This is a genomic window from Enterovibrio norvegicus DSM 15893 (genome assembly GCF_900115495.1).
Lineage (GTDB): Bacteria > Pseudomonadota > Gammaproteobacteria > Enterobacterales > Vibrionaceae > Enterovibrio > Enterovibrio norvegicus.
Map to the genome: position 1 here is coordinate 1 of NZ_FOWR01000009.1, position 57,671 is coordinate 57,671.

At 48.8% G+C, this 57,671-nt stretch carries 57 protein-coding genes (1 of these 57 running past the window's edge); 48 read left to right on the forward strand and 9 right to left on the reverse strand.

Annotation, left to right across the window (positions count from 1 at the left end; genetic code table 11):
* On the reverse strand, positions 1–217 hold a 217-nt coding region (locus BM082_RS07155), incomplete at its 3' end, for a transposase domain-containing protein (protein ID WP_208862519.1).
* A gap of 137 nt (positions 218–354) precedes the next feature.
* The gene (locus tag BM082_RS07160) at positions 355–2,457 is read right to left on the reverse strand and encodes a tetratricopeptide repeat protein (RefSeq protein WP_074926188.1); all 2,103 of its coding nucleotides are present in this window, start codon (positions 2,455–2,457) and stop codon (positions 355–357) included.
* Positions 2,458–2,920: 463 nt separating this feature from the next.
* Between BM082_RS07160 and BM082_RS07165 the strand changes: the two genes are divergently transcribed.
* The 36 genes from BM082_RS07165 to BM082_RS07345 all read left to right on the forward strand — a co-directional run bounded on the left by BM082_RS07165 (position 2,921) and on the right by BM082_RS07345 (position 39,543).
* A complete protein-coding gene (locus BM082_RS07165) occupies positions 2,921–4,063 on the forward strand; it encodes a flagellin (RefSeq protein ID WP_017009352.1) in 1,143 nt (380 codons plus the stop codon).
* A 440-nt stretch (positions 4,064–4,503) separates the two neighbouring features.
* Positions 4,504–5,637 (forward strand): flagellin, encoded by a 1,134-nt coding sequence (locus BM082_RS07175; protein WP_017014212.1) that lies wholly within the window; start codon positions 4,504–4,506, stop codon positions 5,635–5,637.
* A gap of 68 nt (positions 5,638–5,705) precedes the next feature.
* Positions 5,706–6,128: a flagellar protein FlaG gene (locus tag BM082_RS07180; RefSeq protein WP_017009354.1), complete on the forward strand. Its 423-nt coding sequence runs from the start codon at positions 5,706–5,708 to the stop codon at positions 6,126–6,128.
* 16 nt (positions 6,129–6,144) lie between these two features.
* Positions 6,145–7,512, forward strand: a complete 1,368-nt coding sequence (gene fliD, locus BM082_RS07185; protein ID WP_017009355.1) for a flagellar filament capping protein FliD — start codon at positions 6,145–6,147, stop codon at positions 7,510–7,512.
* 11 nt (positions 7,513–7,523) lie between these two features.
* Complete coding sequence (locus BM082_RS07190; protein WP_017014211.1) at positions 7,524–7,817, forward strand: hypothetical protein; 294 nt, start codon at positions 7,524–7,526, stop codon at positions 7,815–7,817.
* Positions 7,818–7,829: 12 nt separating this feature from the next.
* Entirely contained in the window at positions 7,830–8,234 is a 405-nt protein-coding gene (gene fliS / locus BM082_RS07195; protein ID WP_017009357.1) for a flagellar export chaperone FliS, read from the forward strand.
* Between the two features lie 174 nt (positions 8,235–8,408).
* Positions 8,409–9,884 (forward strand): sigma-54 dependent transcriptional regulator, encoded by a 1,476-nt coding sequence (locus BM082_RS07200; protein WP_017009358.1) that lies wholly within the window; start codon positions 8,409–8,411, stop codon positions 9,882–9,884.
* Between the two features lie 162 nt (positions 9,885–10,046).
* Positions 10,047–11,096 carry a sensor histidine kinase gene (locus BM082_RS07205; protein WP_017014210.1) on the forward strand — a complete coding sequence of 350 codons (1,050 nt, stop codon included), beginning with the start codon at positions 10,047–10,049 and terminating at the stop codon, positions 11,094–11,096.
* Positions 11,093–12,574 carry a sigma-54-dependent transcriptional regulator gene (locus BM082_RS07210; protein WP_017014209.1) on the forward strand — a complete coding sequence of 494 codons (1,482 nt, stop codon included), beginning with the start codon at positions 11,093–11,095 and terminating at the stop codon, positions 12,572–12,574. The genes BM082_RS07205 and BM082_RS07210 overlap by 4 nt, the downstream gene beginning before the upstream one ends.
* 126 nt (positions 12,575–12,700) lie before the next feature.
* The gene (gene fliE, locus BM082_RS07215) at positions 12,701–13,012 is read left to right on the forward strand and encodes a flagellar hook-basal body complex protein FliE (protein WP_017009362.1); all 312 of its coding nucleotides are present in this window, start codon (positions 12,701–12,703) and stop codon (positions 13,010–13,012) included.
* A 15-nt stretch (positions 13,013–13,027) separates the two neighbouring features.
* Positions 13,028–14,791 carry a flagellar basal-body MS-ring/collar protein FliF gene (gene fliF / locus BM082_RS07220; protein ID WP_017009363.1) on the forward strand — a complete coding sequence of 588 codons (1,764 nt, stop codon included), beginning with the start codon at positions 13,028–13,030 and terminating at the stop codon, positions 14,789–14,791.
* Entirely contained in the window at positions 14,775–15,824 is a 1,050-nt protein-coding gene (gene fliG, locus BM082_RS07225; protein WP_017009364.1) for a flagellar motor switch protein FliG, read from the forward strand. The genes fliF and fliG overlap by 17 nt, the downstream gene beginning before the upstream one ends.
* A 64-nt stretch (positions 15,825–15,888) precedes the next feature.
* A complete protein-coding gene (gene fliH / locus BM082_RS07230; RefSeq protein WP_074926193.1) occupies positions 15,889–16,995 on the forward strand; it encodes a flagellar assembly protein FliH in 1,107 nt (368 codons plus the stop codon).
* Positions 16,979–18,298 (forward strand): flagellar protein export ATPase FliI, encoded by a 1,320-nt coding sequence (fliI, locus tag BM082_RS07235; RefSeq protein WP_074926198.1) that lies wholly within the window; start codon positions 16,979–16,981, stop codon positions 18,296–18,298. Before fliH ends, fliI begins: the two co-directional genes overlap by 17 nt.
* 7 nt (positions 18,299–18,305) lie before the next feature.
* Positions 18,306–18,755 (forward strand): flagellar export protein FliJ, encoded by a 450-nt coding sequence (fliJ, locus tag BM082_RS07240; RefSeq protein ID WP_017009367.1) that lies wholly within the window; start codon positions 18,306–18,308, stop codon positions 18,753–18,755.
* Between the two features lie 90 nt (positions 18,756–18,845).
* Positions 18,846–20,789 carry a flagellar hook-length control protein FliK gene (locus BM082_RS07245; RefSeq protein ID WP_074926202.1) on the forward strand — a complete coding sequence of 648 codons (1,944 nt, stop codon included), beginning with the start codon at positions 18,846–18,848 and terminating at the stop codon, positions 20,787–20,789.
* 71 nt (positions 20,790–20,860) lie between these two features.
* Positions 20,861–21,364 (forward strand): flagellar basal body-associated protein FliL, encoded by a 504-nt coding sequence (gene fliL / locus BM082_RS07250; protein WP_017009369.1) that lies wholly within the window; start codon positions 20,861–20,863, stop codon positions 21,362–21,364.
* A 7-nt stretch (positions 21,365–21,371) separates the two neighbouring features.
* Positions 21,372–22,430 carry a flagellar motor switch protein FliM gene (fliM, locus tag BM082_RS07255; RefSeq protein ID WP_017009370.1) on the forward strand — a complete coding sequence of 353 codons (1,059 nt, stop codon included), beginning with the start codon at positions 21,372–21,374 and terminating at the stop codon, positions 22,428–22,430.
* Between the two features lie 24 nt (positions 22,431–22,454).
* The gene (fliN, locus tag BM082_RS07260) at positions 22,455–22,844 is read left to right on the forward strand and encodes a flagellar motor switch protein FliN (protein WP_017009371.1); all 390 of its coding nucleotides are present in this window, start codon (positions 22,455–22,457) and stop codon (positions 22,842–22,844) included.
* Positions 22,845–23,021: 177 nt separating this feature from the next.
* Positions 23,022–23,453 (forward strand): flagellar biosynthetic protein FliO, encoded by a 432-nt coding sequence (gene fliO / locus BM082_RS07265; RefSeq protein ID WP_017009372.1) that lies wholly within the window; start codon positions 23,022–23,024, stop codon positions 23,451–23,453.
* Positions 23,443–24,285, forward strand: a complete 843-nt coding sequence (fliP, locus tag BM082_RS07270; RefSeq protein WP_074926207.1) for a flagellar type III secretion system pore protein FliP — start codon at positions 23,443–23,445, stop codon at positions 24,283–24,285. The genes fliO and fliP overlap by 11 nt, the downstream gene beginning before the upstream one ends.
* Positions 24,286–24,294: 9 nt before the next feature.
* The gene (gene fliQ, locus BM082_RS07275; protein ID WP_017009374.1) at positions 24,295–24,564 is read left to right on the forward strand and encodes a flagellar biosynthesis protein FliQ; all 270 of its coding nucleotides are present in this window, start codon (positions 24,295–24,297) and stop codon (positions 24,562–24,564) included.
* Between the two features lie 13 nt (positions 24,565–24,577).
* Positions 24,578–25,375 carry a flagellar biosynthetic protein FliR gene (fliR, locus tag BM082_RS07280; protein WP_017009375.1) on the forward strand — a complete coding sequence of 266 codons (798 nt, stop codon included), beginning with the start codon at positions 24,578–24,580 and terminating at the stop codon, positions 25,373–25,375.
* Complete coding sequence (gene flhB, locus BM082_RS07285; protein ID WP_017009376.1) at positions 25,375–26,508, forward strand: flagellar biosynthesis protein FlhB; 1,134 nt, start codon at positions 25,375–25,377, stop codon at positions 26,506–26,508. The genes fliR and flhB overlap by 1 nt, the downstream gene beginning before the upstream one ends.
* 112 nt (positions 26,509–26,620) lie before the next feature.
* A complete protein-coding gene (gene flhA, locus BM082_RS07290) occupies positions 26,621–28,723 on the forward strand; it encodes a flagellar biosynthesis protein FlhA (RefSeq protein WP_017009377.1) in 2,103 nt (700 codons plus the stop codon).
* Between the two features lie 31 nt (positions 28,724–28,754).
* Positions 28,755–30,464: a flagellar biosynthesis GTPase FlhF gene (gene flhF / locus BM082_RS07295; RefSeq protein WP_074926212.1), complete on the forward strand. Its 1,710-nt coding sequence runs from the start codon at positions 28,755–28,757 to the stop codon at positions 30,462–30,464.
* The gene (locus tag BM082_RS07300; RefSeq protein ID WP_017009379.1) at positions 30,457–31,344 is read left to right on the forward strand and encodes a MinD/ParA family protein; all 888 of its coding nucleotides are present in this window, start codon (positions 30,457–30,459) and stop codon (positions 31,342–31,344) included. Before flhF ends, BM082_RS07300 begins: the two co-directional genes overlap by 8 nt.
* Positions 31,337–32,059 (forward strand): RNA polymerase sigma factor FliA, encoded by a 723-nt coding sequence (locus BM082_RS07305; RefSeq protein WP_017009380.1) that lies wholly within the window; start codon positions 31,337–31,339, stop codon positions 32,057–32,059. The genes BM082_RS07300 and BM082_RS07305 overlap by 8 nt, the downstream gene beginning before the upstream one ends.
* Positions 32,060–32,108: 49 nt before the next feature.
* Entirely contained in the window at positions 32,109–32,477 is a 369-nt protein-coding gene (gene cheY, locus BM082_RS07310) for a chemotaxis response regulator CheY (RefSeq protein ID WP_017009381.1), read from the forward strand.
* 35 nt (positions 32,478–32,512) lie between these two features.
* Positions 32,513–33,235, forward strand: a complete 723-nt coding sequence (locus tag BM082_RS07315) for a protein phosphatase CheZ (RefSeq protein WP_017009382.1) — start codon at positions 32,513–32,515, stop codon at positions 33,233–33,235.
* A 9-nt stretch (positions 33,236–33,244) separates the two neighbouring features.
* Positions 33,245–35,383 carry a chemotaxis protein CheA gene (locus tag BM082_RS07320; RefSeq protein ID WP_017016066.1) on the forward strand — a complete coding sequence of 713 codons (2,139 nt, stop codon included), beginning with the start codon at positions 33,245–33,247 and terminating at the stop codon, positions 35,381–35,383.
* A 17-nt stretch (positions 35,384–35,400) separates the two neighbouring features.
* Positions 35,401–36,564 (forward strand): protein-glutamate methylesterase/protein-glutamine glutaminase, encoded by a 1,164-nt coding sequence (locus BM082_RS07325; RefSeq protein ID WP_017014202.1) that lies wholly within the window; start codon positions 35,401–35,403, stop codon positions 36,562–36,564.
* A 9-nt stretch (positions 36,565–36,573) separates the two neighbouring features.
* On the forward strand, positions 36,574–37,353 hold the full coding sequence (locus BM082_RS07330; protein WP_017009385.1) for a ParA family protein: 780 nt from the start codon (positions 36,574–36,576) through the stop codon (positions 37,351–37,353).
* Entirely contained in the window at positions 37,343–38,596 is a 1,254-nt protein-coding gene (locus tag BM082_RS07335) for a chemotaxis protein CheW (RefSeq protein ID WP_083417915.1), read from the forward strand. The genes BM082_RS07330 and BM082_RS07335 overlap by 11 nt, the downstream gene beginning before the upstream one ends.
* Before the next feature lie 33 nt (positions 38,597–38,629).
* Positions 38,630–39,118, forward strand: a complete 489-nt coding sequence (locus BM082_RS07340; protein WP_017009387.1) for a chemotaxis protein CheW — start codon at positions 38,630–38,632, stop codon at positions 39,116–39,118.
* The gene (locus tag BM082_RS07345) at positions 39,118–39,543 is read left to right on the forward strand and encodes a DUF2802 domain-containing protein (protein ID WP_017009388.1); all 426 of its coding nucleotides are present in this window, start codon (positions 39,118–39,120) and stop codon (positions 39,541–39,543) included. Before BM082_RS07340 ends, BM082_RS07345 begins: the two co-directional genes overlap by 1 nt.
* 29 nt (positions 39,544–39,572) lie before the next feature.
* Here BM082_RS07345 and BM082_RS07350 read toward each other — a convergent pair whose 3' ends face one another.
* Positions 39,573–39,866 (reverse strand): EscU/YscU/HrcU family type III secretion system export apparatus switch protein, encoded by a 294-nt coding sequence (locus tag BM082_RS07350; protein WP_017009389.1) that lies wholly within the window; start codon positions 39,864–39,866, stop codon positions 39,573–39,575.
* Positions 39,863–40,627 carry a flagellar hook-length control protein FliK gene (locus BM082_RS07355; protein ID WP_074926215.1) on the reverse strand — a complete coding sequence of 255 codons (765 nt, stop codon included), beginning with the start codon at positions 40,625–40,627 and terminating at the stop codon, positions 39,863–39,865. Before BM082_RS07355 ends, BM082_RS07350 begins: the two co-directional genes overlap by 4 nt.
* A 122-nt stretch (positions 40,628–40,749) precedes the next feature.
* On the opposite strand from BM082_RS07355, the gene ccmA reads away from it, so the two are divergent.
* The 10 genes from ccmA (at position 40,750) to BM082_RS07405 (ending at position 48,583) form a co-directional block, all read left to right on the forward strand.
* Positions 40,750–41,364: a cytochrome c biogenesis heme-transporting ATPase CcmA gene (ccmA, locus tag BM082_RS07360; RefSeq protein ID WP_074926217.1), complete on the forward strand. Its 615-nt coding sequence runs from the start codon at positions 40,750–40,752 to the stop codon at positions 41,362–41,364.
* Positions 41,364–42,032, forward strand: coding sequence for a heme exporter protein CcmB (ccmB, locus tag BM082_RS07365; RefSeq protein ID WP_017014199.1), 669 nt, complete (start codon positions 41,364–41,366; stop codon positions 42,030–42,032). The genes ccmA and ccmB overlap by 1 nt, the downstream gene beginning before the upstream one ends.
* A gap of 31 nt (positions 42,033–42,063) precedes the next feature.
* Entirely contained in the window at positions 42,064–42,801 is a 738-nt protein-coding gene (locus BM082_RS07370; protein WP_017009393.1) for a heme ABC transporter permease, read from the forward strand.
* Between the two features lie 2 nt (positions 42,802–42,803).
* Positions 42,804–43,010: a heme exporter protein CcmD gene (gene ccmD, locus BM082_RS07375; protein WP_017009394.1), complete on the forward strand. Its 207-nt coding sequence runs from the start codon at positions 42,804–42,806 to the stop codon at positions 43,008–43,010.
* A complete protein-coding gene (ccmE, locus tag BM082_RS07380; RefSeq protein WP_017009395.1) occupies positions 43,007–43,486 on the forward strand; it encodes a cytochrome c maturation protein CcmE in 480 nt (159 codons plus the stop codon). The genes ccmD and ccmE overlap by 4 nt, the downstream gene beginning before the upstream one ends.
* A complete protein-coding gene (locus BM082_RS07385) occupies positions 43,486–45,462 on the forward strand; it encodes a heme lyase CcmF/NrfE family subunit (protein WP_074926220.1) in 1,977 nt (658 codons plus the stop codon). The genes ccmE and BM082_RS07385 overlap by 1 nt, the downstream gene beginning before the upstream one ends.
* A 2-nt stretch (positions 45,463–45,464) precedes the next feature.
* Positions 45,465–46,019 (forward strand): DsbE family thiol:disulfide interchange protein, encoded by a 555-nt coding sequence (locus tag BM082_RS07390; RefSeq protein ID WP_017016068.1) that lies wholly within the window; start codon positions 45,465–45,467, stop codon positions 46,017–46,019.
* Positions 46,019–46,507, forward strand: a complete 489-nt coding sequence (locus BM082_RS07395) for a cytochrome c-type biogenesis protein (RefSeq protein WP_017014196.1) — start codon at positions 46,019–46,021, stop codon at positions 46,505–46,507. Before BM082_RS07390 ends, BM082_RS07395 begins: the two co-directional genes overlap by 1 nt.
* A complete protein-coding gene (gene ccmI, locus BM082_RS07400; RefSeq protein ID WP_074926223.1) occupies positions 46,504–47,721 on the forward strand; it encodes a c-type cytochrome biogenesis protein CcmI in 1,218 nt (405 codons plus the stop codon). The genes BM082_RS07395 and ccmI overlap by 4 nt, the downstream gene beginning before the upstream one ends.
* A 73-nt stretch (positions 47,722–47,794) precedes the next feature.
* Positions 47,795–48,583, forward strand: a complete 789-nt coding sequence (locus tag BM082_RS07405) for an MlaA family lipoprotein (protein WP_074926226.1) — start codon at positions 47,795–47,797, stop codon at positions 48,581–48,583.
* A gap of 99 nt (positions 48,584–48,682) precedes the next feature.
* Here the strand turns inward: BM082_RS07405 and BM082_RS07410 are convergent, their stop codons facing one another.
* From BM082_RS07410 to BM082_RS07425, 4 genes are all read right to left on the reverse strand, one after another.
* Complete coding sequence (locus tag BM082_RS07410) at positions 48,683–49,999, reverse strand: outer membrane protein transport protein (RefSeq protein WP_074926229.1); 1,317 nt, start codon at positions 49,997–49,999, stop codon at positions 48,683–48,685.
* Between the two features lie 319 nt (positions 50,000–50,318).
* Entirely contained in the window at positions 50,319–51,593 is a 1,275-nt protein-coding gene (locus BM082_RS07415) for an outer membrane protein transport protein (RefSeq protein ID WP_074926234.1), read from the reverse strand.
* Between the two features lie 230 nt (positions 51,594–51,823).
* Positions 51,824–52,546: a DUF3379 family protein gene (locus tag BM082_RS07420; RefSeq protein ID WP_017009403.1), complete on the reverse strand. Its 723-nt coding sequence runs from the start codon at positions 52,544–52,546 to the stop codon at positions 51,824–51,826.
* Positions 52,533–53,108 carry a sigma-70 family RNA polymerase sigma factor gene (locus BM082_RS07425; RefSeq protein ID WP_074926237.1) on the reverse strand — a complete coding sequence of 192 codons (576 nt, stop codon included), beginning with the start codon at positions 53,106–53,108 and terminating at the stop codon, positions 52,533–52,535. Before BM082_RS07425 ends, BM082_RS07420 begins: the two co-directional genes overlap by 14 nt.
* 728 nt (positions 53,109–53,836) lie before the next feature.
* On the opposite strand from BM082_RS07425, the gene fadI reads away from it, so the two are divergent.
* Together fadI and fadJ are read left to right on the forward strand one after the other, a co-directional pair.
* On the forward strand, positions 53,837–55,147 hold the full coding sequence (gene fadI / locus BM082_RS07430; protein ID WP_017014189.1) for an acetyl-CoA C-acyltransferase FadI: 1,311 nt from the start codon (positions 53,837–53,839) through the stop codon (positions 55,145–55,147).
* The gene (gene fadJ / locus BM082_RS07435; RefSeq protein WP_017009407.1) at positions 55,147–57,303 is read left to right on the forward strand and encodes a fatty acid oxidation complex subunit alpha FadJ; all 2,157 of its coding nucleotides are present in this window, start codon (positions 55,147–55,149) and stop codon (positions 57,301–57,303) included. Before fadI ends, fadJ begins: the two co-directional genes overlap by 1 nt.
* A 73-nt stretch (positions 57,304–57,376) precedes the next feature.
* Here the strand turns inward: fadJ and BM082_RS07440 are convergent, their stop codons facing one another.
* On the reverse strand, positions 57,377–57,671 hold the final stretch of the coding sequence (locus tag BM082_RS07440; RefSeq protein WP_026025071.1) for an insulinase family protein. It continues 2,480 nt past the right edge of the window; 295 of the gene's 2,775 nt are visible here — the last part of the coding sequence; its start codon lies off the right edge, out of view; the stop codon is at positions 57,377–57,379.

The window sequence follows — 57,671 nt, forward strand, 5'->3', positions numbered from 1 at the left end:
GAGAGACCACCTTACTCATCGATAGATGCCGATAAAGTGACATTCCCACGACGCTCCACACCATCAGTTCCATGGGGAGCCTACGCTTTCGAATCGTCGTGACGCCTGTGTCTTCAAGGCATTGATTAATGAGAGCGGGGCACAGGAGATCTGATAGGCCATTGAGTTGGTCAGCAGAAAATTGGTGTATTCGGTCGAGGGCTTGTCTTAAGAACATAAAAAAATCCGAGTGTAGAAATACACTCGGATTTTGCCAGCCTCTCAGGATCGTTCAACCGATCATTTTTTGCTTAACTGATCGGCATTACAGCAGATGCTGACCTTTTTTTGTTTTTGTTGCTGAATGAAGGCTGATTATTTCAAACGTGCCTGAACGTGTTTCGCCATGGAGGTTAGCAATGGGTATTTGTCTTCAAGCATGGGCGGGTAGAAATAGCCGTACTCGTTCTCGCAATAGATGTCAGCGGGTTCGTCAAAGCGAGATTCAGTCGTACCGGCAAAGAATACGTGACAAGGCGTGCCGACTGCGGTTGTTAAACGGTGCACGGCGGTACCTGCGGTGATCACTGCATCTAAACCTGCGATAACGGCAGCAGTTCCATCGAAATCATCACGCAAATTTAACCCTTCAAGCTGCACCACTTGAACGCCTGAGATCTTGTGGATCTTCTTCAGTTCTTTACTGCATTCGCCGTATTGAAGGTTGATGAAGACTGCATTGGGGAATTGCTTCAACAAATACGCCACTTCTTCAGCGACCAAGTAATGCATGTTACGTGTTGCTGCTGCCAAACCACTTCGCCAACACAATCCAATCAGCTGTGCGTCAGGGTTGCTCGCGCGGATGTCATCTAAACGCGGTTGCCATTGTTGCTTCAATGTATCCGGTGTTTTGACATAGCCAGATTGGAAAACGTGTCGACCGTGCTGTTCAAAACACAGTGCCGCCAAGCTTCCGCCAGGGATCCAACTGGTGATGTCAGCCAGGACCTCCTGTGGCAACGTGATGTCTGTGTTGTCTGTGCGTTTCACTGGCACCATGATGGCGTCTGGGAAGGCGTTACTGAGCACGCTCTCAAGGCGAGGGTCGCAGGCCACGTAAGCTTTCTGACAGTTGTCCAAAACCAATTGCAGGTTGTGGAAGTAGAGAATTTCATCCCCCACACCTTGTTCTGGCATCACCAGCACGATGTCGTCTTTAGGGCGGTTCAAATTCCATTGTGGCAATTCGCCTTTGTAACGTAGGCGGCGACCGCAAGTAATACCGAGTTCATTGGCTTGATAATACTTATCCCACTCTTCGAGTGTGCGGTACACGAAGCTCACGTTAAAGCCCGCATCAATGTCATTCGGGAAGCGTGTTAAATATTCTTCGAGTAATTGTTTGGATTTTTTTGCTTCCCCTTTGTACCAAAGTACTTCGGCGAGGTAAGTAGACAGGCGCTCTTTGTTTCCTTCATTGGCCATTTCTGACGCGCGTTCAATGTGCTTTTGGCACTCAATAATGGCTGATGGCGTGAAATTGTGTCGGGTTCTTAACAAGTTAAAACTGGCGGTTGCAAGGCGATAGCGTAAATCCGCGTCTTTACCGTGTTGCTTGATGCCTTCTATTGCTGCGCGATAGGCCTCTACCCAGTTTTGTTCTTTTTCATAACTCTGCACGAGAAGGCGGCAAAGAATTGAATCTTCCGGCCAGCGTTTGATACCAGCAAGACACAATTTACGCGCAGAGGTGAATTGCTCAAGTTTGATATCACAGTGACTTAGAAGAACGACCACGTCTTTTTCTGGTGCGTGTTCGCTGTAGGCGCGCATCAAAAACTGACGCGCCAAACCAATGTTATCTGCGGCCAACTCCAACCTTGCCAGTCCAACCAATGCAGGGATTAAATCCCCGGCCACACTGATCAATGCTTGGAAAAGCTGTTTGGCTTGTTCTGTGTTGCCAGATGCCAACATTTGTTCAGCAAGCTCAAGAGTTTGGCTGACTTCATCGTTCATGGTTGATGATTTTTGCTGTTGAAGTGATGCCACTTCTTTTGCCGCGCGACGACTTTCACCGCGTTGACCGATCGTCGCGGTGAGTTGTTGCCGCATGGCAAGCAGTTCTTCATGGTCAGGTAACACACCCAACAGGCTATCAACGATTTCCAGTGCGTCTTTATTCATGCTTTGTTGTGCCAGAATATTGGCTTTATCAAACAAGAGTGAGGCGTTTCCTGGCTCAACGAGCAGTGCGCGATCCAGTTTATTTATTGCCTCTTGCCACAAGCCGTCCTCCACATCGAGCACGGATAAGACTTGCAGCACAGGGGCGTTGTCAGGAGCAACACCTAGGATCTGCTCAAAGACTTGTCTCGCCTCTTTTTTCTTTTCGTGTTGATACAGGAAAACACCATGCTCGAATGCTTGTTCAATCGACATGGTGCCATCGTTGGTTTGGGAGGTGTCGGTCATATCTGATCCATCTATTTTGCATCTGCAGTAAGCGGGTGGCATTAAAGAAAATGCAGCAAATACCGTGCCTATTGCCTATAACTAATAATAATGTGTCGCTATTGAGTGATTTGTTTTATAAAAAGAGACATTGAGCTCATTCATGGTATCGCTTTTTTGATCTGTAAAGCAGAGTTAAAGAAGGGAGGACGCACAGAGGATATGAATTGCCGTTCTTATATGTGAAAGTGGTTAAACTTTTGCCGCTTTCGGCCGATACCCTCGAGGTTTTGTTTTTAAGCTTTTGAAAGTAATGACTTTCCTAAAGTTGGCACACAACTTGAATAGATATGGGCATGTCGGTATCAATACTGTTTGGTACCATCCCTAATAACGAACTGAAGCTGGCCCCGCTAAGCAATCGGACTAACGTGTCGCGGGTAGGCTGTTTCGCAAGAATACGCGAAAGTCAAAGGAGAGCAAAATGGGTGTAACAGTTAACACCAACGTGTCTGCGATGACTGCGCAGCGTTACCTGAACAAATCGACCAATGAACTTAATACGTCGATGGAACGCTTGTCGTCTGGTAGTCGAATCAACAGCGCAAAAGATGACGCTGCGGGTCTGCAGATCTCGAATCGACTCATTTCCCAAACCCGCGGCTTAGATGTCGCTATGCGAAATGCGAACGATGGTATCTCTATCGCGCAGACTGCGGAAGGTGCGATGCAGGAATCGACCAACATACTGCAACGTATGCGTGATCTGTCTCTGCAATCCGCTAACGGTGCAAACGGCAGTTCTGAGCGTATCGCGATTCAAGAAGAAGTGTCGGCGTTGCAAGACGAACTTAACCGTATTGCTGAAACGACAGCATTCGGTGGTCGTCGATTGCTTAACGGTTCTTTTGGCGAGGCAGCATTCCAAATCGGTGCTGATTCTGGTGAAGCCGTTATTATGGGGTTAAGCAGCATCCGTGCTGATGATTACCGCATGGGTGGTACAGAGTTTGTTGCGGCAAATCCCAAGTCTGCGGGCTGGGAAGTGTCGGCGGGCGCTGCGTCACTGACGATGGACTTCGTCACGAAAGACGGCAAAACCGTTAGTCTGGATATCGCGACGAAAGTAGGCGATGACATTGAAGAGATTGCAACCTACATTAACGGTCAATCTGATGAGATGGTGACCGCATCGGTTGATGAAAATGGCCAACTGCAAATCTTCGTTGCAGAAGAGAAGCTGGCAGGTAATGTGACCTTTGGTGGCACATTGGCCGCATCACTTGGCATGGCAACGGGTGCAGGCTCGGCAGTGACATCGAAAGACATCGATGTGAGCACTGTGGGTGGCGCTCAGATGGGCGTGGGCATTATCGATTCGGCAATGCAATACATCGACAGCCAACGTGCTGACCTGGGTGCGAAGCAAAACCGCTTGAGCCACACCATCAGTAACTTGTCGAACATTCAAGAGAATGTGTCTGCATCTAACAGTCGTATTCGCGATACTGATTTTGCAAAAGAAACGACCGAACTTACGAAAGGTCAAATCCTTCAGCAAGCAAGTACCTCGATCCTGGCGCAGGCCAAGCAGATGCCACAAGCAGCACTCAACCTGCTTCAATAACGGCATACCCAACGTTTATGAAAAGCGGCAATCACTTGCCGCTTTTTTTGTGCCTGTTGAAACTGCACTACGACTTTTCCCCCTCGCTCTCTCCCGTCATATTTATGAGCTGATTTCCAGCCATAGTTCGTCGTTTTTGTACCTTTAAATACCACTTCCTCTTTGGCTTTCTATCTCTGTATGCCTTGCTGCTCTCGCCTATCATATTGTTTTTATGTGGAAAAAAATTCATCACTAAAGTTTTCTCTATTGAGGGCGAAAACCTTGTTAGCACCATGATTTTACGACCATTGATCAGCATTACTTGGGTGTAAAAAAAACGGAAAAAAAAGTGTAAAGGTTTTTCCAACGGTGCCGTTACATGGTTTGTAAGAGATTTAGAACTGGTTTTCCCTAGATAGCTGGGCGGAAGCCGGACTTAGTACTAAAGGAGAATAGTTATGGCTATTACAGTAAACACTAACGTGCCTGCAATGACCGCTCAGCGTTATTTGAACAGTTCAACAGACTCGCTGAACGCATCAATGGAGCGTTTGTCTTCAGGTTACCGCATCAACAGTGCAAAAGATGACGCAGCAGGTCTGCAAATCTCTAACCGTTTGATTTCACAGAGCCGTGGTCTTGACGTTGCAGTACGTAATGCCAACGACGGTATCTCAATGGCACAAACTGCTGAAGGTGCGATGGAAGAATCCACCAACATCCTGCAGCGTATGCGTGACCTATCGCTACAATCAGCTAACGGTGCGAACGGCACTGAAGAGCGTAAAGCGATTCAAGAAGAAGTTGTTGCACTGCAAGACGAACTTAACCGTATCGCAGAAACAACGTCATTCGGTGGTGCGAAACTACTGAACGGTACTTACGGAACGAAATCATTCCAAGTAGGTGCTGACGCTGGTGAAGCGGTCATGATGGAATTCAAAAACATCCGTGCTGATGAAGCATTGATGGGTGGTAGCACCTTTACGTCTACTGCTGGTGTTTCAATGGCAGATTGGACCGCTACTGGCGGTGCATCGCTAAACATGACTATCGTTGACGCTGACGGCGTATCTTCAACGATTAACGTTTCAGCAAAAGCTGGCGACGACGTTGAAGAAGTTGCGACTTACATCAACGGTCAAGCTGACAGCAAAGTCAGTGCATCTGTGACTGAAAACGGTGAACTACAAATCGTTGCCGCTTCAGGTTCTGATGTGACGTTTGCTGGCGCACTAGCAACGTCTCTAGGCATGGCGGGTGCAACCAAAGTTGCTGAAACCGTGAAAGATGTTGATGTGAGCTCCGTAGGTGGCGCACAGAAAGCTGTGGGCCTTGTGGATAACGCGATGCAGTACATCGACTCACACCGTGCTGAGTTGGGTGCGAAGCAAAACCGCTTGAGCCACACCATTGCTAACTTGGACAACGTTAACGAGAACGTTAGTGCTTCTAACAGCCGTATCCGTGACGTTGACTTCGCAAAAGAGACTACGCAGTTTACGAAATCTCAAATCCTGCAGCAGTCTGGTACGTCTATACTTGCTCAAGCGAAGCAGGCACCATCGGCAGCACTGAGCCTGTTAGGATAATAGAGATGTAGCCAGAATGACGGTGAGATTATCGCTCGCCGTCATACGCTAACAGGAGGTGAACAGCAATGGACCTATCATCCGTTTCCACGTCATCCCTGTCTCATGTGACTCCACAGTCAGGCACGAAAGTTGCTAGCAGTAATCAATCTGTGGGGGGGACTCAACCCGAAATCACACACCAACAACAGATGGCAGAGAATGCTGAAAAGCTTCAAAAGCGCCGAGTAGAGCAAGTTAACCAACTCGCTGACACTCGTAAACTTCAGCAGGAACAGCTTGAAACGTTGGTCGACCGACTGGATGAGTTTGTGTCTACCTTTAATAAGGGCTTGTCATTTCGACTCGATGAGGACTCTGGAAAAAGTATTGTCACTGTTTATGAAATGAGTAGCGGCGATATCATTAGACAGATTCCTGAGAAAGAAATGTTAGAGCTAGCTCAACAACTGTCCCTTCATGCGAGGGGGCTAGTTGAAGAAAAGGTATAACCGAGGTGAGTAAAATATGGGTTTGAGCGCAGCCGGTCTCGGCAGTGGCATGGACATTAATTCCATGGTCAGCAAAATAGTTGATGCTGAACGTGCGCCCAAACAGGAGCGCATCGTTAAGCGCATGAATGATGTTGAAACTAACATCAGCGCTTACGGTAGACTCAAAGACTCTCTCGATACGATGAAAGGCTTGATGTATGACTTTCGCCGTAACAATACCTTTGCAGCAAGGAGCACGGCTTCCGATAACCCGGAAGCCGTCTCTGCGTCTGCAGACCATCTGGCTGTTACCGGTGTGTATTCCATCGATGTTCAACAGCTTGCTCAATCCCACAAATTGGTGTCAGGCGGCTTAGACGCAGATAGCGACTTCGGCGCCGGACAATTGGTTATCAGCCTCGGTGGACGTTCAACCACCATAGATATCGCCCAAAACAGCAGCGAGCTGCTGGATATCGTTCGTACCATTAACAGTCATCCTTCTAACCCTGGCGTAAAAGCCTCGGTGATTAACGATGACAGTGGTGCGCGTTTGATTCTTGGGGGAGACAAAACCGGCGCTGACAATCAAATCGCTGTTACGGTAAATGCGCCGCTCACAAGCCCGCTGCAGGACTTGGCGTATAACCCAACCAGTGACTTCAACGCCATGAACGAAATGCAAGCATCAAAAGATGCACGCATTTTGATTGATGGTCTGGCATCTGTTTCTAGTGCAACCAATTCCTTCACTGACGCTATTCGTGGCGTAAGCCTCGATGTTTCTCAAGTTACCACGCCCGAAGAGGGGCCAGTAACGGTCAATGTTGATGAAGACCGTGATGCGGTGAAAGCCTCGCTAGAAAAATTCGTCGATGCCTACAACGCGTTTTATCAAGTCACCAAAGCACTGTCTAAGTACGATCCTGAAACACAGCAAGGTGGACCTCTGGTTGGCGACAGCGTGATTCGCTCCGCCACCAGTCAAATGCGCAGTCTATTCTCTACGCCCATTGAAGGCGCACCAGACTCCATTCGAACACTCAGTGAATTAGGGCTCTCTACCACCATGGATGGCCGCTTAGAAATCAACAACAGCATGTTAGATAAGCAGCTGTCGCAAAATTTCTCTGCGTTAGAAGGCTTCTTTGGTGGCAATGATGGTTTTGCTAAAAAAGTGGAAGATACGATCCATTCTTTCACGGGTATCACTGGCACGATTCGTAACCGCGAAAACAGCCTCGGTGATCAAAGAACACGTTTACAAGATGAGCAGCAAACCCTCGATCGTCGCATGAATGATCTCGAAGGCCGGACGTTGAAGCAATTCTCTACGATGGATAATGCCATGGCAGAGATGCAATCTCAGCTATCCGCTATGATGAATATTATGCCTTCATAAGGTATGCATGAATGTCTCCTCTCTTGTTGAAGTTAGAACGTATCGATAGACATTTACTGGCTGTGCTGACAGCAGATGCGGTTGACGCAGATGAAATGGCACAGTTATTGAATGAAAGAAAACATTGTTTGAACGACATTGCGATGTTGCCGGAACCTCCGGAAAAAGAGGCTTGGTCAACTGCCGTAGGCAGAACCCAGCAAATAATGACATTGATAAAAGAACATCGTGATAGTGCTGCTGCCCAAGCAAGTCGATTTATCAAAGGGCGTAAGTCAGTACAACTTTACAAAAAATTCGAGTAGGTGAGGAATGTTATGAGAGGGTCACTTCAGGCCTACAAGAAAGTCTCTGTAGACAGCCAACTAAGCGCGGCATCACCACACAAAGTGATCCAGATGTTGATGGCGGGGGCTATTGAACGTTTGATTCAGGGCAAAGCGGCAATGCTGCAGGGCGACATTGCTGTGAAGGGAGAACGTCTAGGCAAAGCCTTGGATATCGTTATTAGTCTTCGAACATGCTTGTCAATGGATGAGGGTGGCGAGATTGCATCCAACCTCGATGCATTGTATGACTTCATGATCCGTCAAATTTCCGAAGCGAACCGCGATAATTTGGACGCACCTATTGATGATGTCATCGATATTTTGCGCGAAATTAAATCAGCTTGGGATCAAATTCCCGCCGAATATCACAATATCACCCAAGCAGGCGCATAAAACGCACCTACTTTCACTACAATCTTAAATGTCTTGGTACTGGAGTCACAGCTTTGCTGTGTCTCCAGTTGCCTTATATCAAGCAACAATTACAATAGCTGGATTATTCTGTTGTTGCCGTTACTATATGCGCGCTGACAATAAAGATGGTTTTGGGGCAGATATATCTCACACATGCAAGGTTTAGCGAAGATACTTGTTATCGAGGATGATGAAAAATTTCGTCACGATTTAGGCGTTATCTTGGAGTTTATTGGTGAGCAATACCTGCTATGTTCAACCACTGAGCTCAACGAGATGCATTGGAAGCAAGCCGAGGGAGCTTGTTTTCTTGGTAATATTCACTCTCCCCAACGTTTGTCACAGGTTCTAGAAAACCTGGCTATCAATAACCACATTCCGGTTATTGCGCTTTCGAAACATAAGACTGAATTATCAGGGCTTGCTAACTTTGTTGGCGAGCTGGAATTGCCGTTGAACTATCCACAACTGGCTGATGCATTGCGTCATTGCCAAGAGTTCTTGGGCAAAAACTCAATCAACATCCCGCAACTTAGCCGCAAGAACACCTTGTTCCGCAGCATGGTCGGGCGCAGTGACGCCATCAGCGATGTTCGTCACTTGATTGAGCAAGTTGCAGGTACAGAAGCCAGTGTGTTGATTCTTGGTGAATCGGGCACGGGCAAAGAAGTCGTCGCACGTAACATCCATTACCATTCAAACCGTGGTAAGGGACCTTTCGTGCCGGTGAACTGTGGGGCTATTCCTCCCGAGTTGCTTGAAAGCGAGCTTTTCGGTCATGAGAAAGGGGCATTCACAGGCGCAATTTCGGCAAGAAAAGGGCGTTTTGAGCTCGCAGAAGGTGGCACGCTGTTCCTCGATGAAATCGGAGACATGCCGCAGCCTATGCAGGTTAAGTTGTTGCGCGTGCTGCAAGAGCGAAACTTCGAACGTGTGGGTGGTAATAAGACCATACAGGCAAATGTACGCGTGGTTGCAGCAACACACCGCAACCTCGACACCATGATCCAAGAAGGTTCGTTCCGCGAAGATTTGTTCTATCGCTTAAATGTTTTCCCAATTGAAATGCCTGCACTTCGAGAGCGCATTGAAGACATTCCCCTTCTTATCCAAGAGCTGATGGCGCGCTTGGAAGCAGAAGGCGGAAACATGGTCCACTTAACACCACGTGCGATCACCTCGCTAATGGAACACGAGTGGCCGGGTAATGTCCGTGAATTGGCGAACTTGATCGAACGGTTGGTCATTCTTCATCCTTCGCAAATGGTCGACGTGAACCGTCTTCCTAAGAAATACCGTTATAGCGACATTCCTGAGTTCCAGCCTGAAATGCATTGTTCATTTGAGGACAATGAAGAGCTCGAACGTGATGCGCTAAGTGCGGTATTCGCGATGGACGATCTCGATGATGAAGAGCAACCTGGGTTCGGCCCACAACCCTCTGGGCTTCCGCCAGAAGGGGTAGACCTAAAAGCCATGCTGGCAGACTTGGAAGTCGACATGATTCGACAAGCCTTAGAAGCACAGATGGGCATCGTTGCGCGCGCTGCTGATATGCTCGGTATGCGTCGTACAACCTTGGTCGAGAAAATGCGTAAATATGGACTGAATAAAGAAGGCATTGTCTAAGCATTAATCAGTCTGTTGGCGATAAAAAAAACGAAGTCATTTTTTTGACTTCGTTTTTTTATAACCAAACGCATAACATCTTGAAATGTATTGATTAATAATTGGCACATATTCTGCTTAGTGACACTCAGCGTCAGAAAAACGAGCTGAATGTATAGGATTATGGTAGCCAAAGACTCGCCACTCGGAACCGTGGATCAACAGGTTCTCCGTTACAAACAAGTCCTCGATGTAATGCCTGCTGGCGTTATCTTGCTCGACCCCTATGGCCGTGTCGCCGAAGCGAACCCAGAAGCGCGTCGCTTGTTGGGAGAGCCTCTCGATCAAGTGCGTTGGGTGGATGTGATTAACCGTGCTTTCTCACCTCGAGAAGATGACGGTCACGAAGTGTCATTGCGCGATGGTCGCCGCGTTAAATTAGCGATTTCCGCGTCCGATTCTGGCCAACTTATTCTGATCACTGACATGACTGAAACACGTTTGTTGCAGTCGCGATTCAGCGATCTTCAACGTTTATCATCGCTCGGTAAGATGGTGGCATCGTTAGCTCACCAAGTACGAACGCCGCTCTCGAGCGCATTGCTTTACGCTGCAAACCTTGCCGCGCCAAACATCAATGAACCTACCCGCAAGCGCTTCCAAACCAAATTGGTCGACAGACTGCATGACCTTGAAAAGCAGGTGAATGATATGCTGCTGTTCGCCAAAGGTGGGGACAACAAAGTGGTGAACTTGTTCACGATCGAGAGCTTGTTGAACGAATTTGAGCCCATGGTAGAAGCCCTTGTCAGCAGCCAAGATATCGATTTTGAAATTAACTGTGACGACGAATCTTTAGCGCTGTTGGGGAACGTTAATGCGTTGGCAAGTGCGCTTTCTAATTTGGTCGTGAATGCGATTCAAGTGGCGGGCAAAGGCAGCAAAGTGGTTGTCGATGCGCGCGCAGTCAATGAACAACTGTTTTTATCCGTGGCCGATAACGGCCCCGGTATTCCTGAAGAACTTCAAAGCAAAATACTCGAACCATTTTTCACAACGCGTCAACAAGGCACAGGTCTTGGTCTTGCCGTTGTTCAGATGGTCTGCCATGCCCACAAGGGAAGGCTGACCCTGCAATCACAACCGGGCCAAGGCACCTGCTTTACGCTCTGCCTACCATTGGCAGAAAATAGCGATGCTGAGGAGCACGCGGCATCAGGAGAAACACAATGAACCAGAGCAAAGTACTGATTGTTGAAGATGATGCGGGCTTGCGTGAAGCCCTCGTTGATACCCTTGCGTTAGCGGGTTATCAGTGGCTAGAGGCAGAAAGTGCCGAGCAAGCCTTGTTACTGCTGAAAAACGAGCAGGTTGATATCGTTGTGTCTGACGTACAAATGGCAGGTATGGATGGGCTTGGGCTGTTACGCAGCTTGAAAGTGAACTACCCCAAACTGCCTGTATTGTTGATGACGGCTTACGCCAACATTCAAGATGCGGTTTCAGCGATGAAAGAAGGCGCGATTGATTACATGGCAAAGCCCTTCGCACCAGAAGTCTTACTCAACATGATCAGCCGTTATGCGCCAGTGAAAGCTGACACCAGCGACGCCGTGGTTGCTGACCCGAAAAGTTTGGCGCTGCTTGCGTTGGCGGACAAAGTCGCCAAAACCGATGCGAACGTGATGATCCTTGGCCCGAGTGGTTCGGGTAAAGAAGTCATGTCTCGCCATATTCATCGCCAATCCCAACGTGCTGACGGTCCTTTTGTGGCGATCAACTGTGCGGCCATTCCGGAAAACATGTTGGAAGCCACCTTGTTTGGTTACGAGAAAGGCGCGTTTACCGGTGCTGTTCAAGCGTGTCCGGGGAAATTTGAACAGGCGCAGGGCGGAACCATATTGCTGGATGAAATCAGCGAAATGGATTTATCCCTTCAAGCTAAGTTGTTACGTGTTCTTCAAGAACGCGAAGTTGAGCGTTTAGGCAGCCGTAAGAGCATAAAACTGGATGTGCGCGTGTTGGCTACCAGTAACCGCGATCTGCGCAAATACGTGGAAGAAGGATGTTTCCGAGAAGATTTATATTATCGCCTCAATGTGTTCCCAATTTCTTGGTTACCGCTATGTGATCGCCAAGGTGACATCATTCCATTGGCAGAACATTTGTTACAACGCCATTGCTGCAAAATGGGTGAAGCCGTGCCTCACCTGCAACCTCAAGCCACCGAGAAACTTCTTTCTTACCGCTGGCCGGGCAATGTACGTGAATTAGACAACGTCATGCAGCGTGCGCTGATCCTGTGTGAACAGGGGCAGATTCAAGCGTCAGATATCTTGCTGGAAGGCATTGATTGGCAAGACGCCGGTAGCCTACAGAATCTGGTTTCAGTATCCAGCGTAGCGACGCCATCGCTATACACGAACGCCAAGCATCATGCACCGACATCTTCGCAAAATACCGCCATGCCTGACGATGTTCCGTCCGCACACATCAGTGATTCGGATAACGGTGTCACCAGCGCATCAAGTGCGATGCCAGAGAGCTTAGGGGGTGAACTTCGTGAACAAGAATTCGCCATTATCCTAGACACCATTCGCGCTTGTGAGGGGCGTAGGAAAGAAGTGGCTGAACGATTGGGCATCAGCCCAAGAACCTTGAGATACAAATTGGCCAAAATGCGCGATGCTGGCATCGATATTCCCCAGTAAATCGATGATTTTTGGCGATAGTCTGCGATATAATTACTGGCTTGATAATTGCATATTTGTTAACCATAGCGTCTTGAAAGCCTTGTAAGGCATGATTTGCCAAAGTTTTGACAGTGAGGATGACCAATGAAAATTACCCCAATGCAGCATGAAATGCAGACCATGGCATTAGAAGCACAAAATGTCGGTCGTAACGCGACGGGTCAACAGGTCGGCCAAGATTTTGGTGAACTACTGTCATCCGCAATTCAGACGGTAAATGGAATTCAAAAAACATCAGGAGATCTTGCAACACGTTTCGACCAAGGTGACCGCAGTGTCAGCTTGTCAGACGTTATGATTGCGAGAAACAAATCTAGCGTCGCATTTGAAGCGACGGTACAGACGCGCAACAAGTTAGTTGAAGCGTACAAAGAACTGATGAACATGCCTGTTTAATGTAGGAAATGAACTGTGGCGGACGATAACAACAACACTCAAATTGCAGTATCAGACGGTGCGGGAGCGCTGCCTGTTGCTGGGGATTCGAGTTCGTTGCATGACCCTGACATGATGGAGCGTGATGTCACGCCATCATCAGGTGTGCTCGGTGGGGCAGATGTTGCCCGCCAACTTATTCTTGTCGCTGCTGTCGCTATCTGTGTTGCTTTGATCGCATTGCTGTTTGTGTGGGTTCAAGAACCAGAAATGCGCCCACTCGGTACGTATGAAACCGAAGAGCTAATCCCTATTCTCGACCACCTTGATGCGCAAAAAACCGAATACCAACTTGAAGGCAACACCGTTCGTGTGCCTGTTAAAGAATATTCGACGATCAGACTGAACCTCAGCCGTGCTGGGTTGAATGCACCGCGAGAAGCGGGCGATGACATTCTGCTGAATGACATGGGCTTTGGTGTGTCGCAGCAGCTAGAGCGTGAGCGTTTAAAGCTGAGTCGAGAGCGTCAACTTGCCGCAGCCATCGAAAAAATCCGCAGTGTAAGCAAAGCGCGCGTGTTATTGGCCATGCCAAAACAAAGCGTGTTTGTTCGCCACAATCAAGAAGCAACAGCCACCGTTTTCCTCACCGTGCGCGGCACGACCATGCTCGGCCAAGAGGAAGTGGACTCGATTGTTGATATGGTGGCTTCTGCTGTCCCAAGCTTGAAACCGTCACGTGTGACCGTGACCGACCAACATGGTCGCTTGCTCAGTTCTGGCAGCGAAGATGCCATGGCGTCTCAGCGCCGCAAAGAGTACGAGCTAGAGCGTAAGCAAGAAGCTGCGCTGCAAGATAAAATTAATTCCATTCTTATTCCGGTTCTTGGCTTGGGTAACTTTACCTCGCAAGTCGATGTCACCATGGATTTCAGTGCGGTGGAGGAAACGCGTAAACGTTTCGACCCATCAACGCCATCAACACGCAGCGAATACACGCGAGAAAATTACAACAACAGTGATCTTGTTGCGGGGATCCCAGGTGCGTTAAGCAACCAGCCTCCTGCAAATGCCGCGATTCCAGAAGATGTACAAGATTTGAAAAACGGTGGGTTGGGCGACAAGGGCACACTCAACCGTGAAGCGACGCGTAACTATGAGTTGGATACCACCATTAGCCACCGCCGAGCGCAAACGGGGGTCGTGTCACGTCAAACCGTATCCGTTGCTATCGATTACCTCGAAAACGTGAATGTGGAATCCGGCGAAACGGTACGTGTTCCGGTTGGTGATGCTGAGCTTGAGAAAATTCGTCGCCTTTTAATTGGTGGTGTTGGCTATTCCGATGTACGTGGTGACGTGCTCGAAGTTATTTCTGTACCGTTTGTTGTGCCAGAAGTCGAAGCTTTGGGTGATGTGCCTATTTACGAACACCCTAACTTTAACGATTGGGTTCGTTGGTTAGCCGCTTCACTTGTGTTCATCGTGGTGATTTTTGCACTGATTCGCCCTGCGTTGTCGAAACTGCTTAATCCACACAAAGACGAAGACAGCATGTTGGGTCCGAATGGCGAAATGCTTGGCCCTGATGGATTGCCGCTCAGCCCTGATGATGACATTGGTTTGATCGGTTCCGATTTAGATGGTTCTGGCAACTTCTCAATGGGGTCTTCGAACCTCAACTTGCCAGACTTACATAAAGATGAAGACTTGCTGAAAGCAGTCCGCGCCTTGGTTGCAAATGAACCAGACCTTGCAGCACAAGTCGTGAAAAGTTGGGTGAATGACGGCGATGGCTAAAGAAGATAGAGAAGACGGCAAGTCTGACTTTGATGTATCAACCCTATCGGGTTTTGATAAAGCGGCGATTTTGCTGCTGAGTTTGACCGAACAAGATGCGGCGGCAATCATCCGTCACCTTGAGCCAAAGCAGGTTCAAAAAGTCGGTGGTGCAATGACCATGATGACTGATTTGAACCAGGACAAAGTGAATGCCGTCCACCGTACATTCTTAGAAGAAATTCAACAGTTCACGGCCATTGGTATGGGCAGTGAAGATTTCGTCCGTAATGCGCTTGTTGCTGCATTGGGTGAAGACAAAGCAACGAACCTTGTTGACCAAATTTTGTTGGGCAGTGGTTCGAAGGGCCTCGATTCCCTCAAATGGATGGACCCACGCCAAGTGGCATCCATCATCATCAACGAGCACCCTCAGATTCAAACCATTGTTTTGTCTTATTTAGAGCCAGAGCAATCAGCAGAGATTTTGACACAGTTTGCAGAGCGTGATGCGCTCGACTTGGTGATGCGTATTGCTAACCTTGAAGAGGTTCAACCTGCGGCACTTCATGAACTTAACGAAATCATGGAGAAACAATTTGCGGGCCAAGCGGGTGCACAAGCTGCGAAGATTGGTGGCCTGAAAGCTGCTGCCGATATCATGAACTACATGGACAACGCACTCGAATCTGCATTGATGGAACAAATCGAGCAGAACGACGAAGAGATGGCATCGCAAATTCAGGATCTTATGTTCGTCTTCGACAACCTTGCCGAAGTGGACGATCGTGGTATTCAGGCTATCCTCAAAGACGTTCCGCAAGAGGCTCTTCAAAAAGCCCTCAAGGGGGCAGAAGAAGGTCTTCGCGAGAAGATTTTCCGCAACATGTCGAAGCGTGCAGCGGAAATGCTGCAAGACGATTTGGAAGCCATGGGCCCCATTCGCGTTGCCGATGTGGAAGCGGCACAGAAAGAAATCCTGTCTGTTGCACGTCGTTTGTCCGATGCTGGCGAAATCATGCTCAGCAGTGGCGGCGCGGACGAGTTCTTGTAATCATGAAAATGTCCGCTTTGCCCTCAGAAAACATGATGTCTTCGCAATCGCGTAAGGTTGTAGCATGAGCTTCGATCGTCGCCGTGGTTACATCCGTTCAACGGAACAGGAAGAAGGTGTTTTAGAACGCTGGTCTATTCCGAATTACGATCCTAACGCGGCTTTGCCGAAAGAAACCGCACTTAATTACGACCCAGGTTGGGAACCGTCTGATATCGAGGAAGAGCCAGAAGAGCCTGAAATCGATTTCAAAATGCTCACGCCCGATGCGCTTGAGCAAATCCGCCATTCTGCTTACGAAGAAGGTATGGAAGAAGGGCGCGATGCGGGGTTCACTGAAGGTCGTGACGCAGGGTTTGAAGAAGGCAAAACGGCAGGGTTTGATGCTGGCAAAGAGGAAGGCTTTCAAGAAGGTTTAACCGAAGGTCAGCAACTGATCGAAAACCGCTGTCAGTATCTTGACGCTATTATCGAAAAACTCGCCTTTCCTTTGACGCAGGTAGATCATCACGTTCATCAACAAGTCATGGACATGGTAATTCAACTGACGAAAGCTGTGATTCAAACCGAGGTGTTGACCAACCCTCAAGTGATTCTCAACACTTTGCGTGAAGCGGTTGCGGCGTTACCTATGGCTGGGCGACAAATTGCCATCTATCTGCATCCAGAAGACATGGATGTGGTGACCGAAGCGCATTCAGCAGAATCACTGCAAGACCGCCAGTGGAAGTTGTTCTCTGAGCCTTCATTTAACCGCGGTGATATTCAAGTGGCATGCGGCGATTCCGTGGTCGACTACCGCATGGACGATCGCATCAAGCAACTGTTAACGCGCTTTGCCGGTCAAAACCTCACGAGTGAGCCTGAATTGCCAGAAGATGGCGCGGGCGCAGATGTGCTTCGCAATGTGGATATCAGCGATATTCCTGCAGAAGAAAGCCAGTCTGAACCAGAGCCACAGCAAGAGATTCAAGCAGCGGATCAGCAAACAGATAGCGAGGCACATCTTGAACCAGTAGAAAGTGACAGTGACAAAGAAGCCGTAAATATGGCTGAGCAAACGGATGCTGCATCAGGCGAAGAGGTCGCACCTCAAGATCTGCATTCAACCAACGAAACTGACACATCGCCTGTAGACGACGCGGGAGACGAAGATGATCAGCCTGTCTGAACGCCTAAATAGCCTTAAATTTGAAAACCTTGCTACACGCCCGGTTGCATCCGGCAAGCTTGTGCGCGTGGTTGGGTTAACCCTAGAAGCCATTGGTTGTCGCGCCTCGATTGGCAGTTTGTGCAGTGTGGAAACATTGCATGGCAGCATTGAAGCAGAAGTGGTTGGCTTTTCCGGTGACACGCTTTATCTCATGCCAAGCGAGCAAATCTCTGGCGTCTTGCCCGGTGCGCGCGTCACGCCAATCTCAGAAGAGCAAGGGATTCCTGTTGGCCTTGAATTACTGGGCCGTGTGATTGACGGCGTCGGCAACCCTCTTGATGGCTTGGGGGATATTTTCACCGGCCAAACAGCGCCCTTTGTCCCTGCTACCATCAACCCACTCGCAAGAAAGCCCATAGATACGCCCCTTGATGTGGGCATTAAAGCCATTAATGGTTTGCTGACCGTGGGCAAAGGCCAGCGTATTGGCTTGTTCGCGGGTTCCGGTGTCGGTAAATCGGTGACCTTGGGCATGATGACCCGAGGCACGACGGCGCAAGTGGTTGTCGTTGGCTTGATTGGTGAACGTGGACGCGAAGTTAAAGAATTCATTGATGAAATCCTCGGCAAAGAGGGGCGTGAGCGTTCTGTCGTGATCGCAGCACCGGCCGATGCCTCCCCTTTGATGCGTTTGAAAGGCTGTCAAACGGCACTCACCATTGCAGAGTATTTCCGAGACCAAGGTTTAGATGTTTTATTGCTGATGGACTCACTGACGCGCTTTGCCCAAGCACAGCGTGAAATAGCGTTGTCAGTGGGTGAACCGCCAGCGACCAAAGGTTATCCGCCTTCGGTATTTGCCAAGCTACCGGCATTGGTTGAACGTGCGGGTAACGGCAGTGACGGACAAGGCTCTATCACCGCGTTCTTTACCGTATTGACGGAAGGTGATGACCTTCAAGACCCGATCGCGGATGCCGCGCGTGCAATATTAGACGGTCACATTGTTCTTTCTCGCGAAATGGCAGACGCTGGGCATTATCCTGCGATCGATGTGGAACGCTCAGTGAGCCGTGTGATGCCAAATATCGTTAATGATGAGCACATGTTGATGTCTCGCGCTGTGCGGCAAATTCTGTCCGTTTGTCGGAAAAATCAGGATCTTGTGTCTATTGGTGCGTATAAACCGGGCACGGATCAGGGCATCGATCAGGCATTCACGTTGAAGCCACGCCTTGATGGCTATCTTCAGCAAGGCATGAAAGACGTGGTGCCGTACGACATGTGCGTCAACATGTTGCGCTCAACGCTGCAGGGGTAAATAGAATATGTCTGATAACGCCATGACCCTGTTACTAGAACAAGCGAAAGGCCTGGAACATAAAGCCCAACTCGCGTTGGTTTCAGCGCAACAAGAGCTGCAAGGTTACTACGTTCAGCTTGAACAGATAGAGCGCTATCGCTTGGATTACTTTCGTCAAATGTCTGAACGCGGCAAGGAAGGTTTGAGTGCTAGCAGCTATGGCCACCTCAACCGTTTTATCGTTCAACTTGATGAAACGTTGGCAAAACAGCGCCAAGCGGCAATCGACTTTGAAGACAATGTCGAACGTTGCCAAGAGCACTGGCAACAATGTCGACAAAAAACGCGATCCCTCGAATGGCTCATAGAAAAACGCCAGAAAGAAGCAAAAATGCGGGCTGAAAGACAAGAACAAAAACAGATGGACGAGTTTGCTACACTGAGTTTTGCCCGACAACAACGCAATTCCTACTAGCTTGGCCTGATAATTGCTTCAAACTTTGTAACGATTCGCCAGCAGCAGTATGACTGGTAAAACCGATAAAGTATCCGAAGCGGAATCATTATGAATCAAACCAGTTTCTTACTTTCCGATGTGTCATCTAAAAAAGCGCTAATCGGCGAGACGAAAGGCGTACTGTCGCCTGAAACCTCTAGCGCAGATGGCGAAGGCTTCTTTGCACAGCTTGCTCAACTTGTCTCTGGTGACGGAGAAGGCGCCGTGGAAGTCTCTGCGGAGACCCTCGTATCCGGTGAAGCGATGGCGAGTGAAGAGGCCATTTCTGATGCGCTGCTTAAGAGTGTGGCAGCGTCAGGTGAAGGCGAAGAAGTATTACTGGACAGTGAGTTACCTGAGCTTCAACAGCTTGACGGTGAAAACGTAGCGTCTGATGGCGTCAACGTGACAGACCTCGACTCCGAAAGCCAAGACGCGCTTTTGGCTCAAACCGTAAAACAAGGTGGCGGTGATACCGTTCAACCTGAAAGACAACATCTCGCGAAGCAAGACGGTGAAGCCTTGCTGCAGCGCTTGAATGAAGCCAATGCAGTTCTTCAACCTGCTGAGCAGCCTGTTCTGCTTAGCGACGAAAAAATGGCGTTGCAAAGTGATGCTGCCCCTATCGTTGCTGGCAAAGAGTTGCCGTTGACACAGAGTGACGATCTACACGCTGCCATTAATGTGAATGCAGGGACACCTGACAATCCGGACACTGAGAAAGTCATGCTTGCCCAGCAGCATGTTGATGCCGTTTCAGAAAAGTTGGGCGTTGCTCCTGAAACCCTAAAAACACTGTCTGATGCGGAACTTGTCGGTCTGTTGAAAAAAGCACAATCAACGTCTCCAGATGAAGCCATCACTGAAGATGCGCTCGCGTTGGCTGTTGCCATTCAGCGCAGTGGTGTGAAGCCAGAAGAATTGATGTCTGATGCACCCAAGATGACGCGACGTATCGTGGCGCAAGATGCATCAGAAAGTGATAACGCTGCACGTATTCCAACATTGGCATCAGCAGCAGCGTTGAATGCTATGCAACCCCAAGCCTCTTTGGTGGAGGGGGAAGTAACACCCGAGATGCTTGCTAAAGCAGGGGTTAACCCTGAATGGCAAGGCAAACCAGTGCAAGAAGCCATGATGCGAATGCAACAAGCCGCTCAAATTGTTGCACCCACGATGGCAGAGGGTGATGCACAAGCCACGCTCAATGATATGGCGGCACGAGGTCTAGCGCCACAAACCACCATGAATCAAACGGCTTCCGCTGTCCAAGCCGCTGTAAACCCGCAAGCACAAGCATCGACACCATTGAGTGCATTTACTGCCATTCCGTGGACGCCTGCAAACATGCAAGCAGACCCTTCGCAGCCTCAATCAGTATCGAGTGGAGCACTTCTTGAGGCGACAGCCGCAAAGACATTGAGTGAGACGGGTAAAGCAGGCAAAGAGGTGAAAGCGGAGCACCTTGCACAACAGCTAGCATCGAGCTTGGGTAATCAAAGCTCGACGACAGCGGCCAAACTGGACAATGCCGTGGCACAAACCCCACTGCAGATGAGTCAAAACCAAGCCGAAGCGGCAAATGCCTTATCGGAACGCGTCAATATGATGCTGTCGAAAAACCTTAAACACGTTGATATTCGTCTTGATCCGCCAGAAATGGGTCGCATGCAAATTAAGCTATCGATGAATCAAGACCAAGCGACCGTGCAGTTCACTGTGGCAAATACACAGGCGAGAGACCTGGTAGAGCAATCTATGCCGCGCCTGCGTGAAATGTTGCAACAGCAAGGCTTGCAGCTCGCTCAGTCGTCTGTTCAACAGCAAGACGCGGGTGGACGACAGGCCTTTGCAGGCAACCAAGCACAAGGTAATGAACAAGGCGGACAGAGCGGTCAACAAGGTGGTCATCGCTCTGGACGGAATGATTTGGAACAAGACACAGATCTCAATGGCATAAATCGCGATGTTTATGTTAACGCGTCAAAAGATCGTGTTGACTATTATGCTTAATGTAGCATTCTTGCTCCGCATGTTTAGGGGATGAAACCCCGCAATGGATTGACTTAGGGCTGAGGTGAAATATGGCAGATGAAGATATCGAAGCAGGTGAAGGCGGCGGTGGTGGTAAAAAGAAACTTATCATCATTATTGTGGCGGCTTTACTGTTATTTGGTGGCGGCGGTGGTGCTGCATTCTTCCTCATGTCTGGTGGTGATAGCGCTTCTCAAGAAGACATCGTTATCGAAGAGCCTGAGCCAGTCAGCCTACAAGCGATTTACGTGACGTTACCGCAACCCTTTGTGTTTAACGTGACAGGTGACATGCAACAACGACTCGTACAGGTAAAAGTGCAGTTGATGGTGCGTGGTGATAGTAATGAAGTGATGGCGAAGCAGAATTTGCCATTGGTTGAACACAGCCTTTTGACCACGTTCGGGGCCGCAACCGTTGAGCAACTGCGTACGCCACAAGGGCAACTGGAAGTCCGAAAGCAAGCCGTCGATACCGTTCAAGCGGCGATGGAAAAAGTCACCGGCAAAACTGTGGTTGAGCGGGTGTTGTTTACTGGCTTTGTAATGCAATAGGTGCAATGTGACCGATCTTCTCAGTCAAGACGAAATTGATGCGCTTCTCCATGGTGTCGACGATACAGAAGAGGAAGAACCCGAATCGGGTGGTGGGGATCTCGCCTCCGCATCCAATTTCGATTTTTCTTCACAAGACCGTATCGTTCGTGGGCGAATGCCCACGCTGGAGCTAATTAACGAGCGATTCGCACGTCATATGCGTATTAGTTTGTTTAACATGCTGCGTAAAACGGCAGAAGTGTCTATCAACGGTGTACAAATGGTGAAATTTGGTGAATACCAAAACACCTTGTTTGTACCCACCAGTTTGAACATGGTTCGCTTCCGTCCGCTGAAAGGCACGGGGCTTGTCACCATGGAAGCGCGACTGGTCTTTATTTTGGTAGAGAACTTCTTCGGTGGTGATGGTCGTTTCCACGCCCGTATCGAGGGCCGTGAGTTTACGCCTACGGAACGTCGTGTTATTCAAATGCTGCTTAAGTTGATCTTTGAAGATTACAAAGATGCTTGGGCACCTGTCATGAAGGTGGAATTCGAGTATTTAGACTCTGAAGTTAACCCTGCCATGGCGAACATTGTGAGCCCGACGGAAGTGATCGTCGTGAGTTCATTCCACATCGAACTTGATGGCGGCGGTGGTGATTTCCACATCGTGATGCCGTATTCGATGGTTGAGCCTATTCGTGAATTGCTTGATGCGGGTATCCAAAGTGACAAGATGGATACTGACCTTCGTTGGTCAAAAGCCTTGCAAGACGAAGTGATGGATGTGGAAGTTGCGCTGACTGCGAAACTACTCGAAACCACGTTGTCATTGCGCGACATGATGGAATTGGAAGTGGGTGATGTCATTCCAGTGAAAATGCCAGATGCATGCACTGTGTTTGTTGAAGACTTACCGACATTCCGCGGCAAGATGGGTCAGTCGAATGACAACCTTGCGATCAAAATTACAGAAAAACTCAAGCGTCCTGAAGTACAGAAAAGCGATGTAGCTCAAATGGATGAAGAGGATCTGGCACTGGGGCTCCTAGACGATAACAGCGACGGTGCAAATAATTGATAACGACATGTGTGGTAGATAATCATGAGTGATGTAGAAGACGATTGGGCTGCAGCGCTTGCTGAACAAGCTGAAGTTGAAGGCGGTGATGACGTACAAACCGCACCCTTAGACGAGCTGGTGGATGAGGCGCCACCGATGAACGCTGATGAGCAGCGTAAACTCGATGCGATCCTCGATATTCCTGTCACCATTTCAATGGAAGTCGGTCGCACGAACATTAACATTCGTAACCTGCTGCAATTGAACCAAGGTTCAGTGGTAGAGCTTGATCGCCTTGCGGGTGAATCTCTTGATGTGTTGGTTAATGGCACATTGATTGCGCACGGCGAGGTGGTTGTTGTGAATGACAAGTTTGGTATTCGATTGACGGACGTTATCAGTCAAACAGAGCGTATTAAGAAACTGCGTTAATTCGAGTTTTCCTAACGACTAGCGCATTGCCACACACGTTTGTTCGTGCATTTTTAGCCATGCGCGAAGGTTCAAAGGGCGCCTCTGTTTAGAGGCGCTTTTTTTAGGCCTGAATCTTGCTTAATCCCTCTTTACGTCACGCATTTTATTCTTATCCAACTTTCAATGGACGTCACGATGGCACAGAAACGACTGGCAGTAGTTAGCGCATTGTTCGCGCCAACGGCATTCGCCGCGCCCACTTCAAGCGAGAGCTTGGCAACAACCCTTGCAGCGTTGCTCGCGGTCATTGGTTTGATCTTTGCGTTGGCGTGGTTGTTAAAACGTATGAAAGTGCCAGCGATCATGGGTGCAAAGCCTGGTTTGAAGGTGGTCAGTCAGCTTCCATTAGGGCAAAGAGAGCGTGTCATGGTGCTGGATGTGAATGGTGAACAGGTCTTGATTGGGGTGACGTCGCAGCAAATCACGCTGCTGAAATCGCTTGATACGCCGATGGGAAATGCAGAAGACAACACGAAAGCCACGAATGCTAGCCCTAAAACGTCTGACGCCAACAGCGCGTTTTCATCTCAACTCAACAAAATTTTGAAGAACAATGATGCGTCTTAAATTCGTCACCGCCATTTTTCTGGCGCTTTGCTGTTTTATTGTCACTCCGTTTGCATACGCAGAAGCGGAGCCTGCGCCGACACCGTCATCTGAAACGGTTACCGAAACCTTGCTGAATGACGCGGGTGAAGCGTCAATGATGCAAGCTAAAAATGGGGGAGGGGGAATTCCGGCTCTTACCATGACGGTGAACCCAGACGGCACTGAAGATTACTCCGTCACGTTGCAAATTCTCGCGCTAATGACGGCACTGGGTTTCTTACCCGCCATCGTGATTTTGATGACCTCCTTCACCCGTATCGTGGTGGTCATGTCGATTCTTCGTCAAGCCATGGGTTTGCAACAGACACCGTCAAACCAAGTCATTATCGGCATTTCGATGTTCTTGACGTTCTTTATCATGTCGCCCGTCATTGATCGAATGAATGTATCCGCGGTTCAACCGTACATGAATGAAGAGATTTCTTCTAAAGAGGCGTTTGAGCGCGTGCAGGTGCCGTTGCGTGAGTTCATGCTCAAACAAACGCGCGTGAAAGATCTCGAAACCTTCGTGAACATGTCAGGCTCTGATGCCACAGACCCAGAAACTGTGCCGATGTCGGTACTCATTCCTGCCTTCATCACGTCAGAGCTGAAAACCGCGTTCCAAATCGGCTTTATGTTGTTTTTGCCGTTCTTGATCATCGACTTGGTGGTGGCGTCTGTTCTGATGGCGATGGGTATGATGATGCTCTCGCCCATGATTGTATCTTTACCGTTTAAGCTCATGTTGTTTGTGTTGGTTGATGGGTGGAACCTCATCTTGTCGACCCTTGCTGGCAGTTTTGGGTAGGAGTCGGTTATGGCACCAGAAGCGTTTGTAGAGCTGTTTCAAGATGCGCTCTACCTGATTATCATCATGGTATGCGCCATCATTATTCCCGGTTTGCTGGTGGGTTTGATTGTTGCGGTTTTCCAAGCGGCGACCTCTATCAACGAACAAACTCTGAGTTTCTTGCCCCGCTTGATTGCCACCTTGCTCGCGCTGATGCTCTTTGGGCATTGGATGACCCGTATGCTCATGGAGTATTTCTTCCGTTTGATGGAAGAGATACCGCATTTGCTGTACTGACGAGCCTCACGGTATGGAATTCCCGGCAACTATCATCCTCGAGTGGTTAGCCCAGTTTTTTTGGCCGCTGACCCGTATCTCGTCGATGATGATGACAATGACATTTTTCGGCGCACGTTTCGTGCCCGTTCGCGTACGTTTGTACCTGTCACTTGCAATTACGTTTGCGGTAATGCCTTCTATTCCTCGCGTACCCGACACGGTTGAATTGGTGTCGCTCGGCGGTGTCATCATGCTGGCGCAACAGATTCTGATTGGCGTGGCGATGGGCACGGTAACGCAGTTCATCATCCAAACCTTCGTGTTACTAGGTCAGATTTTGGGTATGCAATCGAGCTTGGGTTTTGCCTCCATGGTTGACCCCGCCAATGGCCAGAATACGCCATTGCTTGGTCAGCTGTTTATGTTTGTCGCGACCATGATTTTTCTGGCGACTGACGGCCATTTGCAAATGCTTAACCTAGTGGTGATGAGTTTCAAAAGCCTCCCGATCGGTGAATCGCTGCAATCTGCAGATTTTCGGGCGATGGCCTCTTGGTTCGGCATCATGTTCAGTGTTGGCCTTGGTATGTCGTTGGCGGGGATCATCGCGTTGCTCACGGTTAACCTGTCCTTCGGTATCATGACGCGTGCTGCGCCTCAGCTAAATATCTTTTCTCTCGGTTTCTCCTTTGCGTTGCTGGTGGGTTTGTTGATTTGCTGGTATATCCTCAGTGGCATTTTGCCGCACTACTTGAACCACTGGGATACAGGCCTGAATACCATCTGTGACTTGATTCGTCTCGACTGCGCTAACGGCGGAGGTGCCTAATGGCAGAGAATGACGGTCAAGAACGCACAGAAGACGCCACACCCCGAAGGCGGGAGCAGGCGCGGGAGAAAGGTCAGGTTCCGCGCTCAAGAGAATTGGCATCGGTTGCAGTACTGGTGCTTGGTTCTGTCGCGCTGATGTGGTTCGGTGGTGGGCTGGGCGAAGCCTTGCTCGAAGTGATGCGTAAATTCTTCTCGTTAACGCGGGATGAGATTTTTGACGTCACCTCGCTGGGGAACATCATTTATGGCGCGATCTTCCATTTGGTGTTGCCACTCATGCTCATTTTGATGATGCTTTTTGTGGCGGGATTGGTGGGAGCTGCAGCCTTGGGTGGCGTATCCTTTTCGTGGGAAGCCGCGCGACCAAAACTATCGAAGATGAGTCCGCTTCAGGGCATCAAGCGCATGTTTGGTAAGCAGAGCATGGTAGAGCTTATCAAGTCGATACTGAAAGTCGCCTTGGTGTCTGGTGTGGCTTTCTACTTGATGTGGGCAAGCCTTGAAGATTTCTTCCAGCTCAACATCGAAACCTTCCCCGGAAACCTTTTTCATGCGCTCGATATTCTGTTGAACTTTGTGCTTCTGATCAGCTGCTCTTTGTTGGTCGTGGTGGCGATAGATGTGCCATTCCAAATTTGGCAGCACAATGATCAATTGAAAATGACCAAGCAAGAAATCAAAGATGAATACAAAGACACCGAAGGTAAGCCTGAAGTAAAAGGCCGTATTCGTATGCTCCAGCGTGAAATGGCGCAACGTCGAATGATGTCCGAAGTGCCTTCCGCTGACGTGGTCATCACCAACCCGGAACACTATTCCGTCGCACTACGCTATGACAGCAAGATAGACAAAGCCCCAGTTGTCGTGGCGAAAGGTTCCGATTTCCTCGCGTTAAAAATCCGAGAAATTGCAGCGGTAAACGACATTATGATTGTTCCCGCACCACCGCTTGCGCGTGCGGTTTACTACAGCACGGAGCTTGAGCAACAAATTCCCGACGGTTTGTTTGCTGCAATCGCCCAATTACTGGCATATGTTTTCCAATTGAAGCAATACAAGAAGGGGCGTGGACGTAAGCCTAAGCCGCTTGTAGAACAGCAAATGCCCATACCGACAGAATTACGTCGCTAATCGTTTAATAACTGCGCGGTTTTTGTAATAAACTGATTAAAAAGACAAAAAAACATGGTTCGTTTTTTGCTAGATAGGGTTTAGTGATGTAGCCCGAGACGACAGACAACCCATGAAGCTCTCTTTGCCGTTCTACGACAAGGTCCAAAACAAACTCCCATTTAAGATTGGCGTTATGCCAGCGATTGGCGCACCCGTATTGGTGTTGTCTGCGCTGGCCATGGTTGTTCTGCCTGTTCCTGCCTTTTTGCTTGATATGTTCTTCTCGTTCAACATTGCTTTGTCGCTGGTTGTCCTTTTGGTGACTATCTACACCCGCAGACCCCTTGATTTTGCTGCGTTCCCCACCGTTCTTCTTATTGCCACCCTGTTACGATTAGCCTTGAACGTTGCATCGACACGTGTCGTTTTGCTGCATGGGCATGAAGGGCCTGGCGCTGCTGGTCAGGTGATTGACGCGTTTGGTTCCGTGGTTATTGGCGGTAACTATGCGGTTGGTCTCGTGGTGTTCCTTATCTTGATGATCATTAACTTCATGGTTGTTACTAAGGGTGCGGGGCGTATTTCTGAAGTAAGCGCGCGTTTTACCTTGGATGCTTTGCCGGGTAAACAAATGGCGATTGATGCGGACTTGAATGCGGGCTTGATAAACCAAGACCAAGCAAGAACGCGTCGTCAAGAGGTGACCAAAGAAGCGGATTTCTACGGCTCAATGGACGGTGCCTCGAAATTCGTAAAGGGCGATGCCATTGCTGGCATATTAATCCTCGCCATTAACATTGTCGGTGGTCTCTCCATCGGCATGATCCAGCATGATGTGAGCTTTTCTGAAGCGATTGAAATTTATACCTTGCTGACCATTGGTGATGGTCTTGTTGCACAAATTCCATCACTCCTCTTGTCGATTGGCGCTGCAATGATGGTGACGCGCCAAAACACCGACGAAGACATGGGCCAACAATTGGTCTTCCAATTGGTTGATAATCCGAAAGCCTTGATCATTTCGACGGGTATTTTGTTCGTGATGGGTGTTGTGCCGGGCATGCCACATGTGCCGTTTTTGGCATTGGCACTTATCTGCGGCAGCTTTGCTTATTGGAAAGTGAAAACACAAGAGAAAATCAAAGCGGCAGAACTGGCGAAACCGAAGCAAGAAATCGTGGCACCAAAACCAAAAGATTTGTCTTGGGATGATGTTCAACCTGTTGATGTGATTGGTTTGGAAGTGGGCTATCGCTTGATCCCAATGGTTGACAGAGACCAAGGTGGCGAGTTGCTTGATCGCGTGAAAGGGGTGCGTAAGAAGCTTTCGCAAGACTTTGGTTTCCTTATTCCGCCGGTACATATTCGTGACAACCTTGAATTGCCGCCAAACAGCTACCGCATCACCTTGATGGGGGTCGCCGTCGGTGAAGCTGATATTCGTCCTGACAATGAATTGGCGATTAACCCTGGGCAAGTCTTTGGCCCCATCGATGGTGAGCCAACGATTGACCCTGCGTTTGGTTTGGAAGCGGTGTGGATTGAAAAGTCGCAGCGTGAACATGCACAAGCATTGGGTTATACCGTGGTGGACTCCGCCACGGTATTGGCGACGCACCTTAGTCAAATGCTAACCAACAACGCTGAGCGTCTGCTGGGACATGAAGAAGCGCAGAACTTGGTTGAGCTTTTGGCGAGGCAGGCCCCTCGCTTGGTAGAAGGTTTGATCCCTGATCTTGTCTCGCTGGGTGTGGTGGTGAAAGTGATGCAAAATCTACTGAATGAAGCCATTCCTATTCGCGATGTACGAACTATCATACAGACACTTTCTGAGTACGCGCCGAAGAGTCAAGATCCCGACATTTTAACTGCCGCTGTGCGAATTTCATTGAAGCGTTTAATCGTTCAAGAAATCAATGGTATAGCGCCAGAGCTACCTGTTATCACGTTGGTTCCTGAGTTGGAACAGATATTGCATAAAACTATGCAGGCATCAGGGGGAGAGTCCACTGGCATTGAGCCAGGACTGGCAGAGCGTTTGCAACAAAGTCTGTCAGAGGCGACGCAACAGCAAGAATTGCAGGGTGAGCCTGCCGTGTTGTTAACGTCAGGTGTATTACGCTCAACCCTAGCCCGATTTGTGAAAAACACGATTCCGACGCTTCGAGTTCTCTCTTACCAAGAAGTGCCGGATGAAAAACAGATAAGAATTGTGAGAGCGGTTGGCAACTGATGCCAAGCATCAGTAAATCAGGACAACGATTTTGAAGATTAAACGATTTTTTGCCAAAGACATGCGAACTGCACTAGCCGAAGTGAAAGAAGCTTTGGGTGCGGATGCAGTCATCATGTCAAACAAGAAAGTGACTGGCGGCGTCGAAATCGTGGCGGCTGTCGACACTGAAACGCCAACTCGCGATACGCGCCAAGACGCGGCGCGTACACAAATGGCGCAAAGCATGGATCGCGTACACCAGCAACGTCGCCTGGTGGAAGACAAAGTGCACGTGCGTCGTGACATCAACAAAGAAGCCGCGAGAAGGCCTCTGGGGGGTGCGTTAGGCAGTAAGTTTTCAAGCTTGCTTGACCGTTATCAGTCTCAGTTACCTGAGAGCCAAGTCGATGACGAGCCCGGCAAAGAAATGGATTCGTTGACTGCGTTATTAGCCCGTCAAAAAGACGCGCGACTTCGCCAAACTGAAACGGCATACGCCGGGCAATCTTCATCAAACCGACGTGATGCGGGTGCATCGCAAGGTTATGGCGGCGCGCCGCAACAATCTTCACAAAGTGCAGGCCAAAACCGCAGCGGTTATGGTGTTTCGCAAAGCCGTGGTTCGTCACAAAATCAAGGTTCGTCACAAAATACCAGCCAGCACGCACGAAACCAACAAGCCAAAGGGCAAGAGCTTGACCGTTTGTATCGTCAAAAACGTGACGAAGCAGATCGCCGCGACATGCGTGGCAATGGTCGCCAAGAAAATAGACTCGACGCAACACGCGTAGAATCTCGTAAGAATGCACCACGTCAAACTGACGAAATGGAAGCCATGCGCAAAGAAATGGCGACCATTCGCGGCCTTTTAGAGCACCAATTATCAGGTTTGATGTGGCAAGAAGTTGAACGTAAAGAACCGCTTCGTGCAATGCTGATTAAACGGTTAGAAAAGATGGGTCTATCCCCCGTTCTTGCCGATCAATTAGCAGGCTATATCCCGGAGGATACGCCACCGAACGAAGCATGGTCTGAGTTACTTGATTTGGTTGCAGATCAAGTCATTACTACAGACGAAAACTTGCTAGAAACAGGCGGTGTGATTGCATTGTTAGGCCCGACGGGCGTAGGCAAAACCACCACCATTGCAAAATTGGCAGCGAGAGCAGCGATGGACTTCGGTCCGGAAGATATTGCCCTTGTTACAACAGATACATTTCGTATCGGTGCTCACGAGCAATTAGCAACTTACGGCCGAATTTTGGGCTGCCCAGTAAAAGTTGCTAAAGATGCCGAGGCATTGGCCGATATACTGTATCAGTTACGTCATCGACGACTGATTCTGTTAGACACTGCAGGGATGGGGCAGCGGGATCTTAGGTTATCCGAACAGCTGGACACGCTCATTCAAAGCAGCGGTTCACATATCCGAAGCCTACTCGTGTTACCAGCGACGTCTCAACGTCGCGTGTTGCAAGAGACGATTGACCATTTCCGACGCATTCCACTTTCTGGATGCGTACTGACTAAGTTGGATGAATCCCTCAGTCTGGGGGAATTACTCAGTGTGACCATTGAAAACGCACTGCCTGTGACTTATTTGGCCGACGGCCAACGAGTCCCGGAGGACATCCGGCAGGCAAGTGGCAGATATTTGGTCAACAAAGCCAGTGAATTAATGGCTCAGGATTCAGAGCAGCAAAACCATTTCTGGAGTCATGATGTACCAGAGTCGAATGCGGCGGACTTTTATGATTGAGACAACCATGCATGATCAAGCAAGCGGCCTCCGCCGCCTGACCAACCCGACTCGCACCAAAGTGATTACCGTCACCGGCGGTAAAGGTGGTGTTGGTAAAACAAACATTACGTTGGGCATCGCCGCTTCCATGGCGAAACAAGGCAAGAAAGTCATGGTCTTGGATGCCGATTTGGGTCTTGCCAATGTCGACGTCTTGCTTGGCCTTCGAGTGGGCAAGAATTTGAGCCACGTGATGCAAGGGTTGTGTGACCTAAAAGACATTATTGTCGAAGGTCCTCACGGAATGCGAATTATACCTGCTTCGTCAGGGATGCGGGGCATGACAGAACTTTCCACGGCGCAACATGCAGGGCTTATCCGTGCATTTGGTACCTTGGATGAAGAAGTGGATGTGTTGCTGGTAGACACTGCAGCCGGCATTTCTGACATGGTGTTGAGCTTCTCTCGTGCGGCACAAGACGTGGTCATCGTGGTGTGTGATGAACCAACATCTATCACAGATGCTTACGCGCTCATCAAATTATTGAGTCGTGAACACGGTGTTACACGCTTCAAAGTCGTTGCCAATATGGTTCGCAGTTATCGTGAAGGTAGAGACTTATTTACAAAATTAACGCGAGTAACTGAAAGATTTTTAAATGCTAATCTAGAATTAGTAGCATGTGTCCCATTAGATGAACGTGTGCGACAATCTGTGAAGAAGCAAAAAGTGGTTGTTGATGCGTTCCCAAGTTCACCTGCAGCGTTGGCATTGAATGCGTTAGCGAACAAAGCGTTGACGTGGCCAGTACCACGAAACCCTGGTGGACATTTAGAGTTTTTTGTTGAAAGACTGCTCGTGAGAGACGAGGCAGCGGGAGATTACCTCAGTGAATAGAGCGCTCACCTACAGCAGGACAGGCGCATCTACTGAGACTGTGATTGAGCAGTACTCTACGCTCGTTAAGCGTATTGCTCACCACTTGATCTCACGGTTGCCCCCGAATGTTCAGGTCGAGGATTTGATACAAGCCGGCATGATCGGTTTGTTAGAAGCGCAACAAAACTATGACCCTTCAAAAGGGGCGAGTTTCGAAACCTATGCAGGTATCCGAATTCGTGGCGCGATGCTTGATGACATTCGAAAGGGTGACTGGGTACCGCGTTCTGTTCACAAGAACAACCGTCAGATCAGTGACGCCATTGCACACCTCGAAGGTGAGTTAGGGCGCGATCCAAATGACAAAGAAATTTCAAAACGTCTAGGCATGAGCCTTGAGCAATACCACAACGCATTAAACGACATCAATTCAGGGCGTTTAATCGGGATGGATGATCTAGGCGTTTCAGAAGATGCTTTCGTGATTGAAAGTCATCGAGAAGAAAACCTTCCCTTTCAGGAAGTGGAGGAGGATAGCTTCAAGGTTCACTTGGCTAAAGCTATCACCGAGCTACCTGAAAGAGAGGCTTTGGTACTCTCTCTCTATTACGACGAGGAACTTAACCTCAAAGAGATAGGTGCCATTATCGGGGTCAGTGAATCCCGAGTTTGCCAGATACAAAATCAGGCAATGCAGCGGTTACGGACTAAGCTATCCGCTTGGTCAAAGTAAGTTTTAACAATTATAAGGGACCTCACCGGAGGCAACTTTGAACACAAACATGAAAATCCTCATTGTTGATGACTTCTCAACAATGCGCCGTATCGTTAAGAACCTCCTTCGTGATCTGGGTTTCAACAACACTGTTGAAGCTGATGATGGCCTAACAGCTCTGCCAATTCTTAAGAAAGGCGGAATTGAGTTTGTCGTCACTGACTGGAACATGCCTGGCATGCAGGGCATTGATTTGCTCAAGCACATCCGTGCAGATGATGAATTGAAACATCTTCCTGTATTGATGATCACTGCAGAAGCTAAGCGCGAGCAAATCGTTGAAGCTGCTCAAGCGGGCGTAAATGGCTATATCGTTAAGCCGTTTACCGCTGCAACGCTAAAAGAGAAGTTGGATAAGATTTTCGAACGCATGTGATCTGCTTCTTCGCGCAGTGAAGGAATATTTAAACGATGATAACACTCGACCAAGCTAAAGAGCTGGTCAGTTTTCTCGAAGAAGGGAATCAGGAAAGTGCGAATGAGTTACTGCTGAACATCGGCAGTGAAACTCGCAATCCGCTCTTCAATGAGGTGGGAAAACTGACTCGACAACTGCATGATTCGTTGTCCAATTTCCGCTTGGATCCGCGTGTCAATGATCTCGCTAATAGTGAGATCCCTGATGCAAAAGATCGCCTTAACTTTGTTATGGAAAAAACGGAACTTGCCGCCAACCGAACCATGGATGCAGTCGAAGCGACGTTGCCTATTGCTGATAATCTTCAGGAATGCCTCGCTCAAGTTCGTCCTCAATGGAACAACTTGATGGGAGGGCGGATTGACCTCGTCAGTTTCAAAGATCTCTGTCATCAGATTGATGGTCTTTTGACGCAGGTAGAAGGCGGCACAACCAAACTGCACGGTCAATTGACTGAAATCCTTATGGCGCAAGATTTCCAAGACTTAACAGGTCAGGTCATTCGACGCGTTATTGAGTTGGTGCAGGAAGTTGAAAAACAACTGGTCGAAATCTTAACCGCGTTTGGGTTAGACGACGATCAGCAAGAAGAAACAGAACAAATATCTGGCATCGAGGCTGAGGGTCCGGTCGTTACTGAGGAACAGCGTCAAGAGAAAAACGTGATGCAGAGTCAGGACGATGTAGACGACTTGCTTTCTAGCCTGGGCTTTTAGGGGTGCGTTATGAGCTTTGAAATGGATGAAGAAATCCTGCAGGACTTTTTGATCGAAGCAGGTGAAATTCTGGAGTTGTTGTCTGAGCAGTTAGTGGATCTGGAAAAATCGCCAGAAGACCGCGATTTGCTAAACGCAATTTTCCGGGGATTCCACACGGTTAAAGGTGGTGCTGGCTTCTTATCGCTCAAAGAGTTGGTAGATACCTGCCACGGTGCGGAAAATATTTTCGATAATCTCCGCAATGGCGGTCGAGAACTGACACCTGAGGTGATGGATATCATCCTTCAAGCGCTCGACACCGTTAACGAACAGTTTGCGTGTGTTCAGCAGAGCGAGCCTGCCCCTGCCGCAGATCCATCTTTGTTGGACGCGTTGCATAAGTACAGCCGCCCAGCTTCTGAAGATGAAGCGACGGCAGAGCCGGAACCTGAGCCTGAACCAGAACCTGAACCTGAAGTTGTCGCAGAAGCGCCAGCTGAAGAAGGTGATGCGATCGCCGGTGATTCCGTCGATGAAATTACCGATGACGAATTTGACCGTTTGCTTGACCAACTTCATGGGTCGGGTAAGGGACCACAAGTAACAGAAAAACCTGCAGCGGAAGCGCCTGCGGCGGGATCGGACAGCGGTGACATTACGGACGACGAGTTCGAAAAACTGCTGGATGAGCTGCACGGTTCAGGCAAAGGGCCACTTGATGGAGACGCAGCTGCGCCACCTCCTCAAAACGCTGCGGTAGAAAGTCCGAGTGGTGATGACATCACTGACGACGAATTTGAAAAGCTTTTAGATGACTTGCACGGTAAAGGCAAAAGCCCTATCGACAATGCACCGAAAGCAGAAGCGCCAAAGGCTGAACCAGCGCCAGTGCCAAAACCTGCGCCTAAGCCTGTGCCGAAAGCAGAAGCGCCTGCGGCAAAACCCCCCGCTGTTGCTGCTAAGCCGCCTGCCAAAACAGAAGACAAAAAACCACCTGTTCCTCAAGCTGAGCAAACAGTACGCGTAAACACCTCGACGCTAGATACCATTATGAATATGGTGGGTGAGCTGGTGTTGGTGCGTAACCGTTTGGTGAGTTTGGGTGCGAACAGTGAGGATGAGAACATGGCGAAAGCCGTGACCAACCTCGATGTGGTGACAGCTGACTTGCAAGGTGCGGTCATGCAAACGCGTATGCAGCCCATCAAGAAAGTATTCGGTCGTTTCCCACGCGTTGTTCGAGATTTGGCGCGAAGCCTCAAAAAAGACATCGTATTGGAAATGCGCGGTGAAGAAACCGACTTGGACAAGAACTTGGTTGAGGCATTGGCCGACCCCATGGTCCACTTGGTGCGTAACTCGGTCGACCACGGCATTGAAATGCCGGACAAGCGTGAGCAAAACGGTAAGCCTCGTGTAGGTACTGTTACACTTGCAGCATCTCAGGAAGGCGATCACATCTTGCTGACCATCGAAGATGATGGCGGTGGTATGGATGCTGAGAAGCTTCGTGGCATTGCGGTAGAACGCGGTGTGATGGATGCAGATGCAGCGGCACGTTTGACCGATACCGAGTCATTCAACCTGATTTTTGCGCCAGGTTTCTCGACCAAAACCGAAATCTCCGATATCTCGGGCCGTGGTGTGGGCATGGATGTGGTGAAAACCGCGATCACCGCATTGAACGGCACGATCTCCATCGATTCAGTATTGGGTCGTGGTACGATCATTTCGATCAAAGTGCCGCTAACGCTCGCCATTCTGCCAACCTTAATGGTCGGTATCGGCGGAAACCCATTTGCTTTCCCACTTTCTAACGTTAATGAAATCATTAGCCTAGATTTGGCGAGAACCAATACCGTTGATGGTCAATTGACCTTAATTGTTCGCGATAAAGCCATCCCATTGTTCTATTTACAGGATTGGCTGTGCAAGAAGCGCGCGTCGAAGAAAGACTCTGGGCATGTCGTCATCATTCAGATGGGTCATCAGCCAGTTGCCTTTGTTGTTGATTCACTCATTGGTCAGGAAGAGGTGGTGATTAAACCTCTCGATGAATTGTTGCAAGGTACGCCGGGTATGGCGGGTGCAACGATCACCAGTGATGGTCATATTGCTTTGATTCTGGATGCGCCGAATCTGCTTAAACGCTACGCGGGACGATAAGAGTAATAAGGACTGATATGGCAGTGAAAGTGTTGGTGGTGGATGATTCGAGCTTTTTCCGCCGTCGAGTGAGTGAGATTATCAATGGCGACCCGCGTCTCCAAGTCATTGATTGTGCAGTCAACGGCAAAGAGGCGGTTGAGAAGACGGCGCAATTGAAGCCTGATGTCATCACCATGGACATTGAAATGCCGGTAATGGATGGGATCACTGCGGTTCGCGAGATCATGAAAGCCAATCCAACGCCCATTTTGATGTTTTCATCGCTGACGCATGATGGCGCGAAAGCGACGTTGGACGCATTAGACGCTGGTGCACTCGACTTCCTGCCTAAAAAGTTTGAAGACATCGCAAGAAACCGTGATGAAGCGGTTTCTCTGCTGCAACAGCGCGTGAATGAAATTGCTCGTAAGCGCGCATTCATGCGTCGTCCAATGCCAGCCGCGCGTCCTGCCGTTGCCACGCCTGCCGCAACAACTGCGGCGACGGCAACCGCAACACCGACGCGCACGCCTGTACGACCACTTTCTAGTCCGATGAGCCCAGCGCTATCAACCAGACCTACTTCGCCTGTCTCGATGAGTCGATTCAAAGCTAGTGGTAAGCGTTATCAACTTGTCGCGATTGGCACCTCGACGGGTGGGCCTGTTGCGTTGCAGAAAGTGCTTAGTTCACTTCCAGCGAACTTCCCTCTTCCTATTTTGTTGATCCAGCATATGCCTTCCACGTTTACTGCAGCCTTTGCTCAACGCCTTAATGGCTTATGCAAAATCTCGGTGAAAGAAGCGCAAGATGGCGACACGCTGCAAGCGGGTAGCGCATACCTTGCTCCTGGTGGTATGCAGATGATGATTGATGGTCGCCCCGGTGCGGCACGTCTTAAAATCATCGACGGTGGTGACCGCATGAACTACAAACCGTGTGTAGATGTGACGTTTGGGTCTGCCGCCAAGATATATGGTGATAAAGTATTATCCATGGTTTTGACGGGCATGGGCGCAGACGGTCGTGACGGAGCAAGAATGTTGAAAGAAGAAGGTTCAACAGTCTGGGCTCAAGACGAAGAAAGCTGCGTTGTTTATGGCATGCCACAGGCGGTCGCAAAGGCTGGGATATCGACAGAAGATCTCCCCCTTGAGCGAATTTCTGAGCGCATTCTCGTCGAGCTCAACTTGGTATAAGGAGCAGTCGTGATAGTCTGGAGTATTGCAAACCAGAAAGGCGGCGTTGGAAAAACAACATCCACGATTACCCTTGCTGGTCTTCTCAGTGAAAGAAACAAGCGTGTCTTGCTGATCGACACCGATCCGCATGCGTCGCTCACTACCTATCTGAATTACGATTCGGACACGTTGCCACGTTCTCTTTTTGATCTCTTTCAGCTTCAGACAATTAATCGCGATACGGTAAAACCGCTTATCCTCAGCACTGAGTATAAGAACCTCGATTTATTGCCTTCACACATGTCGCTAGCAACACTCGATCGCGCTATGGGTAACCGTGGTGGAATGGGGCTGATGCTGAAAAAGACACTCGCGTGTCTCGAAGAAGAATACGATTATGCGCTGATCGATTGCCCGCCAATTTTGGGGGTAATGATGGTGAACGCATTGGCGGCCAGTAACCGCATATTGATTCCGGTACAAACTGAGTTCCTCGCAATGAAGGGACTCGAACGTATGATCCGCACGCTGCAAATTATGCAGAAGTCGCGCAGCTCTGCGTTCAAGGTGTGCATTGTTCCTACTATGTATGACAAGAGGACGCGTGCCTCTCTTGAAACGCTTCAGGAGCTCAAAGTGCGATACCCCGATCAGGTATGGACATCTGCCGTGCCTATCGACACCAAATTCCGCGATGCGAGCTTGAAACACATGCCGCCATCGTATTACGCAAAAAACTGTCGTGGCGTTTTTGCTTATAAAACGCTGCTCTCTTACCTAGAGCGATTGGAGCAGGATGAAAGATAGCGGTGCTTTATCCAGTGTTGAAGCACTGGACGCTTACTTCGATGCTTTGTTGGAAGACGATGATTCTCTCCAGCAAGAACAAGAAGAGGTTGTGCAACCAGACAACATGTATCTGGATGCCGACTTCTCTGAGGCGCCTGCACCTGCGTTAAAACTGCAAGAAGTGACGAGCCCTGAGCGTTTTACAGGTCGGACACTGACACAGGAGGAACGTGATCTCTCCCATGTCGAAAAATTGTTGAGCCAATTGAAGCTTGATGAAGACATGGAGGTAGAAGTTGAAGAACTCACCGATGTTGAATTGGCTTCTGAGCTAGAAACCGACATCGAGACGGTGACTGATGCCGCTGCTGCGGTAGAAGCGTATACCGAAGCCTTAACGGAAACCGTTGATGACATTGCTGAAGTGACGCCTGCAGTGTCGTTGCATTTAGTGAGCGACACCGACACAGATTTAGATACAGAGATGAATACCGACATTGAGCTCGACGTTGAGAGCGGTGTCGACACCTCTGTATTAGAAGAAGCAGCGCTTCAGGAGGAGACGGCACTTCAAGAAGAAACCGATCTGCTTGAAGAGGTTGAGGTTCAACAAGACATTGAACCCGCCACCGTAACGCCACTTCATGTCGACACGCATGTAGATGTCGAGGTAGACGATACCGAAGAGGTGTATATTGCCTCCGACGTTGAAAGCGACATTGTTGTTGACGCTGACGCTGATGTTGATAGCGATAGCGAACTGGACACACAGGCGGGTGAAGATATCATCCCGCCTTGGCAAAACATCGTGCCAGAGCATGCGTTCCAAGTACTTTTCTTTGAATCAATGGGCGTGACTTATGCGGTGCCGCTGGCTGAGCTTGGCGGTATCCACCAATTGGGCGAATGCAATCATTTGATTGGTCGTCCTGATTGGTACTTGGGATTACAGACAGAGCGAGATCAGCAACTCGATATTGTTGATACCGCGAAATGGGTAATGCCAGAAAAAATAACAGATAACAGCCATCGCGATGACTATAGTTATATTGTGATCTTGGGTGACAGCAAATGGGGGTTAGCATGTAACACCCTATTGGGTACAGAGTCACTCAACGGAGAGCAAGTGCGGTGGCGCGAGCAAGCGGGCAAACGGCCTTGGTTGGCTGGATTGGTCAAACAAAAGATGTGTGCACTTATTCATGTCGAAGCGCTGATTGCCATGCTTAATCAAGGTATTGATGCCAATGCATTGGCGTAACTGATGTAGCACAGCACGTAAAGAGGAAAACAAATGTCTCAGGTAGCTGAAGTCCAAAAAGACAACGTTAACGATGAGGTCCTGCAGTGGGTGACCTTCCAATTGGAAGAGGAAACCTATGGCATTAATGTAATGCAGGTTCGTGAAGTTTTACGTTACACCGAAATTGCGCCTGTTCCTGGTGCGCCAGACTATGTTCTGGGCATTATTAACCTGCGCGGTAACGTTGTGACGGTTATTGATACGCGTTCACGCTTTGGTTTGATGCAGGCTGATGTGACTGACAACACGCGTGTTATCGTGATTGAAGCTGAATCGCAAGTGATCGGTATCATGGTTGATAGCGTGGCGGAAGTGGTTTATCTGCGCACCTCTGAAATCGACACCACACCAAGCGTGGGTACGGACGAAAGCGCTAAGTTTATTCAAGGCGTGAGCAACCGTAATGGTAACCTGCTGATATTGGTTGATTTGAACAAACTGCTCTCAGACGAAGAGTGGTCTGATATGGCAATGCTGTAATGCTCGATGTCGTGTTGTACTGGTTACCGCTCGGTGTTTCAGTTGTCATCGGGGTTGTTCTATTTCTTCTGCTTCGCCGAGAGAAAAAGGCGCGACAGGCGCTAGAAACCAAATTTCAAGCCATGGAATTGGTTTACAAAAATGCGCGCCAGCAGCAGGAGAGCCTGACCAAACAGTTCAATGAACTGCGTGCAGGTTCGATAGGAATGAGCCAGAAGCTCGCAGAGCTTTCACAGCGTTTCGATGACGTTGTTGATAAGCAAAACGAGCTAGAAATGCACGACCCAGACGGTCGACTGTATAGTCGAGCGAGCAAGATGGTAGAACTAGGCGCAGATATTCATGAGTTAATGGAAGAGTGTGATTTGCCGAAGGCAGAAGCTGAATTACTTCTGAGTATTCGAAAGCAAAGACTCGTGCGATAGCTGGTACAGTGAAGCAAGCATTGGCTTGCTTATACTGACTGATTAACAAAAGCCCCTTCCCATCCGGGAGGGGCTTTTCCGTCTAGGTACCACGCAAACGCGATGAGCTCTGCGATCACCAAGTAGAGTTGTTCTGGAATTTCGTCGCCAACCTCTAGCGCGGAAAGCCAATTCATTAATGTCTCATCGCTGTGGATGAGACCGCCATTCTTTTCCATTTCTTCAATGAGCTTCTCCGCCAGTGCTTCATAGCCTTTAGCGCTAACCGTTGGCGTGTTCACGCCATCATATCGAAGAGCAACGGCGCTTTTTTCTTTCTTCATACTTGTATATTAACCCCGCTTGAAACCGTCGCTGGTGCTGATGGCTCAGTGGCTTCTACTTTGATATTGGATAAATTAAGTTGATGTTTGCTCAACTGTTTTTCTAAAACGGGGAGCGCGGCTTCAACGCGCTTTTTTAATCCTTTGGAATTGGTGGAAAACGCCAGCGAAAGTTCTTGGTCTTCAAGTTCCACGGTTGCCAACACCTGACGATTTTTTGAAAGCGTTAAATTGACAGTGATAGACCAACGAGATTTTTTCGCTTTGGTTTGGGTCTTCTTTTTAACGGTGACATGAACGGGGCTTTGTTGTTGCGGGTGAAAGGGAAACAACCAAGTGAACTCCCCCGGTTTATTGCTGTCTTGAAAGCGTTGCTCTGCAAATAGCATGAGCATCGCTTTTAGTTTGCTTGAGCCTTCGTTATCCGCGGTCGATAAAAGACGTAGCGCATCAAGGGTACTTTTGTCTGTTTGACGCTCCGCTAACCACTTTGCGGCAAGCTCGGGTTTACTCGGCATAAACAAAGAATTAAGCAGCATGGTGAGGGGGACTGATGGTGCATTCTGTGTGCCTGTTGAACGTGTTAACAGTGGGAAAATATTCATCAATGATAGTAATTGAGAAAGCTGTGAACTATTCGTTCCAGTTTTAGCAATAGATTTCGAATTTTCTTGGCCGATTAACAATACGCTTTCTACGGGCTTATTCTTCAGCACCTCAAGCATTAGTGCACTGATGTTACTGTTATTATCGATTTTCATACTTACTCACAATTAGTCACATTTGAGCGAGAGCCTTGGGATCGTGCCGCTAACGATTTTAAAAACCTCTATGTTATTATCGGGTAGATTTTTCATTACTTTATCGGGAATTGACAATCGCTATGTTGGAAGTGCGTCAACTAAGCAGCATCCGTGATGAGCGAGTGTTGTTTGAAGACCTTAATTTTACCGTGTCGCCCGGTGATCTTGTTCAGATAGAAGGACCGAATGGCGCGGGTAAAACAACCCTGCTTCGCATTATTGCGGGACTGGGATTGTCAGAGTCTGGTGACGTATTTTGGAACGGCAGCTCGGTCACGAAAGCCAGAGAAGAGTTCTACAGTGATCTCTTGTTCTTGGGGCATAGTACAGGTGTTAAGCGTGAGCTAACGGCTTACGAAAATTTGGCGTTTTACCAGAAAATGCACGGTACTCCCGATGAAAATCGCCTTTGGGATGCACTCGCCCGTGTGGGGCTAGCAGGGCGGGAAGACGTTCCAGTCGCTCAATTATCGGCGGGACAGAATCGACGTGTTGCATTGGCTCGACTTTGGATCAGTGAGTCTTTACTTTGGATCCTTGATGAACCACTCACAGCCATTGATAAACAAGGTGTTAAGGTGTTGGAACAGCTATTCCAGAAACACGTTGATAACGGGGGCATAGTGCTGTTTACCACTCACCAAGATATGTTCCACGATAACCCTAAACTCCGTCGCATCACTTTGGGGGCGTAATGGGAAAGGCGTTATTTGAACTTATCCATCGTGAACTCTTGGTGGCTTTCCGACGTCAGTCTGACATGCTGAACCCGCTATGGTTTTTCATCATTGTCATCACTTTGTTCCCGTTGGGTGTCGGGCCAGGGCCTAATCTGCTTGCAGAGATTGCACCGGGTATTATCTGGGTTGCAGCATTGCTGGCGGCAGTCGTCTCACTGGAACGGCTCTTTCGTGACGATTTTGTCGATGGTTCACTAGAGCAAATCTTGCTGATGCCAGAACCGCTTCCGGTCTTAGCGTTTGCAAAAGTCGTTGCGCACTGGCTGCTGACGGGCTTGCCGTTATTGATCATAAGCCCGCTTCTAGCAGTATTACTTTCATTAGATTGGCCGACATACAAAGCCGTGGTGTTGACGTTACTGTTAGGAACACCAACGTTGAGCTTTTTGGGCGCAATAGGTGTGGCATTGACCGTTGGCCTGAGAAAAGGTGGCGTGCTTGTGAGCTTATTGGTGCTGCCGTTGTTCATCCCGGTCTTGATTTTTGCTACATCTGCCATTGATATGGCAGCCAATGGATTTCCGATTGACGGGCAACTCGCCATTCTTGGTGCGATGTTGGCTGGGTCGGCAACCCTATCACCTTTTGCAGTGTCAGCGGCACTGCGCGTGAGTGTTCAATAATTCTTATAATTTACTGAGAGCGGTAATAGCAATGTGGAAATGGCTTCATCCCTATGCCAAACCCGAGGCAACCTACCAGCTGTGTAATACACTGCTGCCGTGGTTCTCTGTGCTGGCATTGTTGTCCTTGATTACGGGTACGATTTGGGGGCTTGCGTTTGCGCCTTCTGACTACCAACAAGGTGACAGCTTCAGGATCATTTACATCCATGTGCCTGCAGCAATTTGGTCGATGGGTGCGTATATGTCGATGGCAATCGCTGCCTTTATTGGCCTTGTTTGGCAAATCAAAATCTCTGACTGGGCTGCCGCTGCGATGGCTCCGATTGGCGCTGTATTTACCTTCATCGCGCTGTTAACTGGTGCGGTATGGGGCAAGCCGATGTGGGGTGCTTGGTGGGTGTGGGATGCGCGTCTAACCTCTGAGCTTATTCTGCTGTTTCTCTACCTGGGTGTGATTGCACTGTATAACGCGTTTGACGATGAGCGTACCGCGGGTCGTGCAGCTGGCATTCTCGCTATGGTGGGTGTGATTAATCTCCCTATCATTCACTTCTCTGTGGAGTGGTGGAATACCCTTCACCAAGGCGCAACCATCACTAAATTTGCGAAGCCTTCTATTGCCTCAGACATGCTTTGGCCATTGTTGCTGAACATTTTTGGGTTTGCATTCTTCTTTGGTGCATTAACCTTGATGGGGCTGAAAAACAAAATTCTTCAGCGTGAAGCGCATCGCCCTTGGGTGCGTCAATTGGTAGAGCGAGGATAATCATGCATTTTACTTCCTTCTCAGCATTCTTAGACATGGGCGGCTATGCCGCTTATGTGTGGAGTTCTTTCGGTATTACGTTTGGTGCCTTGTTGTGGTTAGTTATTTCCGCCCACCTGACACGCCGTAAGCTCTTCAATGACATTAAAAATAGAGCCGCCAGAGAGCAGCGCATCAAAAATGCCCAAAATATGGAGAACACATTATGAACCCAAGACGCAAAAAACGATTAGGGCTGGCTCTGGCCTTAGTATTGGGCGTAGGTGCGACGATTGGGCTTATGCTGTATGCGCTGAATCAGAATATGGATTTGTTCTACACGCCAACGGAGTTGGTGAACGGTAAGCCTGACGGAACCAAACCTGAAGTTGGTCAGCGTTTGAGAATTGGTGGCATGGTTGTCACTGATTCCGTTCAGCGTGATCCAGACTCTCTCAAAGTGAGTTTTAAAGTGGCCGATGTTGGCCCACAAGTTACCGTTATTTTTGAAGGTATCCTTCCTGACCTGTTCCGTGAAGGGCAGGGTATTGTGGCGCAAGGCGAGTTGGTCAATGCCAACACCGTTAAAGCGCACGAAGTGCTCGCAAAGCACGATGAAGAATACATGCCACCCGAAATTGCAGAGGCCATGAATAAAAACCATCAGCCTCTTGAATACACAGAGCAACAAAAAGGTAGCTACTAATGATTGCTGAACTGGGGCATTTTGCCCTGATCATCTCCCTCGGCTTTTCGGTGCTGCTGAGCATCTATCCGCTGTGGGGAGCGCAGATCGGAAACCAAGCCATGATGCGTTCAGCGCGTCCATTGGCGATTGGCATGTTCCTCATGCTACTGATGTCATTCTTCGCGTTGAGCTGGGCGTTTTACGCCAATGACTTCACCGTTAGCTATGTCGCGAGTAACTCTAACAGTGCATTGCCTTGGTATTATCGCCTCACCGCGGTATGGGGTGCTCACGAAGGGTCTTTGCTGCTTTGGGTTCTGATCCAAGCGGGTTGGACACTTGCCGTTGCTCTGTTTAGCCGTGGTATGCCGCAAGAATCAGTCGCGCGTGTATTGGCGGTGATGGGCATGATCGGCGTCGGTTTCTTACTCTTTATTATTCTGACGTCAAACCCCTTTGACCGCACCTTGCCTTACTTCCCTGTCGATGGTCGTGACCTTAATCCGCTATTGCAAGATCCGGGTCTGATTGTTCACCCGCCAATGCTGTACATGGGTTATGTCGGCTTCTCCGTTGCGTTTGCGTTTGCGATAGCGTCCTTGATGGCGGGTCGTTTGGATACTGCGTGGGCGCGTTGGTCTCGTCCTTGGACAACCGCTGCATGGGTCTTCTTGACGATTGGTATCGCACTGGGCTCTTGGTGGGCGTACTACGAACTCGGCTGGGGTGGCTGGTGGTTCTGGGATCCAGTAGAAAACGCATCATTCATGCCTTGGCTAGCGGGTACGGCGTTAATGCACTCCCTCGCGGTGACTGAAAAACGTGGCACCTTTAAAGCGTGGACGGTATTGCTTGCGATCTCTGCGTTCTCTTTGAGTTTATTGGGTACCTTCCTTGTCCGTTCTGGTGTTCTGGTTTCGGTGCACGCGTTTGCATCAGATCCAACCCGTGGTCTCTTTATTCTGGCGTTCTTGGTCGCGGTCATCGGTGGTTCATTGCTGCTTTATGCACTCCGCGCGTCTGAAGTGCGTGTCCGGGGCAATTTCGAATTGGTGTCCCGTGAAAATGCGTTATTGGCAAACAACATTCTTTTGATTGCAGCCCTCGTGGTTGTGCTGTTAGGAACCTTGCTGCCATTGGTGCATAAGCAAATTGGTTTGGGTTCTGTCTCTATCGGCGAACCGTTCTTTAACTTGCTTTTCACCTGGTTGGCTGTGCCATTTGTGTTCTTGTTAGGTATTGGTCCACTGGTTCGTTGGAAACGCGACAACCTGAAAACCGTCAAGAAAGAGCTGATCATCTGCGGCATTTTGTCGATTGTTGGTGGTATTGCTCTGGTCGCTATTTTCGCGGATGCCTTCATGCCACTTGCAGCGCTAGGTGCAGTGATGGGGTTGTGGATTATCCTGACGCAATCGTTCGAAGTGTACCAACGTGCAACACATCGCGATGATTTCATGGCGGGTGTTCGCAAGCTAGGTCGCAGCCACTGGGCCATGATATTTGGTCATATCGGTCTTGCTGTGTCGATTCTTGGTATCGCGATGGTGCAGAACTACGACATCGAACGCGATGTGAAAATGGCACCGGGCGACACGGTAGAAATTCAAGGGTATCACTTTAATTTCGCGGGTCTTCGCGAAAAAGATGGCCCGAATTATGACGGTTACATCGCCGACTTTGATGTTTACCGTGGCGATCGTCGCATCAATACGCTGCACGCAGAAAAACGTTTCTACAACGTACAACGCTCGATGATGACAGAAGCTGCGATTGATCGTGGTATCACGCGTGACTTGTACATTGCGATGGGTGAACGCTTGTCTGATGGAGCGTGGGCCGTTCGAATTTACTATAAGCCATTTGTTCGTTGGATTTGGTTTGGTGCGGTATTGATGGCTGTTGGCGGTATCTTTGCCATGTCTGATAAACGTTACCGTTTCAGACAGAAATCGACATCGGCGATCAGCGCCGAGCCAGCGAAGGAGATTTAAGGGTGAAACGTCCTTTATTGTTTATCCCATTGGCTCTCTTTATGGTGCTTGTGGCGGTGTTTTTTGTTCAGCTTGGTAACAATGCTGACGGTGACGACCCCACTAAACTAGAGTCTGTTTTGGTAGGAAAACCGGTTCCAGAATTCCGTTTGGAAGATTTGGCCGAGGCTGGAAAGCTTTATGACCAGAGCGTTTTCCATGGGCAACCTTTATTGCTCAACGTTTGGGCGACATGGTGTCCAACCTGTTACGCCGAACATTCATTTTTAAATGAATTGGCAGGCGACGGTGTGAAAATCATTGGTCTTAACTACAAAGATGATCGTGTTAAAGCGATCGGCTGGTTGAATCAATTGGGTAATCCTTACTTGATCAGCTTGTTTGATGGTAACGGCATGTTGGGGCTGGATCTCGGTGTGTATGGCGCGCCTGAAACGTTCCTCATTGATGCGAACGGTACTATTCGTTATCGCCATGCGGGTGATGTAAACACGCGCAATTGGGAAGACACCTTGAAGCCGATTTATGACCAAATGTTGGCGGAGGCACAAGGATGATGAAACGTATCCTGTTGCCGTTAATTCTGGCAGCGAGTGCAGTATTTTCTGTGTCTGCAGCCATCGAGGTTTATGAGTTTGATACACCAGAGCAAGAAGCGGCGTTTCACCAGTTGGGGAAAGAGCTTCGTTGTCCTAAGTGTCAAAACAACAACATTGCGGATTCCAATGCAGGTTTAGCGCAAGACCTTCGTGCCAAAGTGTATGAGATGCTCAAACAAGGTAAGAACGAAGACGAGATCGTAGAGTACATGGTTGCTCGCTATGGCAACTTCGTGACGTACAATCCGCCGCTTACCGCATCAACCATGATCCTATGGGCTGGTCCGCTATTGTTTGTGATTGGTGGTTTTACCGTGTTGGTAATGCGCAGTCGCAAGAGCCCGAAAGTGGTGAAAGACACGGCATTAGACAGCGAAGAGCAAGCAAGGCTTGATGCGTTGCTCGATGAGCACAACTCAGAAAAGAAAAAGGATGACCAAGCATGACAGAAACGATGTTTTGGCTGATCACTGCCTTGATGATGCTGGTATCCATTGCAATATTTGTGTTGCCGATTTATCGCGGGAAAGACCAAGATGAAGAAGCCAGCCGTGATGAGTTGAACAAAGCATTCTTCCGTGATCGTATGGAAGAAATTGAGGAAGAAGCGCAAGAAGGTTTGATTGAAAACCAGGGTGAACTTGCTGTTGAACTAAAACAATCCTTGCTTGATGACATTCCAACGCAACAAGCCGTCACTGAAAGAATGAATACAGTGTCAGCGATGATGCTTGCACCGGGCGTGTTAATTTTGGTGATACTGAGCTACTTCCTCTACAACACTTTTGGTAGCTACGGTGCTGTGGTGTCATGGCAAGAAACCACGAACAACTTGCCAGAGCTGTCCCAGCGCTTGATGTCGGAATCACAAGAGCCGCTGACCGATCAAGAAATGGCTGACCTCACGCTAGCACTCCGTACCAAGCTACAACAAACACCTGATGATGCAATGGGTTGGCTGTTGCTGGGTCGTATTGGTATGGCGAATCGTGATATTCAGACAGCAGAAGGTGCCATGGCGAAAGCGTATGGCCTTTCTCCTGAGAATAGCGACATCAAGTTAGGTTACGCACAATCGCTGATCTTTTCGGGTGACGAAACCAACGTGACGAAAGCACGTGGTCTACTTCGTGAAGTCATTAGAGAAGATCATGCGAACATGCAAGCATTCTCATTGTTAGCATTTGAAGCATTTGAGCGAGGTGCTTATGATGAGGCAATTGCAGCTTGGTCAACCATGAAGAAATTGTTGCCTGAAAATGATCCGCGTATTGCGATGTTAGAGCGCAGCATTGCTCGCGCAAATACGCAAATGAACGTGGGTTCAGGTCAGAAAGTGTCTGTGACTGTCACGCTGGATGAAGATGTCGTTCTTCCCGAGCAAGGTGTATTGATTGTCTCCGTGCATTCAGCAGACGGCGCTCCAATGCCGATTGCAGCGAAGCGATTGCCTATCAATCAGTTTCCACTGACCGTCGAACTGACAGATGCTGACAGTATGATCCCTGAGCGCCTCATGTCATCATTGCCTGAAGTCTTGGTGAAAGCACGTATTGACCATGATGGAAACGTCATGACGAAAGACGGCGATTGGTTTGGAGAAACCTTGCCGTTTGCGTTAGGTGGACAGTCGCAAGTAGTGATTAACCAAAAGTATTAACTGATTTATACTTTCTGGTAACAATTGAAACAGGCTGGTGCAAACCAGCCTCTTTTTTGGAAATAATAATACAATGTGGAAAGGCTTTATACTGGCAGTAGGTCTTGTGGTGGGGTTGAGCGGATGTGCTCAAACACCTGAAGAGAATACTGCTGACGCAGAAACGAATGCGGAAACACACGTTGCGCACCCTAACGATCCGTTTGAAGGGTTTAACCGCGCAATGTGGACGTTGAATTATGATTACCTTGACCCGTATGTCGCACGCCCAGTATCAGTGGCGTATGTTGATTACGTGCCAAGTTGGACACGAACAGGTATCTCAAACTTTATCAACAACCTTGAAGAGCCTGCGAGCATGATTAACAGCCTTATTATGCTGGAAGGTGAAGACGCGCTTGTACACTTCAACCGATTCTGGTTGAACACCGTCTTTGGTCTGGGTGGCATCATCGATCTTGCTTCGGCTGCTAACGTCCCTAAACTCAGTGACCGACAGTTTGGTGATGCGATGGGGTATTACGATATTGGGCAAGGCCCTTACATCATGGTGCCTGTCTACGGCCCAATCACGGTACGTGAAGGGGTAGGAGATACAGTCGATGGGTTGTTCCCACCATTATCACTGCTGACGTTCCCGCAATCAGTGATCAAATGGGCGCTAGATGGCATGGAAACGCGCGCAGCATTGGTGAAGCAAGAAGGTATTCTTGAAAATTCGCCGGACCCGTATGCGTTCACGCGTGATGCGTATTTGCAAAATAAAGCCTTTAAGGCGCGTGGCGGTGAGGTTGAAATCGACGCTGATCAAGAAGACGATGAATATCTTGAAGAATTGATGGACGAGATTGACGCTTACTAAGACGCTGCCGCCATCTCTGTATCGAACAAAAAGCCACTCGACGGAGTGGCTTTTTTTGTCTGCTAACGTTGAGCTTACACTCAAACTCTCAGTTGACGCTTAGAAGCGGTAGCTCGCTTGAACACCTGCTAGCCAAACGCTGCCAGAGGTTTTACCTTCAAATGACCCGCCGAAAAGCTGACCAAGTTGATCTGATGCAACATGATCACGAGGCTCTTTTACAGGGGCTTCTTTTGCAAAGATATAGGTGAAACCTGCATCTAGCGTTAGGTTTTTAGACCACTCGTAACCCGCACCTAGGCTTAGCCATAGACGGTCAGTTTCAGGAATGGTGATAGTACGGTTCGCATCATCTACCGCTGATGTGTCGTAAGCCACACCTGAACGAAGTTCTGTTTTGTCGTTTAGCTGGTAGGTCGCACCAACTGCAACGCGGTAGTTGTCACGCCAATTCTCTTCTTTCACCATTTGAGTTGGCTCAGACAGCGAAGGAATGTTGGCTTCTAGTTTTTCAAATTCGCTCCAATCAGTCCAATTCACGCTTGCGTGAACAGCCACTTTTTCGGTGATTTGGTGAAAGCTTGCAATTTCTGCTGTAGCAGGTAGTCCCAACTCCATGCTACCTGGCAATTGACCTGTTGTTGTGCCGAAAGACAAGCCAGAAGCATGACCAGCAAGCTTTAGATCAACCGCAGAACGGTAGTTGAAACCAATTCGGTTTGAATCGTTGAGCTGCCATGCTGCACCTGCTTGCCAACCCCAAGATGTGTCATCGCCTTCCATGTATTTAAGCGTCGTACCATTTGGTACAACAGCGAACCCGCCTTGACCATTTGGCATTAGGGTCGCTGAAGAGCTTTTCGCTCCAATGCTGCCTTCACCCATCACAAAACGGACGCCACCACCAATCGAGAACTGGTCGTTAATGCGGTAAGCCACATTTGGGTTGATTTCAACGGTGGTGATTGAGGCTTCGTTACCGAATTGCGTGCCTTTAAAATTGTCGTCCAACTTGGTGTTCATGCCGAAGTTAGAGGCTAGCGCAAGACCAAGAAATACTTGTTCATTGACTTGGTGAGATACATAGAAATTTGGAACGACAGCAGCATCAGCAAAATCTTTAGATGATGTTTGCGTCTCGTTACCGAAGAATGTTGTCGTGCCATCTACATCGACATTCGGGTCAACGTAGATCATGCCCGTCGATACTTGTGTACCTTCAAGGTACGTCAGCATTGCAGGGTTGCGGAATTGTGCAGCAGCGTTATCTGCCATCGCCGCTTCACCCGCGTATGCGCGGCCTAGACCAGTTGCTGAATACTCAGCAAGCTGGAAACCTGCCGCATAAGCAGATGTTGAAGAAAGAGAGCCAAGAGCGGCTGCAATAGCCAAAGGTAGAATTTTATTCTTATTCATAATTCATCGATTGCTTTTTTAGGTCGCTACAGGGTACTGAGGGAACGATAGGTTGCAATTTAGAATTGTTGATGACTCATTATTTAGGATTATATTTCGTTATGATGTTCTGTAGCGGTGATAACAACTGTTAAATACGCATCAGGTTACACATGTACGCTGAAATTGAGCGAACACGTGTACATATTATTTGAGGCTAGATTGGCGAAGTGTAAGCTGAAAATGTCATTATTATCGCTGGGTTAGTAAAGGGTGGTAGTGGTATAGAAAACAAAAAGGGAGCCTAAGCTCCCTCCTTCAAATGGTTTGTGCAGCGTGATTAGAAACTACGGCTGTATTGTAGGCCCATCAAGATTGCATTTGCTTGCGTCGTCGCTGTTACTGATGACAAGGTGCCCACGCCTTCGATCGCTGTTTCTTCAGAAACAGAGACTTCATCACCCATCAAGTAGGTAATACCGAAGTCGATCGATGATTTTTGATCGATATGGTAAGTCACACCTGCAGACAGCCATTGGCGGTCTGAGTCTGGTACTGAAATTGAAGTAAGTTCATCTTGCGCGCTGGTGTCATACATGTAACCAGTACGTAGTGTCCAATTGTTGTTCAGGTAGTAAGTACCACCAATGCTGTAGTGCCAACCATCTTGCCACTCATAAGGCTTGTTGTAAGCGCCTTTAAGTACGCTGTCTTGAAGGTTATCAAAGCCGATTTGGTCAAACGCACCCCAACCGATGTATTGCACGCTGTAGTGCACAGCGAACTTGGTGTCTTCGATTTTGTGGAAACCAGAGAACTCAGCAATGTCTGGCAAAGGCAGTGTAATTGTTTGGCCTTTGTCGTCTTTAGCTTCAAACTCAGGACTGTAACGGTAAGAGAAACCAAAACGGTTGTTTTCGTCCAATTCGTAAACAGTACCGACGTTAAAGCCAACCGCAATACCGTCTGCCCCATCAACATTTAGCAGGTCTTGTCCACCAACAAGCATTACTTTATCGCTTGCCGTGCGCTTCATAGTGCCTTGACCATAGATCACATCAACACCCGCACCAAAGCTCCATTGATCGTTTAGGCGGTAAGAACCTGCGATACCAAGGTTGAAACTCATCACATCGGTTAGACCGCCGTACTCAGAAGCCGCATAGTCATCAGAGAACTCTGTTTTGGTACCAAAGTTAGAGTAAGCGTTAAAACCAACCGCAAACTTTTCATTGATAGGCATGATCAGGTGGATGTTTGGTGCGATGGAAGTGCCGCCAACATAATCAGTATCTTGTACATCGACAGGGTTTCGGAACTGTTCTGGAGTAGCGTTACAAATAGTTCCGCAGTAGGACGCATCTTTAACTTCAATCATTGTTGTGATGCTTTCAAAGCCGATAGAGAAAGCATTCTCATCGAATAATGCCATCGCTGCTGGGTTACGCGCCATCACGGCTGCGTTGTCCGCGATAACCGCATCACCCGCAAATGCACGGCCAATACCGGTTGCTGATTGAGCGTTTAACTGGAAACCAGCGGCGAACGCTGATGTAGAACTTGCCGCAACAGCCACTGCAATAGCTGAACGAATAAACAGACGCTTCTTATTCATAATGTGAATTTATCCAAATGAATTTATTGTAATTTTGTTTATATGGGCTTTATAAAGCCGCGCGGATTCTATTGTGTAGGATAAAATTTTGAAATCTGACCAGTTATGAGACGCTGTCTTTTTTGTGCGTTATGTTTTCTTAGTTGATTGTTTTATAGATAAAAAAAGGGAGAAGCAGGTGCTTCTCCCTTTTTGTGTAAATGAATGTTTTATCGCAAAGTCTGCCTAGTTTATGCTTTTTGATTCAAATGCTTTTTCAGAGACTCAGCGAGAGGAAGAATGTTTGACCCTTCTTCACCCACAACAATCACGCTGCTGTTGTTTGCCGGTAGCGAAATGGCTTCCATATTACCGTCGCTAAACGTTTCCATTGCTGGCGATTTTTGCGGCACGACAAAGACTGTGAAATCTTCGCCATTCTCTGCTTTTAGCACCATGTGTACAGCATGCTGATCGTCAAAGCTGCAATGGTTCAAGTAAGCGACTTGGCCGGGTAAATTCCCGCTAAAGGTGTTGCCTAAAGGTGCAAGCTTTGCATTCACCTGTTGGAGGCTTGCACCTTCGTTAGCAGCGAGCGCGAAACCTTCTTCATGGTAGTAATGCTGAAGCGCAATTTGCCCTAGGCTTTGGTCACCTGGCAAAACAGGTAAGTTCGACCAATTAAACTGACCAAGCATGATGCCAAATACAAACGCAATGGACGCGGCAATGGCCAAGTGAAACTTGGGTTGGCGCTTTTCTCGAACAACATCGCTGGTTTGCTTAAACAATACTTTATCGACTAGGTCGTCTGGCACGTCAACTCTCAATGCCTGATCGATCATCGCATCTAATTGCTCTAGCTCTGAAGCAAGGCTCTGGTTTGCGGTTGAGCTACGCTTGGCATCAAGCAACTCAGGATCCTGGTCTTGGGGGTCGGCGAGAAGACGGCGACGAAATTCAAGATCGTCCATTTTGCGCTCCTCTTTGTGGGGTGTTTTGAGTATCCATGAACTCTTTTAATTGATTGCGCGCTCGAAAAAGACGAGTCATCACAGTGTTTTTGTTCAAGTCCAATATATCTGCAATTTCTTCGCCGCTGAATCCTGCCATGACCTGAAGCACTAATGGTTCACGGTATTCGGGGGCAAGACGCATAATTTGTTTATGCAGCCACTGCTGCTCTACCGACGCTTCTTCGCTCGGCTGGGTATTGTCTGCTACTTGATGATCGTCAATATCAACCAATTCTAACTGCTTACGTTCGAATCGGCGTGCGTTTTCTCGACGGAGAATGGTGATTAGCCATGCTTTCGCCGCATTATCATCTTGAAGGCTATCGAGCGATCGCCAAGCACGTAGACAAGTTTCTTGTACCAAATCTTCCGCCACATGTTGGTCTTTGGTAAGCCAATATGCGTAGCGATAGAGATCCCTGTGCCAAGCTCTCACGAGCGCTTCGTATCGTCTTTGTTTTTCCATATCAGTAGAGACCTGCGTATCTTCGGTTTTATTTCGAAGTTTTTTCAAAACCATTCAGACTATCCTTAGCTCTTTGTTATTTCGCAATTAAAGACAGCCATTAGGTGACGATGAGGATGACGCTGTAGCTTGCGAGCATGATTCATTGACGATGTAAGTGTAGTTTTTTCTGTCAATTTATCCTTGTTCTTCTCGGTGTTAAATATTCTAACAGTGAGATTGTGTATTTTGAGAGCAATTGATTGAAATGCATTGTTAGTGGTACGGAAATCTCTCAACTGGAGCTATGTGTATAGATGCGTATATTTTGATAGGGGAAATGTTCGAGTGGAAAGGCCTCGTTTGGCAGGAAGCGTTACAGGGCAATGGTAATGACAATTCTTTTGTTTTTGTGCTGATGAAGAATTGAACCAAACATTGATCTGCTTCAAAAAGACGCGACGCTTGATGGGTATAGTAAGCACTGTCATCTGGTAGCGCATTGATAGACCCGTTGGTTTACCGGCCCGTGAATGTGCGACACCGTGTTGAGCAAGATGACAACTTCCTTTTTTGAAGGCTGACTTTACTTTCTCCTCAGGTTTTATACCTGATTTGCAATTGGCTTTACGTTAATTGAATTCTACGTGATTGCTTTCCACATACGTTACCACACCCATTCGGTGTGGTTTTTTTTTGCCTGTGATCCCAGACTGAAGAACAATTTAAAACGGACGTTTTAATTTAATAACAAATTGGTTACACTTTTCTGGTCTGACCTCTAATTCATGCAAGGAGCAGCAATGAACTCTCCCCAGAACCTGACTACGCGTCAAGGTGAACGTATCGCGGTTGTCGCAGGGCTTCGAACGCCTTTCGCGCGACAGTCTACAGCCTATGCCGATGTCCCGGCCGTCGACCTCGGCAAAATGGTCGTTAGCGAAATGCTGAATCGTACTGCCATTGACCCCAAGTTGATTGACCAACTTGTTTTCGGGCAAGTTGTGCAAATGCCAGAAGCGCCCAATATTGCGCGTGAAATCGTGCTGGGTACGGGCATGAACATTCACACTGACGCTTACAGTGTCTCCCGTGCCTGTGCGACCAGCTTTCAATCTGTCGTGAATGTCACGGAGAGCATCATGTCTGGCACTGTCGATATCGGTATTGCTGGCGGTGCGGATTCTTCTTCTGTCTTGCCGATCGGTGTGTCGAAGCACCTCGCGGCAACCTTGCTTGCGCTCAGCAAAGCAAAAACCATGAGTAAGCGCCTTAAGCTTCTGAGCAAGCTATCGCTTTCAGATCTTGCACCTGTTCCGCCAGCAGTTGCTGAATATTCAACAGGCTTGAGCATGGGACAAACGGCGGAACAAATGGCAAAGAGCCATCAAATCAGCCGTAAAGAGCAAGATGCATTGGCGCACCGTTCTCATACCTTGGCGGCGAAAGCTTGGGCGGATGGTTTGGTGCGTGATGAAGTCATGACTGCTTTCCCTGAACCTTACCGTGCGTGGATTGATAAAGATAACAACGTACGTGAAGACTCGACCTTAGAAGGTTACGCCAAATTGCGTCCTGCGTTTGACCGTAAACATGGCTCAGTGACAGCAGCCAATGCCACACCATTGACGGATGGCGCTGCCGCAGTGATGTTGATGCGCGAAGGCCGAGCAAAGGAATTGGGTCTGGAGCCATTGGGTTACATTCGCTCTTACGCCTTTGCTGCGATTCAAGTTGAACACGACATGCTGATGGGGCCGTCTTACGCCACACCGATGGCACTTGATCGCGCCGGCATTACCTTGTCTGACTTAACCCTGATCGACATGCACGAAGCCTTTGCGGCACAAGCGTTGGCGAACGTGAAAATGTTTGGCTCTAAAACGTTTGCAGAGCAGAAGCTCGGACGCAGCCAAGCGATTGGTGAGATCGACATGGACAAATTTAACGTGCTTGGTGGTTCTATTGCTTATGGTCACCCATTTGCAGCCACAGGCGCACGCATGATCACTCAAACCTTGAACGAGCTTCGTCGTCGTGGCGGTGGTTTGGCATTGAATACAGCCTGTGCGGCTGGTGGACTTGGCGCAGCGATGATTTTGGAGGCAGAATAATGAGCGAACAAACGACAAATACGTCCGCACCAGAATCGACGGAAACCCCATCTACACCGTCAGCATTTTCACTGCGCTATGCGGATAATGGGATTGCTTGGCTGGCGATAGACGTGCCGGGCGAAAGCATGAACACGCTTCAGGCGACCTTTGCCGATGAAATCAGTGAGATTTTAACGGAGCTGGAAGGGAAGTCTGATGTGAAAGGCCTCGTACTGCATTCAGCGAAACCTGACAACTTTGTGGCAGGTGCGGATGTTCGTATGCTGGATGCTTGTAAAACCGCAGAAGATGCACAGGCCATTGCAGAGCAAGGGCAGAAGCTGTTCTCTCGCCTTGAAGCGCTGCCATTTCACGTCGTTGCCGCCATTCATGGTCCTTGTTTGGGCGGTGGCTTGGAGCTGGCGCTGGGCTGTCATAGCCGCGTCGCGACTGATGACGACAAAACCCGTATTGGTTTACCAGAAGTACAACTAGGTCTATTACCAGGTTCGGGCGGCACACAACGCCTGCCGCGTTTAATTGGTGTGGCGGGTTCACTAGACATGATCCTGACCGGCAAACAGCTTCGTGGTAAGAAAGCGAAGAAAATGGGCGTGGTTGATGACTGCGTGCCACATTCAGTGTTGCTGCAAGTGGCGGAAGAGTTGGCCCTCAAGAGTAAGCCAAAGCGCACGAACAGCTGGCAGAGCTGGGCGATGGGCGGCAATGCGTTGGGTCGCACCGTGGTTTTCGATCAAGCTGCGAAGAAAACGCGTGAGAAAACCCGCGGAAATTACCCTGCGACGGAAGCGATTCTCGACACCATTAAATACGGTCTCGACAAAGGCATTGAAAAAGGCCTGGCTCGCGAAGCGAAGCATTTCGGCCAGTTGGTCATGAGCACGGAATCGGCGGCGCTTCGTAGCCTGTTCTTTGCAACCACGGCAATGAAAAAAGAAACTGGTGCAGATGCAGAGCCTGAGAAGGTCACGGGCGTTACTGTGCTAGGTGGCGGTTTGATGGGCGCGGGCATTGCGAATGTTTCTGCGACGAAGGCAAACGTGCCGGTGCGTGTGAAAGATGTCAGCAATGATGGCCTGCTCAACGCCATGAACTACAGCTACAAGCTGCTAGAGAAAAAGCGTAAGCGCCGCATTATTTCAAAAGCGCAGCTTCAAGAGCAAATGGCACGCATCAGTGGTTCAACGGATTACAGCGGTATGAGCCGCACAAACGTTGTCATTGAAGCGGTGTTTGAAGATCTTGAGCTGAAACACAAGATGGTTGCCGAAGTTGAAGGCGCGTTGGGTGAGAACACAATTTTCGCTACCAACACCTCGTCACTGCCTATCCATCAGATAGCGGAAGGTGCTGCACGACCAGAGAACATTGTTGGTCTGCATTACTTTAGTCCTGTCGATAAAATGCCGCTGGTGGAAGTCATTCCTCACGCTGGCACCTCTGAAAAAGCCGTTGCAACGGTGGTGAAACTGGCGAAGAAGCAGGGCAAAACACCGATTGTTGTGGCGGATAAAGCGGGTTTTTATGTAAACCGCATTCTCGCGCCCTACATGAATGAAGCGGCGATGACCTTGCTCTCAGGTGAAACCATTGAGCATATCGACAATGCATTGCTTGATTTCGGCTTCCCTGTGGGGCCTGTGACCTTGCTGGATGAAGTCGGCATCGATATCGGTGCGAAGATCAGTCCAATATTGCTGAACGAGTTGGGTGAGCGATTCCGTGCACCAGACGTATTCGATGTGATGCTGAATGACGGCCGTAAAGGGCGCAAGAGCGGCAAAGGTTTCTACCAGTACAATGGTAAGAAAAAAGAAGTCGATAAGCGCGTCTATGGCTTACTAGGTGTTGAACCCAAGAATCAGCTAAACGGTCATGAACTGGCGCAGCGTTGTGTGTTGATGATGCTGAATGAAGCGGCGCAATGTCTGGATGAAGGCGTGGTGAAGTCCGCGCGTGATGGCGACATTGGTGCGGTGTTTGGTATCGGCTTCCCGCCATTCTTGGGTGGCCCATTCCGCTATATGGATCAGATCGGTACAAAGCGTTTGGTGGAATTGTTAGAACAACATCATGCCAAATTTGGTGAGCGTTTTGCGCCGTGTCCATTGCTGAAAGCGATGGCGGCAGAAGAGAAACGTTTCTTCGAGTAGGGCGCGACACACTATCTGCTAAATAACAAAAAGCCCCGGAAGTCGGGGCTTTTTCGTATCACTCATCAGGTCTTTACGGCCGTTCTAATCGGTTGCGACGGAAGGCGGTAATCGAATCAATTTCGTGCGTTTCTTCTGGGAAGCATTGCCCTTGATGTGCGCCGCCACAACTGTGCATCACTAACCTATCAGCGGTACGCGGCTTGAGCTTATCGACAACGAATTTAATCATTTCAGCGCGACTCATTTGACGAATTTCTTCGGCAACACGACGACGCTGAGAAAACGTACCGTCCTTGTTGCCAATACTGATCCAAAGTCGCTGAGCACGCGCGCGCAAGTTGGCATCTGGCTCTTCAATTTGTGCA

What these genes read in the sequence shown, in the direction of transcription:
- BM082_RS07160 (WP_074926188.1), bottom strand. Translation starts at nt 2,457, where the DNA reads ATGACCGACACCTCCCAAACCAACGATGGCACCATGTCGATTGAACAA.
- BM082_RS07165 (WP_017009352.1), top strand. Translation starts at nt 2,921, where the DNA reads ATGGGTGTAACAGTTAACACCAACGTGTCTGCGATGACTGCGCAGCGT.
- BM082_RS07175 (WP_017014212.1), top strand. Translation starts at nt 4,504, where the DNA reads ATGGCTATTACAGTAAACACTAACGTGCCTGCAATGACCGCTCAGCGT.
- BM082_RS07180 (WP_017009354.1), top strand. Translation starts at nt 5,706, where the DNA reads ATGGACCTATCATCCGTTTCCACGTCATCCCTGTCTCATGTGACTCCA.
- fliD (WP_017009355.1), top strand. Translation starts at nt 6,145, where the DNA reads ATGGGTTTGAGCGCAGCCGGTCTCGGCAGTGGCATGGACATTAATTCC.
- BM082_RS07190 (WP_017014211.1), top strand. Translation starts at nt 7,524, where the DNA reads ATGTCTCCTCTCTTGTTGAAGTTAGAACGTATCGATAGACATTTACTG.
- fliS (WP_017009357.1), top strand. Translation starts at nt 7,830, where the DNA reads ATGAGAGGGTCACTTCAGGCCTACAAGAAAGTCTCTGTAGACAGCCAA.
- BM082_RS07200 (WP_017009358.1), top strand. Translation starts at nt 8,409, where the DNA reads ATGCAAGGTTTAGCGAAGATACTTGTTATCGAGGATGATGAAAAATTT.
- BM082_RS07205 (WP_017014210.1), top strand. Translation starts at nt 10,047, where the DNA reads ATGGTAGCCAAAGACTCGCCACTCGGAACCGTGGATCAACAGGTTCTC.
- BM082_RS07210 (WP_017014209.1), top strand. Translation starts at nt 11,093, where the DNA reads ATGAACCAGAGCAAAGTACTGATTGTTGAAGATGATGCGGGCTTGCGT.
- fliE (WP_017009362.1), top strand. Translation starts at nt 12,701, where the DNA reads ATGAAAATTACCCCAATGCAGCATGAAATGCAGACCATGGCATTAGAA.
- fliG (WP_017009364.1), top strand. Translation starts at nt 14,775, where the DNA reads ATGACGGCGATGGCTAAAGAAGATAGAGAAGACGGCAAGTCTGACTTT.
- fliH (WP_074926193.1), top strand. Translation starts at nt 15,889, where the DNA reads ATGAGCTTCGATCGTCGCCGTGGTTACATCCGTTCAACGGAACAGGAA.
- fliI (WP_074926198.1), top strand. Translation starts at nt 16,979, where the DNA reads ATGATCAGCCTGTCTGAACGCCTAAATAGCCTTAAATTTGAAAACCTT.
- fliJ (WP_017009367.1), top strand. Translation starts at nt 18,306, where the DNA reads ATGTCTGATAACGCCATGACCCTGTTACTAGAACAAGCGAAAGGCCTG.
- BM082_RS07245 (WP_074926202.1), top strand. Translation starts at nt 18,846, where the DNA reads ATGAATCAAACCAGTTTCTTACTTTCCGATGTGTCATCTAAAAAAGCG.
- fliL (WP_017009369.1), top strand. Translation starts at nt 20,861, where the DNA reads ATGGCAGATGAAGATATCGAAGCAGGTGAAGGCGGCGGTGGTGGTAAA.
- fliN (WP_017009371.1), top strand. Translation starts at nt 22,455, where the DNA reads ATGAGTGATGTAGAAGACGATTGGGCTGCAGCGCTTGCTGAACAAGCT.
- fliO (WP_017009372.1), top strand. Translation starts at nt 23,022, where the DNA reads ATGGCACAGAAACGACTGGCAGTAGTTAGCGCATTGTTCGCGCCAACG.
- fliP (WP_074926207.1), top strand. Translation starts at nt 23,443, where the DNA reads ATGCGTCTTAAATTCGTCACCGCCATTTTTCTGGCGCTTTGCTGTTTT.
- fliQ (WP_017009374.1), top strand. Translation starts at nt 24,295, where the DNA reads ATGGCACCAGAAGCGTTTGTAGAGCTGTTTCAAGATGCGCTCTACCTG.
- fliR (WP_017009375.1), top strand. Translation starts at nt 24,578, where the DNA reads ATGGAATTCCCGGCAACTATCATCCTCGAGTGGTTAGCCCAGTTTTTT.
- flhB (WP_017009376.1), top strand. Translation starts at nt 25,375, where the DNA reads ATGGCAGAGAATGACGGTCAAGAACGCACAGAAGACGCCACACCCCGA.
- flhA (WP_017009377.1), top strand. Translation starts at nt 26,621, where the DNA reads ATGAAGCTCTCTTTGCCGTTCTACGACAAGGTCCAAAACAAACTCCCA.
- BM082_RS07300 (WP_017009379.1), top strand. Translation starts at nt 30,457, where the DNA reads ATGATTGAGACAACCATGCATGATCAAGCAAGCGGCCTCCGCCGCCTG.
- cheY (WP_017009381.1), top strand. Translation starts at nt 32,109, where the DNA reads ATGAAAATCCTCATTGTTGATGACTTCTCAACAATGCGCCGTATCGTT.
- BM082_RS07315 (WP_017009382.1), top strand. Translation starts at nt 32,513, where the DNA reads ATGATAACACTCGACCAAGCTAAAGAGCTGGTCAGTTTTCTCGAAGAA.
- BM082_RS07320 (WP_017016066.1), top strand. Translation starts at nt 33,245, where the DNA reads ATGAGCTTTGAAATGGATGAAGAAATCCTGCAGGACTTTTTGATCGAA.
- BM082_RS07325 (WP_017014202.1), top strand. Translation starts at nt 35,401, where the DNA reads ATGGCAGTGAAAGTGTTGGTGGTGGATGATTCGAGCTTTTTCCGCCGT.
- BM082_RS07335 (WP_083417915.1), top strand. Translation starts at nt 37,343, where the DNA reads ATGAAAGATAGCGGTGCTTTATCCAGTGTTGAAGCACTGGACGCTTAC.
- BM082_RS07340 (WP_017009387.1), top strand. Translation starts at nt 38,630, where the DNA reads ATGTCTCAGGTAGCTGAAGTCCAAAAAGACAACGTTAACGATGAGGTC.
- BM082_RS07345 (WP_017009388.1), top strand. Translation starts at nt 39,118, where the DNA reads ATGCTCGATGTCGTGTTGTACTGGTTACCGCTCGGTGTTTCAGTTGTC.
- BM082_RS07350 (WP_017009389.1), bottom strand. Translation starts at nt 39,866, where the DNA reads ATGAAGAAAGAAAAAAGCGCCGTTGCTCTTCGATATGATGGCGTGAAC.
- BM082_RS07355 (WP_074926215.1), bottom strand. Translation starts at nt 40,627, where the DNA reads ATGAAAATCGATAATAACAGTAACATCAGTGCACTAATGCTTGAGGTG.
- ccmA (WP_074926217.1), top strand. Translation starts at nt 40,750, where the DNA reads ATGTTGGAAGTGCGTCAACTAAGCAGCATCCGTGATGAGCGAGTGTTG.
- ccmB (WP_017014199.1), top strand. Translation starts at nt 41,364, where the DNA reads ATGGGAAAGGCGTTATTTGAACTTATCCATCGTGAACTCTTGGTGGCT.
- BM082_RS07370 (WP_017009393.1), top strand. Translation starts at nt 42,064, where the DNA reads ATGTGGAAATGGCTTCATCCCTATGCCAAACCCGAGGCAACCTACCAG.
- ccmD (WP_017009394.1), top strand. Translation starts at nt 42,804, where the DNA reads ATGCATTTTACTTCCTTCTCAGCATTCTTAGACATGGGCGGCTATGCC.
- ccmE (WP_017009395.1), top strand. Translation starts at nt 43,007, where the DNA reads ATGAACCCAAGACGCAAAAAACGATTAGGGCTGGCTCTGGCCTTAGTA.
- BM082_RS07385 (WP_074926220.1), top strand. Translation starts at nt 43,486, where the DNA reads ATGATTGCTGAACTGGGGCATTTTGCCCTGATCATCTCCCTCGGCTTT.
- BM082_RS07395 (WP_017014196.1), top strand. Translation starts at nt 46,019, where the DNA reads ATGAAACGTATCCTGTTGCCGTTAATTCTGGCAGCGAGTGCAGTATTT.
- ccmI (WP_074926223.1), top strand. Translation starts at nt 46,504, where the DNA reads ATGACAGAAACGATGTTTTGGCTGATCACTGCCTTGATGATGCTGGTA.
- BM082_RS07405 (WP_074926226.1), top strand. Translation starts at nt 47,795, where the DNA reads ATGTGGAAAGGCTTTATACTGGCAGTAGGTCTTGTGGTGGGGTTGAGC.
- BM082_RS07410 (WP_074926229.1), bottom strand. Translation starts at nt 49,999, where the DNA reads ATGAATAAGAATAAAATTCTACCTTTGGCTATTGCAGCCGCTCTTGGC.
- BM082_RS07415 (WP_074926234.1), bottom strand. Translation starts at nt 51,593, where the DNA reads ATGAATAAGAAGCGTCTGTTTATTCGTTCAGCTATTGCAGTGGCTGTT.
- BM082_RS07420 (WP_017009403.1), bottom strand. Translation starts at nt 52,546, where the DNA reads ATGGACGATCTTGAATTTCGTCGCCGTCTTCTCGCCGACCCCCAAGAC.
- BM082_RS07425 (WP_074926237.1), bottom strand. Translation starts at nt 53,108, where the DNA reads ATGGTTTTGAAAAAACTTCGAAATAAAACCGAAGATACGCAGGTCTCT.
- fadI (WP_017014189.1), top strand. Translation starts at nt 53,837, where the DNA reads ATGAACTCTCCCCAGAACCTGACTACGCGTCAAGGTGAACGTATCGCG.
- fadJ (WP_017009407.1), top strand. Translation starts at nt 55,147, where the DNA reads ATGAGCGAACAAACGACAAATACGTCCGCACCAGAATCGACGGAAACC.